Source organism: Nonomuraea sp. B208, from assembly GCF_057536035.1.
The window spans coordinates 673,365-728,371 of sequence record NZ_BAAJOU010000028.1 but is presented as its reverse complement, the minus strand read 5'-3'; the positions used below and the strand labels follow the sequence as shown (position 1 = coordinate 728,371).

Annotated in this window: 56 protein-coding genes and 3 tRNA genes (2 of these 59 cut by a window edge); 24 read left to right on the top strand and 35 right to left on the bottom strand. The window is 73.3% G+C overall.

The window, feature by feature from the left end:
• On the bottom strand, positions 1–710 hold the 5' portion of the coding sequence (locus AC27IY_RS39700; RefSeq protein ID WP_344218123.1) for a chorismate-binding protein. Its footprint begins 301 nt before the window's first position; only the first 710 of its 1,011 coding nucleotides appear in the window; its start codon is at positions 708–710; the stop codon falls past the left edge of the window.
• Positions 680–1,597: a LysR family transcriptional regulator gene (locus AC27IY_RS39695; protein WP_423476426.1), complete on the bottom strand. Its 918-nt coding sequence runs from the start codon at positions 1,595–1,597 to the stop codon at positions 680–682. Before AC27IY_RS39695 ends, AC27IY_RS39700 begins: the two co-directional genes overlap by 31 nt.
• A gap of 58 nt (positions 1,598–1,655) precedes the next feature.
• Between AC27IY_RS39695 and AC27IY_RS39690 the strand changes: the two genes are divergently transcribed.
• A complete protein-coding gene (locus AC27IY_RS39690) occupies positions 1,656–2,846 on the top strand; it encodes an NAD(P)-binding domain-containing protein (RefSeq protein ID WP_487181140.1) in 1,191 nt (396 codons plus the stop codon).
• Here the strand turns inward: AC27IY_RS39690 and hutH are convergent.
• From hutH to AC27IY_RS39675, 3 genes are all read right to left on the bottom strand, one after another.
• Positions 2,827–4,377: a histidine ammonia-lyase gene (gene hutH, locus AC27IY_RS39685; protein WP_487181139.1), complete on the bottom strand. Its 1,551-nt coding sequence runs from the start codon at positions 4,375–4,377 to the stop codon at positions 2,827–2,829. The genes AC27IY_RS39690 and hutH overlap by 20 nt on opposite strands.
• 16 nt (positions 4,378–4,393) lie before the next feature.
• On the bottom strand, positions 4,394–5,101 hold the full coding sequence (locus AC27IY_RS39680) for an ArsR/SmtB family transcription factor (protein ID WP_364445015.1): 708 nt from the start codon (positions 5,099–5,101) through the stop codon (positions 4,394–4,396).
• Positions 5,102–5,212: 111 nt separating this feature from the next.
• Complete coding sequence (locus AC27IY_RS39675) at positions 5,213–5,764, bottom strand: hemerythrin domain-containing protein (RefSeq protein WP_344218133.1); 552 nt, start codon at positions 5,762–5,764, stop codon at positions 5,213–5,215.
• Between the two features lie 112 nt (positions 5,765–5,876).
• Here AC27IY_RS39675 and AC27IY_RS39670 point away from each other — a divergent pair, with 112 nt between their 5' ends.
• From AC27IY_RS39670 to AC27IY_RS39615, 12 genes are all read left to right on the top strand, one after another.
• Positions 5,877–7,058 (top strand): hypothetical protein, encoded by a 1,182-nt coding sequence (locus tag AC27IY_RS39670; RefSeq protein ID WP_423476429.1) that lies wholly within the window; start codon positions 5,877–5,879, stop codon positions 7,056–7,058.
• Between the two features lie 96 nt (positions 7,059–7,154).
• Positions 7,155–7,226, top strand: a tRNA-Gly gene (locus AC27IY_RS39665).
• 15 nt (positions 7,227–7,241) lie between these two features.
• Positions 7,242–7,312, top strand: a tRNA-Cys gene (locus AC27IY_RS39660).
• Between the two features lie 5 nt (positions 7,313–7,317).
• A tRNA-Val gene (locus tag AC27IY_RS39655) sits at positions 7,318–7,392 on the top strand.
• Between the two features lie 257 nt (positions 7,393–7,649).
• On the top strand, positions 7,650–8,084 hold the full coding sequence (locus AC27IY_RS39650; RefSeq protein WP_344218137.1) for a nuclear transport factor 2 family protein: 435 nt from the start codon (positions 7,650–7,652) through the stop codon (positions 8,082–8,084).
• A gap of 115 nt (positions 8,085–8,199) precedes the next feature.
• A complete protein-coding gene (locus AC27IY_RS39645; protein ID WP_423450484.1) occupies positions 8,200–8,946 on the top strand; it encodes an IclR family transcriptional regulator in 747 nt (248 codons plus the stop codon).
• Positions 8,947–9,106: 160 nt separating this feature from the next.
• Positions 9,107–9,757, top strand: coding sequence for an NAD(P)H-binding protein (locus tag AC27IY_RS39640; protein ID WP_364445010.1), 651 nt, complete (start codon positions 9,107–9,109; stop codon positions 9,755–9,757).
• An 80-nt stretch (positions 9,758–9,837) separates the two neighbouring features.
• The gene (locus AC27IY_RS39635; protein WP_344218143.1) at positions 9,838–10,938 is read left to right on the top strand and encodes an LLM class flavin-dependent oxidoreductase; all 1,101 of its coding nucleotides are present in this window, start codon (positions 9,838–9,840) and stop codon (positions 10,936–10,938) included.
• A 22-nt stretch (positions 10,939–10,960) separates the two neighbouring features.
• A complete protein-coding gene (locus AC27IY_RS39630) occupies positions 10,961–11,575 on the top strand; it encodes an FMN reductase (RefSeq protein ID WP_423450488.1) in 615 nt (204 codons plus the stop codon).
• A gap of 62 nt (positions 11,576–11,637) precedes the next feature.
• On the top strand, positions 11,638–12,402 hold the full coding sequence (locus AC27IY_RS39625; RefSeq protein ID WP_487181138.1) for a chitosanase: 765 nt from the start codon (positions 11,638–11,640) through the stop codon (positions 12,400–12,402).
• A 74-nt stretch (positions 12,403–12,476) separates the two neighbouring features.
• A complete protein-coding gene (locus AC27IY_RS39620) occupies positions 12,477–12,977 on the top strand; it encodes a hypothetical protein (RefSeq protein WP_487181137.1) in 501 nt (166 codons plus the stop codon).
• Positions 12,978–13,007: 30 nt separating this feature from the next.
• A complete protein-coding gene (locus AC27IY_RS39615; protein ID WP_487181136.1) occupies positions 13,008–13,760 on the top strand; it encodes a type 1 glutamine amidotransferase in 753 nt (250 codons plus the stop codon).
• On the opposite strand, the gene AC27IY_RS39610 is transcribed toward AC27IY_RS39615, so the two are convergent.
• Complete coding sequence (locus AC27IY_RS39610; RefSeq protein ID WP_487181135.1) at positions 13,729–14,469, bottom strand: sulfite exporter TauE/SafE family protein; 741 nt, start codon at positions 14,467–14,469, stop codon at positions 13,729–13,731. The genes AC27IY_RS39615 and AC27IY_RS39610 overlap by 32 nt on opposite strands.
• A 118-nt stretch (positions 14,470–14,587) precedes the next feature.
• On the opposite strand from AC27IY_RS39610, the gene AC27IY_RS39605 reads away from it, so the two are divergent.
• Positions 14,588–15,244, top strand: coding sequence for an endonuclease V (locus tag AC27IY_RS39605; protein ID WP_487181134.1), 657 nt, complete (start codon positions 14,588–14,590; stop codon positions 15,242–15,244).
• An 8-nt stretch (positions 15,245–15,252) separates the two neighbouring features.
• On the opposite strand, the gene AC27IY_RS39600 is transcribed toward AC27IY_RS39605, so the two are convergent.
• Together AC27IY_RS39600 and AC27IY_RS39595 are read right to left on the bottom strand one after the other, a co-directional pair.
• Positions 15,253–15,627 (bottom strand): hypothetical protein, encoded by a 375-nt coding sequence (locus AC27IY_RS39600; RefSeq protein WP_423450500.1) that lies wholly within the window; start codon positions 15,625–15,627, stop codon positions 15,253–15,255.
• Between the two features lie 90 nt (positions 15,628–15,717).
• Entirely contained in the window at positions 15,718–16,359 is a 642-nt protein-coding gene (locus AC27IY_RS39595; protein WP_487181133.1) for an NADPH-dependent F420 reductase, read from the bottom strand.
• Between the two features lie 95 nt (positions 16,360–16,454).
• Here AC27IY_RS39595 and AC27IY_RS39590 point away from each other — a divergent pair, with 95 nt between their 5' ends.
• On the top strand, positions 16,455–16,802 hold the full coding sequence (locus AC27IY_RS39590) for a winged helix-turn-helix transcriptional regulator (protein ID WP_364444994.1): 348 nt from the start codon (positions 16,455–16,457) through the stop codon (positions 16,800–16,802).
• A gap of 3 nt (positions 16,803–16,805) precedes the next feature.
• Here AC27IY_RS39590 and AC27IY_RS39585 read toward each other — a convergent pair whose 3' ends face one another.
• Both AC27IY_RS39585 and AC27IY_RS39580 read right to left on the bottom strand, forming a co-directional pair.
• On the bottom strand, positions 16,806–17,600 hold the full coding sequence (locus AC27IY_RS39585) for an HAD family hydrolase (protein WP_449945571.1): 795 nt from the start codon (positions 17,598–17,600) through the stop codon (positions 16,806–16,808).
• 34 nt (positions 17,601–17,634) lie between these two features.
• The gene (locus tag AC27IY_RS39580; RefSeq protein ID WP_423450504.1) at positions 17,635–18,111 is read right to left on the bottom strand and encodes a DUF2283 domain-containing protein; all 477 of its coding nucleotides are present in this window, start codon (positions 18,109–18,111) and stop codon (positions 17,635–17,637) included.
• A gap of 121 nt (positions 18,112–18,232) precedes the next feature.
• On the opposite strand from AC27IY_RS39580, the gene pyrF reads away from it, so the two are divergent.
• Both pyrF and AC27IY_RS39570 read left to right on the top strand, forming a co-directional pair.
• Positions 18,233–19,057 carry an orotidine-5'-phosphate decarboxylase gene (pyrF, locus tag AC27IY_RS39575; RefSeq protein WP_344218167.1) on the top strand — a complete coding sequence of 275 codons (825 nt, stop codon included), beginning with the start codon at positions 18,233–18,235 and terminating at the stop codon, positions 19,055–19,057.
• Positions 19,054–19,485: an SRPBCC family protein gene (locus AC27IY_RS39570; protein ID WP_487181132.1), complete on the top strand. Its 432-nt coding sequence runs from the start codon at positions 19,054–19,056 to the stop codon at positions 19,483–19,485. The genes pyrF and AC27IY_RS39570 overlap by 4 nt, the downstream gene beginning before the upstream one ends.
• Here AC27IY_RS39570 and AC27IY_RS39565 read toward each other — a convergent pair.
• The gene (locus AC27IY_RS39565) at positions 19,445–21,196 is read right to left on the bottom strand and encodes a 2-isopropylmalate synthase (RefSeq protein ID WP_487181131.1); all 1,752 of its coding nucleotides are present in this window, start codon (positions 21,194–21,196) and stop codon (positions 19,445–19,447) included. The two genes, AC27IY_RS39570 and AC27IY_RS39565, sit on opposite strands and share 41 nt — an antisense overlap.
• 180 nt (positions 21,197–21,376) lie before the next feature.
• Between AC27IY_RS39565 and AC27IY_RS39560 the strand changes: the two genes are divergently transcribed.
• Positions 21,377–22,069: a FadR/GntR family transcriptional regulator gene (locus AC27IY_RS39560; protein WP_423450508.1), complete on the top strand. Its 693-nt coding sequence runs from the start codon at positions 21,377–21,379 to the stop codon at positions 22,067–22,069.
• Between the two features lie 6 nt (positions 22,070–22,075).
• Here the strand turns inward: AC27IY_RS39560 and AC27IY_RS39555 are convergent, their stop codons facing one another.
• The 14 genes from AC27IY_RS39555 to AC27IY_RS39490 form a co-directional block, all read right to left on the bottom strand.
• Complete coding sequence (locus tag AC27IY_RS39555; protein WP_344218175.1) at positions 22,076–22,288, bottom strand: hypothetical protein; 213 nt, start codon at positions 22,286–22,288, stop codon at positions 22,076–22,078.
• A gap of 52 nt (positions 22,289–22,340) precedes the next feature.
• Positions 22,341–23,225, bottom strand: coding sequence for a ribokinase (gene rbsK / locus AC27IY_RS39550; RefSeq protein WP_487181130.1), 885 nt, complete (start codon positions 23,223–23,225; stop codon positions 22,341–22,343).
• Positions 23,222–24,559, bottom strand: coding sequence for an ADP-ribosylglycohydrolase family protein (locus AC27IY_RS39545; protein WP_487181129.1), 1,338 nt, complete (start codon positions 24,557–24,559; stop codon positions 23,222–23,224). Before AC27IY_RS39545 ends, rbsK begins: the two co-directional genes overlap by 4 nt.
• Positions 24,556–25,695: an ADP-ribosylglycohydrolase family protein gene (locus AC27IY_RS39540; RefSeq protein WP_364444982.1), complete on the bottom strand. Its 1,140-nt coding sequence runs from the start codon at positions 25,693–25,695 to the stop codon at positions 24,556–24,558. Before AC27IY_RS39540 ends, AC27IY_RS39545 begins: the two co-directional genes overlap by 4 nt.
• Positions 25,692–26,657: an ADP-ribosylglycohydrolase family protein gene (locus tag AC27IY_RS39535; RefSeq protein ID WP_449945580.1), complete on the bottom strand. Its 966-nt coding sequence runs from the start codon at positions 26,655–26,657 to the stop codon at positions 25,692–25,694. Before AC27IY_RS39535 ends, AC27IY_RS39540 begins: the two co-directional genes overlap by 4 nt.
• Positions 26,658–26,662: 5 nt before the next feature.
• Positions 26,663–27,661, bottom strand: coding sequence for an ADP-ribosylglycohydrolase family protein (locus AC27IY_RS39530; RefSeq protein ID WP_487181128.1), 999 nt, complete (start codon positions 27,659–27,661; stop codon positions 26,663–26,665).
• Positions 27,658–28,974, bottom strand: a complete 1,317-nt coding sequence (locus AC27IY_RS39525; RefSeq protein ID WP_449945584.1) for an ABC transporter substrate-binding protein — start codon at positions 28,972–28,974, stop codon at positions 27,658–27,660. The genes AC27IY_RS39530 and AC27IY_RS39525 overlap by 4 nt, the downstream gene beginning before the upstream one ends.
• Before the next feature lie 9 nt (positions 28,975–28,983).
• Positions 28,984–29,802 carry a carbohydrate ABC transporter permease gene (locus AC27IY_RS39520; RefSeq protein WP_449945586.1) on the bottom strand — a complete coding sequence of 273 codons (819 nt, stop codon included), beginning with the start codon at positions 29,800–29,802 and terminating at the stop codon, positions 28,984–28,986.
• Positions 29,799–30,713, bottom strand: a complete 915-nt coding sequence (locus tag AC27IY_RS39515) for a carbohydrate ABC transporter permease (RefSeq protein WP_364444975.1) — start codon at positions 30,711–30,713, stop codon at positions 29,799–29,801. The genes AC27IY_RS39520 and AC27IY_RS39515 overlap by 4 nt, the downstream gene beginning before the upstream one ends.
• On the bottom strand, positions 30,710–31,786 hold the full coding sequence (locus tag AC27IY_RS39510; protein ID WP_487181127.1) for a LacI family DNA-binding transcriptional regulator: 1,077 nt from the start codon (positions 31,784–31,786) through the stop codon (positions 30,710–30,712). The genes AC27IY_RS39515 and AC27IY_RS39510 overlap by 4 nt, the downstream gene beginning before the upstream one ends.
• Before the next feature lie 149 nt (positions 31,787–31,935).
• A complete protein-coding gene (locus tag AC27IY_RS39505) occupies positions 31,936–32,157 on the bottom strand; it encodes a hypothetical protein (protein WP_487181126.1) in 222 nt (73 codons plus the stop codon).
• Between the two features lie 6 nt (positions 32,158–32,163).
• Positions 32,164–32,859 (bottom strand): hypothetical protein, encoded by a 696-nt coding sequence (locus AC27IY_RS39500; protein ID WP_487181125.1) that lies wholly within the window; start codon positions 32,857–32,859, stop codon positions 32,164–32,166.
• The gene (locus AC27IY_RS39495) at positions 32,856–33,188 is read right to left on the bottom strand and encodes a PadR family transcriptional regulator (RefSeq protein WP_344218197.1); all 333 of its coding nucleotides are present in this window, start codon (positions 33,186–33,188) and stop codon (positions 32,856–32,858) included. Before AC27IY_RS39495 ends, AC27IY_RS39500 begins: the two co-directional genes overlap by 4 nt.
• Before the next feature lie 38 nt (positions 33,189–33,226).
• On the bottom strand, positions 33,227–34,525 hold the full coding sequence (locus tag AC27IY_RS39490; RefSeq protein WP_487181124.1) for an MFS transporter: 1,299 nt from the start codon (positions 34,523–34,525) through the stop codon (positions 33,227–33,229).
• A gap of 210 nt (positions 34,526–34,735) precedes the next feature.
• Here AC27IY_RS39490 and AC27IY_RS39485 point away from each other — a divergent pair, with 210 nt between their 5' ends.
• Entirely contained in the window at positions 34,736–36,028 is a 1,293-nt protein-coding gene (locus AC27IY_RS39485; RefSeq protein ID WP_487181123.1) for an ROK family protein, read from the top strand.
• Positions 36,029–36,649: 621 nt separating this feature from the next.
• Positions 36,650–36,955 carry an integration host factor, actinobacterial type gene (gene mihF / locus AC27IY_RS39480; protein ID WP_020547234.1) on the top strand — a complete coding sequence of 102 codons (306 nt, stop codon included), beginning with the start codon at positions 36,650–36,652 and terminating at the stop codon, positions 36,953–36,955.
• A gap of 152 nt (positions 36,956–37,107) precedes the next feature.
• On the opposite strand, the gene AC27IY_RS39475 is transcribed toward mihF, so the two are convergent.
• On the bottom strand, positions 37,108–37,755 hold the full coding sequence (locus tag AC27IY_RS39475; RefSeq protein ID WP_091082631.1) for a response regulator transcription factor: 648 nt from the start codon (positions 37,753–37,755) through the stop codon (positions 37,108–37,110).
• The gene (locus AC27IY_RS39470) at positions 37,746–38,981 is read right to left on the bottom strand and encodes a sensor histidine kinase (protein WP_364444965.1); all 1,236 of its coding nucleotides are present in this window, start codon (positions 38,979–38,981) and stop codon (positions 37,746–37,748) included. Before AC27IY_RS39470 ends, AC27IY_RS39475 begins: the two co-directional genes overlap by 10 nt.
• A gap of 198 nt (positions 38,982–39,179) precedes the next feature.
• Between AC27IY_RS39470 and AC27IY_RS39465 the strand changes: the two genes are divergently transcribed.
• The 3 genes from AC27IY_RS39465 (at position 39,180) to AC27IY_RS39455 (ending at position 43,692) form a co-directional block, all read left to right on the top strand.
• A complete protein-coding gene (locus AC27IY_RS39465) occupies positions 39,180–40,463 on the top strand; it encodes an acyltransferase family protein (RefSeq protein WP_364444964.1) in 1,284 nt (427 codons plus the stop codon).
• A 69-nt stretch (positions 40,464–40,532) separates the two neighbouring features.
• Positions 40,533–43,040, top strand: a complete 2,508-nt coding sequence (locus tag AC27IY_RS39460) for a DEAD/DEAH box helicase (protein ID WP_364445163.1) — start codon at positions 40,533–40,535, stop codon at positions 43,038–43,040.
• Positions 43,041–43,197: 157 nt separating this feature from the next.
• Positions 43,198–43,692 carry a DUF2087 domain-containing protein gene (locus tag AC27IY_RS39455; RefSeq protein WP_423450530.1) on the top strand — a complete coding sequence of 165 codons (495 nt, stop codon included), beginning with the start codon at positions 43,198–43,200 and terminating at the stop codon, positions 43,690–43,692.
• Here the strand turns inward: AC27IY_RS39455 and AC27IY_RS39450 are convergent.
• From AC27IY_RS39450 to AC27IY_RS39420, 7 genes are read right to left on the bottom strand one after another with little or no spacing between them, the layout of a single operon-like run.
• Entirely contained in the window at positions 43,677–45,284 is a 1,608-nt protein-coding gene (locus tag AC27IY_RS39450) for a beta-N-acetylhexosaminidase (protein ID WP_487181122.1), read from the bottom strand. The two genes, AC27IY_RS39455 and AC27IY_RS39450, sit on opposite strands and share 16 nt — an antisense overlap.
• 14 nt (positions 45,285–45,298) lie before the next feature.
• On the bottom strand, positions 45,299–47,239 hold the full coding sequence (locus tag AC27IY_RS39445) for an NPCBM/NEW2 domain-containing protein (RefSeq protein WP_487181121.1): 1,941 nt from the start codon (positions 47,237–47,239) through the stop codon (positions 45,299–45,301).
• Between the two features lie 12 nt (positions 47,240–47,251).
• Positions 47,252–48,796 carry an alkaline phosphatase D family protein gene (locus tag AC27IY_RS39440; RefSeq protein WP_487181120.1) on the bottom strand — a complete coding sequence of 515 codons (1,545 nt, stop codon included), beginning with the start codon at positions 48,794–48,796 and terminating at the stop codon, positions 47,252–47,254.
• Positions 48,797–48,805: 9 nt separating this feature from the next.
• Positions 48,806–50,104, bottom strand: coding sequence for an ABC transporter substrate-binding protein (locus AC27IY_RS39435; RefSeq protein ID WP_423450534.1), 1,299 nt, complete (start codon positions 50,102–50,104; stop codon positions 48,806–48,808).
• Positions 50,105–50,130: 26 nt separating this feature from the next.
• Positions 50,131–50,940: a carbohydrate ABC transporter permease gene (locus tag AC27IY_RS39430; protein ID WP_364444954.1), complete on the bottom strand. Its 810-nt coding sequence runs from the start codon at positions 50,938–50,940 to the stop codon at positions 50,131–50,133.
• 6 nt (positions 50,941–50,946) lie between these two features.
• On the bottom strand, positions 50,947–51,828 hold the full coding sequence (locus tag AC27IY_RS39425) for a carbohydrate ABC transporter permease (RefSeq protein WP_487181119.1): 882 nt from the start codon (positions 51,826–51,828) through the stop codon (positions 50,947–50,949).
• A complete protein-coding gene (locus tag AC27IY_RS39420; RefSeq protein WP_487181118.1) occupies positions 51,825–53,138 on the bottom strand; it encodes a glycoside hydrolase family 36 protein in 1,314 nt (437 codons plus the stop codon). Before AC27IY_RS39420 ends, AC27IY_RS39425 begins: the two co-directional genes overlap by 4 nt.
• A 128-nt stretch (positions 53,139–53,266) precedes the next feature.
• Between AC27IY_RS39420 and AC27IY_RS39415 the strand changes: the two genes are divergently transcribed.
• Positions 53,267–54,421 (top strand): ROK family protein, encoded by a 1,155-nt coding sequence (locus AC27IY_RS39415; protein WP_487181117.1) that lies wholly within the window; start codon positions 53,267–53,269, stop codon positions 54,419–54,421.
• Positions 54,422–54,450: 29 nt separating this feature from the next.
• Here AC27IY_RS39415 and dusB read toward each other — a convergent pair whose 3' ends face one another.
• Positions 54,451–55,007, bottom strand: partial view of a tRNA dihydrouridine synthase DusB gene (dusB, locus tag AC27IY_RS39410; RefSeq protein ID WP_423476456.1) — the 3' portion only. Its footprint extends 553 nt past the window's final position; the window shows 557 of its 1,110 coding nt (coding positions 554–1,110); the start codon falls outside the window, past its right edge — the gene reads right to left on this strand; its stop codon occupies positions 54,451–54,453.

Below are 55,007 nucleotides of genomic sequence, written 5' to 3'. Positions count from 1 at the left end.
GCGAACAGCTCCGGCCAGCCCGCTCCGGGCGCGAGCCTGGCGCGTACGGTCGAGACGAGGTGGACCAGCCCGGGGTGCTCCTCGACCACGCACAGCTCCGGCACCTCGACCGAGCCGACGGCCGCCACCTGACCGAGGTCGTTGCGGACCAGGTCGACGATCATCACGTTCTCGGCGTGGTCCTTCGGCAGCAGGTCGGCGGCGGTGACGCCGGTGCCCTTGATCGGCCGGGACTCGACGACGTCGCCGTCGCGCGCGAGGTAGAGCTCGGGCGAGGCGGTCACCACGCTGAGGCCGGGGACGCGGACCACGCCGCCGTACGGGGCGGGGTTGCCCTCGGCGAGCCGTACGGCCAGGGCGAGCGGGTCGGCGGTGGACGGCAGCGGAGCGGTCAGCACGCGGCACAGGTTGGCCTGGTAGACCTCGCCCCGCTCGATGAGGGCGCGGATGGCGCGCACGCCGCTCTCGTAGGCGTCACGGTCGAGCGAACTGCGCCACTCATCCGGCTTTGGACCGTGCCAAGGAACGGCGGGGCGGGGCAGCGGCGCGGGGCGCACCTGGTCGAAGCGGGCGCACGTCACCTTGCCCTCGTAGTCCACGACGACAGCCCACCAGCCCTCGCCGTCGAGCGCGGCGAGGTCGGAGGTCACGTCCCGTAGCCCGGTGGCCAACATATGACCTAAGTGGGCGAATCCGTACACGCTTCCCATTCTTCCAGGAGTTGGACGAATTCCAGTGCGGCGGGGAGGGGGTCTTCCGGCAGGGCCGCGTACACCCTGCGGGCGGGGGCCTGCCCGCGCAGGGGCCGCAGCACCAGCCCGGCCGGTACGGCGCGGGCCGCCAGCTCGGGCACGAGCGTCACGCCGAGCCCGGCGGCGACGAAGCCGAACTTGCCGGTCCACTCGGCCACCCGCAGCCCGCCGCGCGGCGCGAACCCGGCGGCGGCGCACGCGGCGAGCAGCAGCGTCGGCTGGCCGCGCGGGGCGGCCTCGATCCACGTCTCCCCCGCCAGGTCGCGCAGGTCCACCTCGGCCTCGGCGGCCAGCCGGTGCCCGGCGGGCAGGGCGACCAGCAGGCGGTCCTCGCGCAGCGGCACCAAGCGGCCCGCGTCCGCGGCGGGCAGGCCCGCCGGGTAGTCGCTGATGACGGCGGCGTCCAGCGCCCCGGCGCGCAGGCGCTCCAGCAGCTTGGTGGTCAGCCCTTCGACCAGGCGCAGCTCGACGTCGGGGCGGCGGGCGGCGAAGCGCCTGAGCGTGCCGGGCACCAGGTCCACGTTCGCCGTGGCGAACGCGCCGAGCCGCAGCGTGCCGCCCCGGCCCGCGTGCAGGGCGGCCAGCTCCTCCCCGGCCCGCTCCAGCCGGTCGAGGACGGCGACGGCGTGCCGGTGCAGGGCGGCCCCCGCCGGGGTGAGCCGGACGCCGCGGGCCAGCCGTTCGAACAGCGGCCCGCCGGCGGCCCGTTCGAGTGCGGCGACGCGGCGCGAGACCGCGGACTGGGTGTAGCCGAGCAGCTCGGCGGCGGCCGTGAAGGATCCGCTCCGTGCGACCTCGTCGAAGAGGCGGAGCGTGGCGGCGTCGAAGGCATTCGTATCAAGCATGGCTGGCATGCAATCTAGTCGGTGGTGGAATACCGGGCTTACCGCTTCACTGGCCCGCATGATTGCTTTTCTCGGACAGGGACGCATGGGCGTCCCCATGACCCGGCGGCTGGCGGCGGCCGGGCACGACGTGACCACCTGGCGGCGCGGCACGGGCGTCACCGCCGCGGCGGCGGTGGAGGGCGCGGACCTGGTCATCACGATGCTGAGCGATCCGGCGGCGGTCCGCGAGGTGCTGACGGCGGCCCTGCCGGGGCTGCGGGCGGGCACGACGGTGGTCGAGATGTCCACGATCGGCCCGGAGGCGGTGCGTGAGCTGCGCGCACTGCTGCCGGCCGGGGTCGGCCTGGTGGACGCGCCGGTGCTGGGCAGCGTCGGCCCGGCGGCCGAGGGCTCACTGACCGTGCTGGCCGGCGGCGACGGCGCGGACCTGGCGCGCTGCCGCGAGGTGCTGTCGGTGTTCGGCACGGTGCGCGAGCTCGGGCCGCTGGGCGCGGGCGCGGCCATGAAGCTGGCCGTGATGAACGCGCTGGTGCCCGCCCAGGTGCTGCTGGCCGAGACGCTGGCGTACGGGGAGGCGCACGGCGTGGACCGCGAGGAGCTGTTCGGCGTGCTGGCGGCCACCCCGCTGGGCGCGCTGGCCGAGCGGCTGCGCGTGCCCGCCGCCGAGACCCGCTACTCCCTCGCGCACGCCGCCAAGGACCTGGAGCTGGGGGCGTGGGAGGGCGCGAGCGTGGCGGGGGCCGCCCGCGCCCGGCTGCAGGAGGCGCGGGCGGCCGGGCTGGGCGAGCGCGACCTGACCGCCATCGCCGCCCACGTGGGGGGCCACCGGGCCGGTACGCGGGCGGTGCCGCTCAACCTGGCGACGGTCCCGGCCACGAACGGGATGTACTCCCACGCGGTGCGGGCCGGCGACACGCTCTACGTCTCGGGGGTCGCGGCCTTCGACGAGGAGGGCCGGATCGTCGGCGAGGGCTCGATGACGGCCCAGTCCGAGCACGTCTACCAGGTCATCGAGCGCATTCTCGCCGACCAGGGGGCGGGGTTCGGCGACATCGCGTTCATCCGCACGTACCTGACGGACATGGACGCCCGCGCCGAGCACGGCGCGGTGCGCCGCAAGTACATCACCGGCACGCCCCCGGCCAGCACGACCGTGGAGGTGTCGCGGCTGTTCATGCCGGGGCTGCTGCTGGAGGTGGACCTGATCGTGGCGCTGCCCTCGCGGGTCACGCCAGGGGGCCGGTGACCTGCTCCACCGCGGTGACCACGCCGCCGTCGGCGACCAGGCGGACGGCGGCGTCGATCTCCGGCGCCAGGAACCGGTCGGGCCCGGGGGCGGGCACGGTCTCGCGCAGCGCCCGCACCACGGCGGCCGTCGCGGGGGCGGGCCGCAGGGGCGCGCGCAGGTCGAGCGCGCGGGCGGCGGTCAGCACCTCGATCGCCAGCACACGGGTGAGCCCGTCGATCGACCTGCGCAGCTTGCGCGCCGCCGACCAGCCCATGGACACGTGGTCCTCCTGCATGGCCGAGCTGGGGATCGAGTCGACGCTGGCGGGCACGGCCAGGCGCTTCAGCTCGGAGACGATCGCGGCCTGGGTGTACTGGGCGATCATGTGACCGGAGTCCACGCCGGGGTCGTCGGCGAGGAAGGCGGGCAGCCCGTGGTTGCGCGCCACGTCGAGGAACCGGTCGGTACGCCGCTCCGACATCGACGCCAGGTCGGCGGCCACCACGGCGAGGAAGTCCAGCACGTACGCGAGGGGCGCCCCGTGGAAGTTGCCGTTGGACTCCACCCGGCCGTCGGCCAGCACGGCCGGGTTGTCCACGGCGCTGGCCAGCTCCCGCTCGGCGACGGTGGCGGCGTGCGCGAGCGTGTCGCGGACCGCCCCGGCGACCTGCGGGGCGCAGCGCAGCGAGTAGGCGTCCTGGACGCGGGTGCACGCCTCCGGGTCGCGGTGGCTGGCCATGATGTCCGACTCGCGCAGCACCTTCACCATGTTGGCGGCCGAGCTCGCCTGGCCGGGGTGGGGGCGCAGGGCCTGCAGCTCCGGGGCGAAGACGCGGTCGGTGCCGAGCAGCGCCTCCACGCTCATGGCGGCGCTCACGTCGGCGGTGCGGACCAGGCGGGTGAGGTCGTGGACGGCGAGGACGAGCATGCCGAGCATGCCGTCGGTGCCGTTGATGAGCGCCAGGCCCTCCTTGGCGGCCAGCTCGACGGGCTCGATGCGGGCCTGCTTCAGCGCCTCGGCGGCGGGCCGGAGGTCGCCGTCGCGGTCGCGGACCACGCCCTCGCCCATGAGGGTGAGCGCGACGTGCGCGAGCGGGGCGAGGTCGCCGGAGCAGCCGAGGCTGCCGTACTCGTGCACGACCGGGGTGAGGCCGGCGCTGATGAGGGCGGCCAGGGTCTTGGCGGTGACCGGGCGGATGCCGGTGTGGCCGGTGGCGAGGGTGTGCAGGCGCAGCAGCATGAGGGCGCGCACGACCTCGGTCTCGACCTCGGGGCCGTTGCCGGCCGCGTGCGAGCGGACGAGGGAGCGCTGGAGCTGCGCGCGCAGCGCCGGGTCGATGTGCCGGGTGGCGAGGGCGCCGAACCCGGTCGAGACGCCGTACGCGGGGACGGGGCTCTCGGCCAGCTCGTCCACCCGCTGGCGGGCGGCGGCCATGGCGGCCACGGCGTCGTCGGTGAGCCTGACCGCGGCACCGTGGCGGGCCACGTCGATCACGTCCTGGAAGCTCAGCGGCTCCGGGCCTACGGCCACGACTCCGTTGTCGCGCATGGTGGGCACTCCCTCGTCAGGTAACTGGTGTGTGCGATGTTAGCTCCTTACTCGGAAACAACGCGGCCAGCCCTTCCCTGCCCTCGTCCGTCAGGATCACCGCACGTGGGACCGTACCCCGGCGGTACCAGCCGCGCTCGAACAGCGCGTCGGTGACCGCCGCGCCGAGCGCACCGCCGAGGTGCGCGCGGCGCTCGGTCCAGTCCAGGCACTCGGGGGCGAACCTGCGCCGCGAGCCGCGCGCGCCCGCCACGTCCACGCCGAGACCGGTCAGCAACCGCTCGCCCTCGCCGGTGAGGTCGGCGCCGGTGTAGTAGCCGCCGGCGCGCAGGCCGTCGAGCAGCCCGACGCCGGCGCGTCCGGCGAGGTGGTCGTAGCAGGTGCGGGCCTCCTCCAGGAGCCGCGCCTGGCGGGACTGGCGCAGCGAGCGGACCGGCGGCCGGGCGCTGATCCTGGCGAGGACCTCCAGGACCTCGGCGACCTCATGGCCGGAGAGGCGGTAGTAGCGGTGGCGGCCCTGCCGGACGACGTCCACGAGCCGGCCGTCGAGCAGCCTCGCCAGGTGGGCGCTCGCGGTGGCGGCGCTCACTCCGGCGACCCTGGCCAGCTCCCCCGCCGCGAGCGCGCGGCCGTCGAGGAGGGCCGTGAGGATGGCCGCCCGGGTCGGGTCCGCGATGAGCGCGGCTACGGGGGCGATGTCGGCGTCCCGGGCGATGTGTTCCATGCTCACGACGGTAGTACGCGGACATTTCGGTCCGCGTCGAAGGGTGCGCGCGAGGGCTCAGCTCCTGCTGAGGGCTCAGCTCCTGCCGAGGGCTCAGCTTCTCCCGGGGACTCAGCTTCTCCCGAGGGCTCTGCGGATCGCGTCGCGGGCCCGTTCCGCGACCGCCCTCGGGGTGCCCACCAGCAGGTTCCTGGTGGCGGACTCGGCGCCGGCATGCGGGCGGATCGTCGCCAGGCCCTCGGCGGCCCGGAGCGCCGCGCCCATCGCCCGGCGTTCGACGGGCGTCGTACGGGCGCGCAGCCGGGCGAACTCGTAGCGCTCCTCGCCGCGCGCGTGCGCGGTGACGGCGGCCCGCAGCTCGGCCAGGCGGTCCCAGAACCGGGGGTGGTCCACGCCGTCGTGGTGCAGGTCCTGCAGCAGCCGCCTGGTCAGGCTCTCCTCGCGCAGCCGGTCGGCGACGACGCCGGGGCCGTTGTCGAGCTTCCTGCGCGCGTACGGATGGACGATCTCCTCCTCGGCGGTCTCGTGCATGGACAGCATCCGCGTCAGGCGGGCGAAGGCCGCCTCCACCTTGTCCGGCGGCGCCTGCTCGACCTCGTCGAACAGGTCCCTGATCCTCCCGTGCTGGGCCACCAGCAGGTCGATCACATCGTGTTCAGCCACGCCAGGCGGCCTACCCGGCCTCCCCCCTGGCACGCGCCTCCTTACCGAACGCGGGCCGTCCGGGGACCCAACGCGGAGGTTGCCCGCCCGGCCTCCGGGTACGGCCCGCGACATGGCCTTCGATCCGCTGCAGGAGCGGGGCATCCCGCTGGACAGGCAGCTGCGCGACTGGCGCGAGCTGCACCGCACGCCCATCGACCCCGACCGCGCCGACCCGTACACCCGCTGCCGGATCATCACGATGAACGGCATCGAGGTGGAGGCGGTGCTGTTCAGCCACCACCTGGCCCGGCACTGCCCGGACGAGGCGCTCAGACGGCGGCTCGCCCAGGTCCGCGCCGTCGAGGCGCAGCAGCAGAAGGCGGTGAACTGGCTGCTGCCCGGGGTGTCGTCGGTGCTGGAGACGACCATCGCCTACGAGCAGGTCGCCGTGGACCTGACGGCGTGGGTGGCGCGGATGGAGCCGGACCCGTACCTGCGGCAGGCGTACGAGTTCGGGGTGCTGGACGAGGTCGACCACCTCTACCGGTACGCCAACCTGTACGAGCTGCTCGAGCACCGCGAGGCCGAGAAGATCGTCGGCGACGTGACCGAGATCATGCCGGGGCGGCCGACGCACCTGCAGCACCGCGATCCGGTGGACGACGTGCGCGAGGCGTACGACCGCGGCCGCACCGAGCCGCTGTCCCGCCTGCACGCCCTGACGATCGCGGCGACCGAGCAGCAGACCATGAACTACTACCTCAACGCCGGCCCCCAGCAGATGGAGCCGGTCGCGCGCGGGCTCTACCAGGAGATCGGCATGGTGGAGGAGGAGCACGTCACCCTCTACGAGTCCCTGGTGGACCCGGGGCAGAGCTGGTGGGAGCGGCTGCTCAACCATGAGTACAACGAGTGCTACCTCTACTACTCCTTCATGGAGACCGAGTCCGACCCGGAGGTGAAGCGCCTCTGGGAGCTGCACCTGGGGATGGAGCTGGAGCACCTGCGGCTGGCGGCCGAGCTGTTCCGGCGCTTCGACGGGCGCGACCCGGACCAGGTGCTGGCCCCGGCGCTGCCGCCGCCGGTGACGTTCGAGCCGAACAAGGCGTACCTGCGGCAGCTGCTCGCCGCCCAGGCCGGCTGGACCACGCTGGGCACCGGCTACGCGCCCGGCCCCCACGAGCGGTTCGAGCAGCGGCAGGACGCGGTCGTGGACGGGGTGAAGCCCGCGTCCGAGCAGGTGATCGACGACAACCGGCGGGTCTCCGGCCAGGACTACCGCCTGGAGACGGCGGGCCCGCGTCCAGCCTGAGCCCGGCGGGCGAGGGGGCGCGGCTTATCCAGTTTGGGTACTCGGCCGAGATTCGCTACAGTTCTCTCGTCGCCCCGGGTCGCGAGCGGGGCGGATGCGGAAGTGGCTCAGTGGTAGAGCATCACCTTGCCAAGGTGAGGGTCGCGGGTTCGAATCCCGTCTTCCGCTCGGAGCTTCCGGCTCGGTGGCGTGGCCGAGAGGCGAGGCAGCGGCCTGCAAAGCCGTCCACACGGGTTCAAATCCCGTCGCCACCTCACAAGGACGATTAGCTCAGCGGGAGAGCGCTTCCCTGACACGGAAGAGGTCACTGGTTCAATCCCAGTATCGTCCACCAGCACGACGCCACAGCCCCGGTCCCGACAGGCCGGGGCTTCGTGCTTGTCTGGGGCTCCCGGGCCGGGGTAGGCGCGGGCCATGAGGTTCGGGAACTGGGACGTGCGGCCGCTGGGCGGCTGGACGGGCTGCCTGCTGATGATCATCGTGTCGGTCCTGCTGTCGATCGTGCTGACCGTGGTGGTCAACTGGCTGCTCTGAGCGCGCCGGCGTGCACCGGGTCTGGCGGGAACGCCGTCCCGGCGCGACGATCACCGCATGGACGCACGAGAGCTCGCCGACCGCCTGGAGATCGCGGACCTGCTGGCCCGCTACACCCGCGCCGTCGACTCGGGCCGCTGGGAGCGGCTCGACGAGGTGTTCACCGAGGACGCCGTGATCGACTACAGCTCGGCGGGCGGCGTCAGGGGCGGGCGGGAGGAGGTGAAGGCGTGGCTCGCGGAGGTGCTGGCGCACTGGCCGGGCCGGCTGCACCTGATCGGCGCGCCGGTGATCGACTTCAGCGGCGACGGGGAGGCCCGCGTGAGCGCGCCGTTCACCGACACCCTCGCGCCGAGCCGGGAGATGGTCGCGGCCGGGACGGCGGGCTTCCTGCACGGCGGCGGCTGGTACCACCACCGCCTGCGCCGCACCCCGGACGGCTGGCGCAGCGTGGAGCTGGTGGAGGAGCAGAGCTGGCGCACCGCCCGCTGACCTGTCCCGCGCGCCCCACTGGCGCACTGCGATATCACCGGCCTGTCCTCACCGTCAGGCGGGTATGTCCGCCGGGTCAGGCGTGCCGATCCCACCCGGCGAAGATGCTGGAGCGATGACAGGTGACGCACAGCCCAGCGATCTGATCCGCAGTGTCTCGCGTGCCCTGCGCGTGCTGGAGGAGGTGGCGCGGGCCGATCGGCCCCTGCCGGTCAAGGTGATCGCCCGCCGCTGCGGGCTCAACCTGTCGACGTCGTACCACCTGGTCCGCACGCTGTGCTACGAGGGCTACCTGCACCGGCGGCCCGAGGGCGACTACCTGCTGGGCTCGAAGGTGGCCGAGCGCTTCCACGACATGCTGGACGCCTTCGAGCGGCCGCCGCGCGCCCGCTCCGTGCTGCGGCATCTGACGGAGGTCACGGGGCACACCGCGTACCTGGCGCAGCTCGCCGACGGGCGGCTGCTGGTGGTGGACGTCGTCCAGGGGCCGCGCTCGCCGTGGCTGGAGGACCTGCAGTCGGGGCTGGAGACCGCGCCGCACGCGACCGCGCTCGGTAAGGCGCTGCTGCGGGCGCTGCCGGCGCGGGACCGGCGGGAGATCCTGCTCGGGTACGGCCGGCTGCCGCGCTTCACCTCCGCCACCCCGGCCACCTTGGAGGACGTGGAGGAGGAGCTGGCGGGCCTGCCTCCGGGGCAGGTGGTGGTGGAGGAGCACGGGCAGTTCCGCGAGCAGGTGGCGTGCGCGGGGGCCGTGGTCGCCGGCACGGCGTGGGCGATCGGGATCTCGACCCGCGGGCTGGAGCTCCCGGCGCCGGCGGTGGCCCTGCTGGCCGAGGCGGCCCGCGATCTCGCGGGCCCGTAGCCCTCCCCCGCCCGCCCGCGCGCCCACCCTGCCGCCCACCCTGCCGCCCACCCTGCCGCCCACCCCGCCGCCCACCCTGCCGCCCACCCTGCCGCCCACCCCGCCGCCCGGCCCTATCCTTCCCCTGACGACATCGGCGAGACGATCGGGGCGGGCCGCCATGAAAGTGATCATCTTCGGGGCGACCGGCATGGTGGGCCGGGGCGTGCTGCGCGAGTGCCTGCTCGACGCCAGGGTCACGGACGTGCTCACCGTCGGGCGCACGGCGACCGGCGTCGCCCATCCCAAGCTGCGCGAGCTCGTCCACGGCGACCTGACCGACCTGTCGCCGATCGAGGACCGCCTGGCCGGGTACGACGCCTGCTTCTTCTGCCTGGGCGTCTCCTCGGCCGGCATGAACGAGAAGGACTACCGGCACGTCACCTACGATTACACGGTGACGGCCGGCCGCGTCCTGGCCAGGCTCAGCCCCGGCTCGGTCTTCGTCTACGTCTCCGGCGCCGGCACCGACGCCCACGGCCGCGCCATGTGGGCGCGGGTGAAGGGCGAGACGGAGAACGCGCTGCTGGCGATGGACCTGCGGGCCTACATGTTCCGGCCCGGCTACATCCAGCCCATGCACGGCATCACCTCGCGCACCCGGCTCTACCGCCTCGGCTACATCGTCACGCGCCCGGTCTATCCGCTCCTGCGGCGGATGTTCGGCCCAGCGATGACGACGACCGAGCAGATCGGCAAGGCCATGATCGCCGTGGCCGAGCACGGGGCGCCCGAGCGGGTGCTCGGCCCGGCGGGCATCAACGCCCTCTGAACGACGATGATGGAATAACCACGAGGGCCTGAGCGCTACCGTAACCGTTAAAGTTTCAACAGTCATGGATGGTGACTAAAGTGCAGTTCGGGATCTTCACCGTGGGCGACGTGACCATGGACCCCACGACGGGCAGGACGCCGACCGAGCATGAGCGGATCAAGGCCATGGTGACGATCGCGCTCAAGGCCGAGGAGGTCGGCCTGGACGTCTTCGCGACCGGCGAGCACCACAACCCGCCGTTCGTGCCGTCCTCCCCCACCACCATGCTCGGCTACATCGCGGCGCGCACCGAGCGGCTGATCCTGTCGACCTCCACGACCCTCATCACCACGAACGACCCGGTGAAGATCGCCGAGGACTTCGCGATGCTCCAGCACCTGGCGGAGGGCCGCGTGGACGTGATGATGGGCCGGGGCAACACCGGCCCGGTCTACCCGTGGTTCGGCCAGGACATCCGCCAGGGCATCCCCCTCGCGGTGGAGAACTACGCGCTGCTGCACCGGCTCTGGCGCGAGGACGTGGTCGACTGGGAGGGCAAGTTCCGCACGCCGCTCCAGGGCTTCACCTCGACGCCGCGCCCGCTGGACGGGGTGCCGCCGTTCGTGTGGCACGGCTCGATCCGCAGCCCCGAGATCGCCGAGCAGGCCGCCTACTACGGCGACGGCTTCTTCGCCAACAACATCTTCTGGCCGAAGGAGCACTTCCAGCGGCTCATCGCCCTCTACCGGCGGCGCTACGCCCACTACGGCCACGGCACCCCCGAGCAGGCGATCGTCGGGCTCGGCGGGCAGGTGTTCATGCGCAAGAACTCCCAGGACGCGATCAGGGAGTTCCGTCCGTACTTCGACAATGCCCCCGTGTACGGCCACGGCCCCTCGCTGGAGGAGTTCACGGCCGAGACGCCGCTGACCGTCGGCAGCCCGCAGCAGGTCATCGAGCGGACGCTGGAGTTCAGGGACTACTTCGGCGACTACCAGCGCCAGCTGTTCCTCATGGATCACGCCGGCCTGCCGCTGAAGACCGTGCTGGAGCAGCTCGACCTCCTGGGCGAGGAGGTCGTGCCGGTGCTGCGCGCCGAGTTCGCCAAGAACCGGCCGGCCGAGGTGCCGGACGCGCCGACGCACGCCTCCCTGCTCGCCGCCAAGCAGGAGGCGGAGATCGCCCCCGTGGAAGCCTGACCCCCCGTACGAAGGAGACATCATGAAGCTCGCGGTCGTCACGGCCGGACTGACCCAGCCGTCCTCGACCCGGCTGCTCGCCGACCGCCTCGCCGAGGCGGCGGTCCGGCGGCTGGCCGGGCACGAGCCCGACGTGCGGGTGATCGAGCTGCGCGAACTGGCCGTCGACGTGGCCAACGCCTTCGTCACCGGGTTTCCCAACGCGCGGCTGCGCGCGGCGCTGGACGCGGTCACCGAGGCCGACGGGCTCGTCGCGGTCACGCCGATCTTCAGCGGCTCCTACAGCGGGCTGTTCAAGTCGTTCTTCGACGTGCTCGACAACACGGCGCTGACCGGCAAGCCGGTGCTGATCGCGGCGACCGGCGGCACGGCGCGGCACTCGCTGGCGCTGGAGCACGCGCTGCGGCCGCTGTTCGCGTACCTGCGGGCGGTGGTCGTCCCGACCGCCGTGTACGCGGCGGCGGAGGACTGGGGCGGCGGGCAGGACGCGTTCACCGACGGGCTCGGCGAGCGCGTGGAGCGCGCCGCCGGGGAGCTGGCCGGCCTGCTGACGCACCGCGTCCCCGAGGCGGCGGACGCCGGCGAGGAGGTCGTGCCGTTCGAGGAACAGCTCGCCGCACTTCGCCCGAAGCGGTAGTTTCGGGCGCGTCGCCGGAGTAGGGTCCGTTCGGAAACTTTCCTAACGAACCAGGAGCTTTCGTGCTCACAGCCACCCTCCTGACCCTCTCCCTCGCCGTCACCGGCAGCGCCGCGCCCGACCTCAGCGATCCGCACAAGAAGGACATCGCGCTGCGGCTCGTGTCCAGCGCGGAGAACTCCTCACTGGACTGGAAGGCCCAGTACGGCTACATCGAGGACATCAAGGACGAGCGCGGCTACACGGCGGGCATCATCGGCTTCTGCTCCGGCACGGGCGACATGCTGGAGCTGGTCGAGCTCTACACCAAGCGCAAGCCCGGCAACGTCCTGGCGAAGTACCTGCCCGCCCTGCGCAAGGTCAACGGCACCGACTCCCACGCCGGCCTCGACCCTGCCTTCACCAAGGACTGGAAGGCCGCCGCCAAGGACCCCGTCTTCCAGCGGGCCCAGGACGACGAGCGCGACCGCGTCTACTTCGACCCGGCCGTCCGCCGGGCCGAGAAGGACGGGCTGCGGGCGCTCGGCCAGTTCGTCTACTACGACGCGATGGTCATGCACGGCCCCGGCGGCGACAAGCTCAGCTTCGGCGGCATCAGGAAGGCCGCGCTCGCCAAGGCCAAAACCCCGGCGCAGGGCGGGAACGAGGTCACCTACCTCAACGCCTTCCTCGACGCGCGCAAGGCGGCGATGAAGGCCGAGGAGGCGCACGAGGACACCACCCGGGTGGACACCATGCAGCGGGTCTTCCTGAAGAACGGCAACCTCGACCTCAAGCCGCCGCTGAAGTGGAAGGTCTACGGCGACAGCTACACGATCAAGAACTGATCGGTCACGGTACGCCCGCACTCGCGGGACGGGCGGGGTAGGTTGGGCACCAAGCCAACAAACGGGGTTAGATCATGTCAAATGGTGCCCGTCATGCCCTCGGAGTGGTCGCCGGGCTGCTCCTTCCTCCTCTGGCGCTCGCCGGCTTCCTCTACGGCATCGGCGAGATCCTCGTCCAGTCGCGGTCCACGTTCCAGCTGCCGTGGCACGCCGTCGGCGTGCTGGCCGCCGCCGCGATCGTCCTGGCCTTCCTCGCCGGCTCGCGGCTCTCGCCCGTCGCCTCGCTCATCGGCGGGCTCGCCTACACCGGGCTCGGCCTGCTGCCCCTCCTGGAGTACGCGGGCGGGCCGGTGCTCAGGCTGGACGGGCTGCCCGCGCGCGTGAACGACGGTTACCTGGCCCTCGGCCACTCGGGGATGCTGCTGTTCGTCGGGGTGCTGCTGCTGGCCGTCTCGCTGTTCCCCTCGCGGTGGCGGGCCAGCGTCCCTGAGCCCCTTTCCGTCTCCCCCGCGTACGGGCAGGGCAGCTCGCCGTACCTGCCGGAGGACGCCACGAGGCCGATGTTCCGCGAGTAGGCCGCGCGCGGCCTGGCAGAATGCTTGGCCATGCGCGACACGAAGATCCATGACCTCCCGGCCGGCCGGGTGCTGGTGGTACAGAACAGCAGGAGCGGCGGTCCGAGCCGGGTGGGCGGCTGGCTGGAGGACGCCGGCCACGAGCTGGACGTCGTGCTCGCCCACGAGGGCGCCCCGCTCCCCGACCGGCTGGAGCACGACGCCATGATCATGCTCGGCGGCGGCTACCTGCCGGGCGACGACGACCGGGCCCCCTGGCTGGCCGGCGCCCGGCGGCTGGTCGGGCAGGCGCTCGCGGAGAGCGTCCCGCTGCTCGGCATCTGCCTGGGCGGCCAGATGATCGCCGAGGTCGCGGGCGGCGAGGTCACCGGCGACGCGGGAGCCCCCGAGAACGGCAGCCTGCCCGTCACGATCCGGCCGGAGGCGGCGACGGACCCGCTCTTCCACGGGCTGCCCCCGGTGGTGCCCGCCGTCGAGCACCACAAGGACGCGGTCACCAGGCTGCCGCCCGGCGCGGTGTGGCTGGCCGAGACGGCGGCCTGCCCCTACCAGGCGTTCCGGGTGGGCGAGCGGGCCTGGGGGGTGCAGTTCCATCCCGAGGTGCTGCCCGCGCGCATCCGCGAGTGGCAGGCCGACGGCTTCGACCCGGACGAGGTCCACGCGCGGGCGGTGGCCGACGAGCCGGTGTCCACCCCGGTCTGGCATCAGGTGACCCTGCGTTTCGCGGCCCTGGTCGCCGAGCACGCGGCGGCTACCCCGCGTAGGAGTCCCAGCCGAGCTTGACCGCCACGGCGACCCCGCAGGCGGCGGCCAGGTAGCGCAGGCTGTGGCCCGGCAGGCGGCGGGCGATCTTGGGGCCGATCCAGCCGCCGATCAGGAAGCCCGCCGCCAGCGGCGCGGCCGCCGCCCAGTCCACCGGGCCGAACAGCGCGAACCCGAGGGCGGCGACCGCGTTCGCCAGGCCGGACAGCACGTTCTTCATCGCGTTCAGCTTCGCGGCGGGATGGGCGAACATCGCGGAGAGCACGGCGAACAGCAGGATGCCGCCGGCCGCGCCGAAGTAGCCGACGTAGATCGTGACGGCGAACAGCGCGAGCTTCCCGAGCACCCCGTGCTCGCCGCGTGCCTTGCCCGAGGGCGGCCGGACCAGCAGGAGCGAGGCCATCCCGATCAGCCAGGGCGCGATGAGCTCGAACGTCCTCCCCGGCGTCACCAGCAGCAGCAGCGCGCCGGTCGCGCCGCCCAGCGCGGTGACCGGGCCGAGGCGCAGCATCGGCCGGCTCTCCCCCGCGAGCTCCGGGCGGGAGCCCGCGGCGGCGCCGACGGCGGTGAAGACGAGGGCGACGGTGTTGGTGACGTTCGCGGTCAGCGGGGGCAGGCCGAAGGCGAGCAGGGCGGGGTAGGAGACGATCGAGGCGAGGCTGACGACCGTGCTCACCACGCCGGCCGCGACACCGGTGCCGAGCAGGCCCAGCACATCTCCGACGATCACCCGGTCATGCTATGGCTTGTCCGTTTTGTCCGTGCCGTCGGGTCCCGCGGCCCGGCAGGACGCGGGCCGGCCGCCGCGAAGTAGGCCCCGGGCGCGGTCAGGGCGTACCTTGTGCCGGGTGCAGGTACAGCAGCTCCATCCGTGGCCGGACACCGTCGAGGAGGCGGAGGCGGTCCAGGACCGGCTCCGCCCCCACGTCGAACTGACCGGGCCCGACTCCTTCGACCTGGTGGCGGGCCTGGACGTGCACTACCACGGCGACGGCGAGCTGACGGCCGCCGTGGTCGTCATGGACGCCGGCACGCTCGCCGTGGCCGAGCAGGTGGTGGCGCACGGGAAGGCGGCCTTCCCTTACGTGCCGGGGCTGTTCGCCTTCCGCGAGCTGCCCGCGCTCGTCGAGGCACTCGAACGGCTCACCGTCACGCCCGACCTGCTGGTCTGCGACGGGTACGGCCTGGCGCACCCGCGCGGGTTCGGGCTGGCCTGCCATCTCGGCGTGCTGACCGGGCTGCCCGCGCTGGGGGTGGGCAAGACGCCGTTCGTCGGGACGCACGAGCCGCCGGGGCCGGAGCGGGGTGACTGGACGCCGATCACCTACGACGGCGCCGTGGTGGGCCGCGCCCTGCGCACCCGGCCGGGCGTCAAGCCGGTGTACGTCTCCCAGGGCCACCGCGTCTCCCTGGACACCGTCACCGCCCAGGTCCTCCGCCTGGCCCCCCGCTACCGCCTCCCCGAGCCGATCCGCCGCGCCGACCACCTCGCCCGCCACCCCTGAACTCCAGGTCAGCGGCGCCAGGCGGCGACGAGCAGCCACACGCTGAGGCCGAGCAGCGCCATCCCGAGCGGCACGTGCCCGGCCACCGCCCCCGTCCCGCCCAGCATCGACTGCACGAACCCGAGCAGCAGCACCCCCAGCGCCACCAGGGCCGGCCAGCCCGCGCCGCGTCCCGGCCGCCACAGCAGCACGGCGGCGACGAGCTGGGCGAGGCCCAGCACGTGCACGGCCAGCGCCCCCGACGCGTGCAGGCCCGCGCCGCCCCCGCTGAGGAGCTGCCCGGCCGTCACCCCCTGCGCGAGCACGGCCAGCGTGTTCAGCACCGTCACGGCCCGGAACGCGGTCACGTACCCGTTCCTCACGGCCACCTGCGTGGTCACCACGGACACTCTCCTTCGAACTCCCGCCGACACGTGACCACCAGGATCATCCGAGGAGAGCAGCCGGGCATCCGCCGTGGGTGGTGGTCACCGCTACGCCCCGGGGCGTACGCCGTGGGTGCCGGACTGCTCCAGCGGGGGCAGCACGGCCTGGGCGTCCGCGCCGCCGAACCACAGCCCGATCATGAACGCCGCCGTGGCCTCGAGCTGCGTCACCCGGGCGAGGCCGCCGCCGTCCAGCGGGGTGCAGCCGAGGACGGACACCAGCGTGCGGGCCGCCGCCAGCGCCGCCGGGTCGTCCCCGCACAGCGGCACGGCGAGCGGCCGCCCGCCGAACACCGGCGGCGTCATCCGCCACACGTCCACGTGGCACAGGTTGAACGCCTTGACCACGTGGCCGCCGCTGAGCCTGCCGATGAGCAGGGCCGGCGAGCGGGCCGGGTCGTAGGCGGACGGGTCGGCCGCGTTGGTGACGTCGACGAGCGGCTTGCCGCGTAGCGCGCCGCCGCAGGCGCTCAGCACGTCCACGAGCCCCGCCTCCCGCACCGCCACCACCACGACCTCGCCGAACGCGGCCGCCTCGGCCCAGCTCCCCGCCCGGAACCCGCTCCGGGCGGCGCGGGCGGCGGTCGCCGCCGCGTCCCTGCCGCTGATCATGATCTCGTGCCCCGCCCCGGCCCACTGCGTGCCGAGCGCGTCCGCCATCCCACCCGCGCCCAGGATCCCGATGCGCACGTACGTCCTCCTCCTGTGAAAGGGTTTCCTTCGGTGGGAGCACACTAGAAAGCCCGATACACACCGTTCGGTGCCTGACGACGGGAGGGTCCGCGTTGTTCCTCGCCGACTGCCAGGCCCGGCTGGCGTTCGATCTGCTCGGCAACACCTGGAACGCCGTCGTGCTGTGGTCCCTGCGGCACGGCCCGCGCCGCCCGGGACGGCTGCGCGAGGAGATCGGCGGCATCAGCACGAAGGTGCTCACCGAGACGCTGCGCCGCCTGGAGTACAACGGCCTCGTCGTCCGGCACGCCTACGCCGAGGCGCCGCCGCGCGTCGAGTACGAGCTGACCGAGCTCGGCCGCAGCCTGCTCGGCCCGGTGGGGGCGGTCGGCGAGTGGGCCTTCGCGCACGCCGACGAGGTCATGCGGGCCCAGGACCGCTGGAGCGACGCGCCCCCGTGAGCGTCAGCCGTACAGGCGTTCCAGCACCGCCGCGACGCCGTGCTCGTCGTTGGAGAGGGTGCGGCGCGGCACCGACGCGAGCACCGTCCGGTGCGCGTTGGCCATCGCGTACCCCTGGCCCGCGTACGTCAGGACCGCCAGGTCGTTCGGCATGTCGCCGAAGGCCACCACCTCGCCCGCCGGCACGCCGTGCGCCCGGCAGACGCGGTCCAGGGCGGCGGCCTTGGTCACCCCCGGCGCGCTGACCTCGACGAGCCCGCCGTCGCCCGACTGGGTGACCTCGGCCAGGCCCTTCATGGTCGCCAGCACGGCGGCGATCATCTCGTCGGCGGTGTGCGCCGGCGAGTGGGCGAGCAGCTTGACGAAGGGCTCCGCCTCCTCCATGACCGAGACGACCTCGCGGTAGAACGGCATGTCCTCGGGGACGCGCCGGGTGTAGGCGGCCTCGGCCAGCACGCCCCTGCCCGTCTCGACGGCGAGCCCGACGCCCGGCAGCGCCTCGGCCAGGGCGAGCGCGGCGCGCCTCGCGACGGCGGGGTCGAGCGGCAGGCTCTCGGTGATCTCGTCGGTGTCCAGGTCGTAGACGATGGCCCCGTTGCTGCAGATCGCCGTGCCCGTGACCCCCGCCTGCTCGGCGATCTCGCGCACGCCCCGCGGCGGCCTGGCGGTGACGAAGACGATCACGGCCCCGGCCTCGCGGGCCAGCCGGAGCGCGTCCCTGGTGCGGGGCGAGACGGTGCGGTCGGAGGTCAGCAGGGTGCCGTCGAGGTCGGTGGCGACGATACGGGGAGAGTTCACGGCATGTAACCGTAGCCCCCCTGATCAGGACGGCTCACAGGCGCATCTCCGACGGCAGCCGGGCGGCGGCGTTCATCAGCTCCACGCCGATCAGCCGTCCCTTCTCCCCGTAGTCGAGCACGGCGTCCTCCGCCACCACCTGCCGGGTGGCCTCGCCGGGCAGGATCTCGCGTTTCATCGCGATGTAGGCGAGGTCGTGCTCCTTGTCCCAGGTGACCCAGACGGTCTGCGCCCGCGGCCCCGGCGCGACGTCGTCCCAGTTCAGCAGCCCTTCCCTGGCCTCGTGGGAGCCGGTGACCGCGGCCCGCACCATGGCCAGCGCCAGCTCGGCCGCGCCCAGCGAGTCGGGTCCCGTGACCTTCCTCTCGTGCTCCCATCCGTCGAGCCCGTCGATGCGGTAGGGGCACGACCACTCCCCCGTCGGCTCCTCGTACGGCATGCCTACCGTGACGACCACGTCACGGGGCGGATCGCTGCGCAGCGCCAGCACCCGGTGGGCGATCTCGTACATGCTTGCTGCCTTACCCCTGCCGCCGCCGCCGGAAGACTGGTGAACGGGAACGGTCGGTCTCCTGTTCACCCGAGTGGCCCGTCCCGTAGGGTCGCCGCATAACCGTGCGAAGGGGTTCACCATGAACGAGTCGTTCGGGGCACGCCTGCGAGCCAGGCTCGACGCGTGCGGGCCGCTGTGCGTCGGCATCGATCCGAGCCCGGCCCTGCTGGACGCCTGGGGGCTGGACGACTCGCCGTCCGGGCTCGAACGCTTCAGCCGGACGGTCGTCGAGACCGTGGCGGAGGTGGCGGCCGTGGTCAAGCCGCAGTCGGCGTTCTTCGAGCGATGGGGCAGCCGGGGCGTCGCCGTGCTGGAACGCGCCATCGCCGACCTCCGCGAGGCCGGCACGCTCGTGCTGCTGGACGTCAAGCGGGGCGACATCGCGAGCACGATGACCGCCTACGCCGAGGCGTATCTCGACCGGGGCAGCCCGCTGGCCGCCGACGCCGTGACGCTGAGCCCCTACCTCGGGTTCGGCTCGCTGACGGGCGCGATCGCCTCGGCGGTGGCCAACGACGCGGGCGTGTTCGTGCTGGCCCGCACCTCCAACCCGGAGTCGGCGGAGCTGCAGCGGCTGGTGGCCGGGCAGGTCGTCGCGGGCGCGACCGCGGCGAACGCGGGGGCGACGCCGTTCGGGCCGGTGGGGCTGGTCATGGGCGCCACGCTGACCGAGGTGGAGCATCCGCTGACCGACCTCAACGGGCCGATCCTGGTCCCCGGGGTGGGCGCGCAGGGCGCGAGTCCGGCCGACGTGGCGCGGCTGTTCGCGCCGGTGCGGCACGCCGTCCTGCCGTCGGTCTCGCGGGCGGTGCTGGCCGACCCGAAGCGGCTGCGCGGCCGGGTCCTGCACTACCGGGACGAGTGCGCGGCCCACCTGACGCCCGAGGCGGCGGGCAGGAGATGACCTTCCGCACCCGCGTGGCCGTGGACGCCCCCGCCGAGCTGGTGTGGCGGACGATGGCGGACGTGACCCGCTGGCCGGAGTTCACGCCGACGATGACGAGCGTGCGCCTGCTGGACGACGAGCCGTTCGGCGCCGGCAGCCGGGTGCGCATCGAGCAGCCCGGCATGCCGGCCCTCGACTGGATGGTGACGGCGCTCACCCCTGGCCGCTCGTTCGTCTGGGAGACGGTGGCCGCGGGCGTGACGGTCGCGGCCGGGCACGTCGTGGAGGCGGCCGCGCGCGGCGGGGCCGTCGTCGAGCTGTCGATCAGCCGCAGCGGGCTGCTGGCGCCGGTCCTCGCCCTGCTGACCGGCGCCCGCACCCGCCGCTACGTCCGTACGGAGGCGCTCAGCCTGAAGCGCCGCTGCGAGCTGGAGCCTCCGGGCTGACCCCGTCGCCCGCCAGGGCGGCGTTGACCGCGGACAGCACCGCGTGCACCGACGCGGTCAGCACCGAGGTGTCCAGCGCCACGCCCCAGCGCGTCCGGCCCGCGACGCGCGCCTCGACGTAGGCCACGGCCTCGCTGGCCGCGTCCGTCCCGAGCGCGTGCTCGGCGTAGTGGAGGATCTCCACGTCGAGCCCGTCGGCGGCCAGGGCGGCCGTGAGCGCCGACAGCGGGCCGTTGCCGGTCCCGTGCAGGCGGCGGCCGGAGCGCAGCGTGCCGGTGAAGACGTGCTCGCCCGGCCCGGCCGGGGCCGTGGTCCAGTCGGCGAGCGCGCCGGGCTCGCCCGGGGCGACGTAGGCGGCGCGGAAGAGCTCCCACAGCTCCTCGGCGGTGATCTCCTCGCCGCTGCCGTCCGTGGCCCGCTGCACGACGGCCGCGAAGTCGATCTGCAGGCGGCGCGGCAGCTCCAGGCCGTACCTGCTGCGCAGCAGGTAGGCGATGCCGCCCTTGCCCGACTGGCTGTTGACCCGGATGACCGCCTGGTAGCCGCGGCCCACGTCGGCCGGGTCGATCGGCAGGTACGGCACCTCCCACGGCGCCTGCTCCGGCGGCACGCCCAGCTCGGCGGCGCGCTTGGCGTGGTGGGCCAGGCCCTTGCCGATGGCGTCCTGGTGGGTGCCGGAGAAGGCGGTGTGGACGAGGTCGCCCGCGTACGGGTGGCGGTCGGGCACCGGCAGGCGGTTGCAGTGCTCGACCACGCGCCTGATCCCGTCGAGGTCGGAGAAGTCGATCATCGGGTCGACGCCCTGGGTGTGCAGGTTGAGCGCGAGCGTGACCAGGTCGACGTTGCCGGTGCGCTCGCCGTTGCCGAACAGGCAGCCCTCCACCCGCTGCGCCCCCGCCAGCAGGGCCAGCTCGGCACAGGCCACGCCGGTGCCGCGGTCGTTGTGCGGGTGCACGGAGAGGATCACCGCGTCCCTGCGGTCGAGGTGGCGGTGCATGTGCTCGATCTGGTCGGCGTACACGTTCGGGGTGGAGATCTCGACCGTGGCCGGCAGGTTGTGGATCACCGGGCGGTCCGGAGAGGCGTCCCACAGGGCGGTCAGGTCGTTGCACACCTCCAGCGCGTAGTCCGGCTCGGTGAGGTTGAAGACCTCCGGCGAGAACTCGAAGCGCACGCCGGGCAGGCCGTCGGCGAGCCGGGCGATCTGCCCGGCGGCGTCCATGATCAGGGCGCGCAGCTCGCGCCGGTCGTGGCCGAGCACGACCTCGCGCCAGGTGGGCGCGGTGGCGGTGTAGAGGTGCACGACCGCGCGCGGCAGGCCCTCCATGGCGGCGAAGGTGCGCTCGATGAGGTCGGCGCGGGCCGCGGTGAACACCACGGGCGTCACGTCCTCGGGCAGCGCGCCCGGCGCGGCCAGCTCGCGGACGAAGTCGAAGTCGAGCCGGCTGGAGGACGGGTAGCCGACCTCGATCTCCTTGAACCCCATGCGCGTCAGCAGCGCGAACATCGTGCGCTTGCGGGCCGGGTCCATCGGCTCGGCCAGCGCCTGGTTGCCGTCGCGCAGGTCGACGGGCACCCAGAGCGGGGCGTGCGTGAGGCGGCGGGCGGGCCAGGAGCGGTCGGCGGCGAGGGGGACCTCGACGCGCTCGTGGGCGGGGCGGTAGCGGTGGGAGGGCATGCCGCTGGGGCGCTGCCGGTTCCAGGGGTGCATGGCGGTCGGGTTCCTTGTCGTCCGTCTCCGGTGGGGGAAGACCGGCACGATCGGGCCACCGCGACGGGGTGCCGGTCCGGTCAGGCCCCGCCGCGGCGGCCGAGGAGGAGACCGTACGACGTCATAGGCGCTAGACTAACCACACCACAGGTCCTCAGACAACCTGAGAGGTTCTTTTCGATGCCCCTCGGCTCCCTCCGCCCCAGCCCGCTCGTCGAACAGGCCACCGAGCACCTGCGGGAGCAGATCACCCAGGGCGAATGGCCGGTCGGCACCCGCCTGCCCGGCGAGAACGCCCTCGCCAAGGCGCTCGGCGTCGGCCGCTCCACGGTCAGGGAGGCGCTGCGGGCGCTCGCCGGCGCCGGCCTCGTGCAGGCCCGGCAGGGCTCCGGCGTCTACGTCATCGCCACCGAGCCGGCCGAGGACTGGCCGGCCCGGCTGCGCCGCGCCGCCATCACCGACGTGTACGAGGTCCGCGTCATGGTCGAGACCCGCGCGGCGCGCCTGGCCGCCGAGCGGCGCACCGAGGAGGACGTGGCGGCGCTGGAGGCCGCGCTCGCGGCCCGGCACGCCGCCGCCACCGGGAGTGACGCCGGGTTCGTGGACGCCGACATCGCGTTGCACGCGGCGGTCGTGGCCGCGGCCGGAAACCCGGTGCTGACGGACCTGTTCGCGGAGTTCGCCCCGGTGCTGCGGGAGCGGCTGATCGACCTGGTGGAGCTGCTCGGCCTGCGCGAGCACGACCCCGACCCCGGGCACGACTCGCATGCCGCCCTGGTGGACGCCGTCCGGCGCGGCGACGGGCCCGCCGCCGAGGCCGTCCTGCAGGCCGAGCTGGAGCGGACGCTCGCCCACCTGCGCGCCCGCGCCTGAGCCGGGTCAGCCGGTGGGGCCGATGTCGGGGCGGGTGACGTCCTCCTCGTTCTCCTCCGGCTCCTCGTACGGATGCGGCGGATCGAGGTCCTGGGGCATGTCGGCGGAGACCGGACGGCGGTTGTGCCGGGTGACGCAGCCGGAGCGTTCGGCCACCACGTCGCTCTCCCCGTCAACGCCGCCGACGGCTTCCGGCAGCTCATAGGGCATCTCGCTCATGCCCTTCCTCTTCCCCCGTATCGCCGCTCCACCGCTTCGCGGCGGCGCGGCGTCAGGCCAGGAAGTCCTCGATCTCGTGCCGGTGCGGCATCGAGGTGCTGGCGCCCTCGCGCAGCACCGACAGCGCCGCCGCCGCCGTGGCGAAGCGGAGGGCGTCGGCCATGGGCCGGCCTTCGGCGCGGGCCACCGCCAGCGCCCCCACGAACGTGTCACCGGCCGCCGTGGTGTCCACCGCCTTGACCTCGGCGGCCGGCACCCGCAGCCGCTCCCCCGAGCGCGACCCGTAGAGCGCGCCCGCGCCGCCGAGCGTGATGACGGCCTCCTCGACCCGCTCCAGCAGGGCGTCCAGGGCGGCGTCCGGGCCGCTCGCGCCGGTGATGGCGGCGGCCTCGTGCTCGTTCGGGACGATCAGCGTGACCGCGTCGAGCAGCTCGCCGGGCAGCGGCTGCGCGGGCGCGGGCGTGAGCACGACCGGGACGCCGGCGGCCCGCCCGGCCTCGGCGGCGGCCACGACGGCGGGCAGCGGCAGTTCGAGCTGGAGCAGCAGCGCCCGCGACCCGGCGATGGCCGCGAGGTCGGCCTCGGAGGGTCCGGTGACGGTGCCGTTCGCGCCCGGGACCACGATGATGGAGTTGCCGCCGTCGTCGTCCACGACGATGTGCGCGATGCCGCTCGGCCCCGGCACCTGGCGCAGGCCGCGCACGTCCACCCCGGCGGCGGCCAGCGCGGCGCGCATCTCGGCGCCGAACCCGTCGTCGCCGACCGCCCCCAGGAAGGCCACCTCCGCCCCGGCCCGCGCCGCGGCGACGGCCTGGTTGGCGCCCTTGCCGCCGGGCACGGTGCGGAAGCGGTGGCCGGTGACCGTCTCGCCGCGGGCGGGGGCCTGGGCGACGTAGGCGACGAGGTCCATGTTGGCGCTGCCGAAAACCGAGATCATGCCTGCATCATCTCCTGAGTACGCCGGGCCAGCTCGCCGAGGCTCACTCCGTCGAACCCGGTCAGGCTGCTGGCCAGGCTGTCGCGGATGCGCCACCGCTCCGGCACGTCCCCGGCGAGCGCGCCGCAGATCGAGCCGGCGGTGGCGCCCGCCGAGTCGGTGTCCCAGCCGCCGGCGACGGCTCCGGCGATCGTGGCGGTGAAGTCGCCCCGCCCGTGGACGAGGGTCGCGGCGACCAGGGCCGCGTTGTGGATGGTGTGCACCCAGTGGAGCGCGCCGTGCCGCTCGTGCAGCCGGTCCACGACGCGCTCGAAGTCCGGCTCGCGGGCGGCGTCCGCGACGGCCTCGCGCACGGCGCGGTGCAGGCGCGAGCCCGGCGGCACGACGGACAGGCCCGCCTCGACGACCTCCTCCGGCGAACCGGCGGTCAGCGAGGCCGCGCACATCGCGGCGGCGAACATCGCCCCGTAGATCCCGTTCGCGGTGTGGGTGAGCCGGGCGTCGCGCCAGGCGTACTCGGCGGCCGTGGCCGGATCGCCCGGGTTGACCCATCCGTAGACGTCCGTCCTGATGAACGCGCCGATCCACTCGCGGAACGGGTTGCGCCGGGTGGCCGTCGCGGGCGGCTCGACACCGTCCAGCAGGTTGCGGTACGCCACCCGCTCGGCCGTGAACGTGCGCCCGGCCGGCAGCTCGTCCAGCCACAGCCGGGCCACGTCCTCAGTGGTGAAGCCGCGGCCGTGGCGCTCCAGCACGGTCAGCGCGAGCAGCGGGTAGTTGAGGTCGTCGTCCTCGGGGATGCCGTCGATGTTCTCGGCGAGGGAGTTGACGGCGCTGCGGCGGTTCCACGGCCAGCGGCGCGCGACGTCGTCCGGCAGGCCGCGGGCGGTGAACCAGCCGCGGATCGGCCAGTTGCCGGTGGCCTCGGCGATCTCCCTGATGCCCGCGCGCGGGATCTTCTCCACGGGCTTGCCGAGCACGCACCCGGCCGCCCGGCCCTGCCAGGCCGCCAGCACCCGCTCCGGGTCGGCCGTGCCGCCAGGGCGGGCGTCCGGCCAGGCGGGGCAGGCGGCGGCGATGTCGGCCAGCTCCGACGGCTCCTCCAGGGGCGACGGGAGCGCGGCCAGCTCGTCCAGCAGCTCCTCGGCCAGGCCGCGCAGCCGCGCCGCGCCCGCCTCGGACGCGCCGGCGCGCGGCGGGGCGTCGTGACCGCCCGCCGCGTGCCAGCGTTCCGCGACGGCGCGCACCCGGGCGGGGTCGCGGCCGTCCTCGGCGGCCTGGCGCAGCTCGTGCCCGACCAGGTCCTCCGGCTGCACCCAGGTGAGGCGGATCACGGGTGGTCCAGCTCGGCGAAGGCGGCCTCGGCGGCCCGCCGCCGCTCCTGGTCGCCCGCGCGCACCCGGCGCGCGACCGCCGCGATGGCGCGGCCGGGAGCCACCAGGTCCGTACGGCTCGCCGCCCCCACCTGCTCCACCCACTCCGCCGGCACCGCCGCGAGCCCGCCGAGCGCGCCCGCGATGGCGCCGCCCATGGAAGCGATGGAGTCGGCGTCGCGCCCGTAGTTGACGCCGCCCAGCACGGTCTCGCGGTAGTCGCCCTTGGCGATCACCAGCATGCCGAGCGCCAGCGGCAGCTCCTCGATGCTGTGCACGCGGCTCGGCCGCCGCGCGCCGAGGCCCTGGTCGCGGTAGGTGTCGGCGACCGTGTCGTAGGGGCGCACGGCGGCCCGCAGCGTCTCGAACGAGCCCTCCCAGTGCCCTAGCCCGGAGGCGGCCTCGCAGACCGCCTCGATGGCGGCCCTGGTGCCGTCCTTGGCCAGGCGCAGGCAGGCGGACACCACGGAGTCGGCGGTGGCGCCGGGCCGCATGGCCTCGGCCACGGCGGCGGCCATGACGCCCGCGGCCTCGCGGCCGTAGCTGGACTGGTGGGCGCCGGTGAGGTCGATCGCCTCGGCGTAGGCGGCGTCGGGGTCGGCGGCGTTGACGATGCCGACGGGGGCGACGTACATGGCGGCGCCGCAGTTGACGATGTTGCCGACGCCGGCCTCGCGCGGGTCGGCGTGGCCGTAGTGCAGCCGGGCCACGATCCACTTCTCGGCCAGGAAGATCCGCTGCAGCGGCAGCGCCTCGGCCTCCAGCTCGGGGATCCAGCGCCGCTCGCCCATCAGCTCGGGCACCAGGTGCTCGGCCATCGCGTAGGCGTCGAGGTGGCGGCCGGCCTTCTCGTAGACGCGGATCAGCGCGTGCGTCATGAGGGTGTCGTCGGTGATGTGGCCGTCGCCCTTGTGGTACGGCGCGATCGGCCGGGCGTTGCGCCAGTCGTCGTTGTACGGCGGCACGATCCCCTCCACGCGCCCGCCGTAACGCTCGACGATCTGTTCGGGGGTCCAGCCCTCGGTGGCGCCGCCCAGCGCGTCGCCGACCGCCGCCCCCGCCACGCAGCCGGTCGCCCTGTCCTCAAGCGGCGTCATGCGAGTCCTTTCGTCAGTTCCATCAGATCCTGGCCCGCCAGTTCCGGCAGGCAACAGCCTGCCAGCGTACGGGCCGAGGCGGTCCACCCCTCCGGGATCGCCTCGAAGCCGCCGCAGGCCCCCGTGAGCGCGCCGGTCAGCGCCGGCGCCGAGTCGGCCAGCGCGGCCAGGCACGCCGCCGCGGGCACGGCCCTGGTCAGGTCGCCCCCGGAGGCCGCGGCCAGCGCCAGCGCCGCGGGCACCGTCTGCGCGGCGCCCACGCCGTAGCTGTAGACGTGGTCGAGCAGCGCCGCGTCCAGTGCGGGCACGGCGGCGAACGCCTCGCCCGCCCGCTCGGCGGCGCCCAGCGCGAGACGGGCGTTGTGCCCGATCGCGGTGCCCTCGGGCAGCACGTCCAGCGCCGCCCGCACCGCCCGCGCCACGTCACCGGTGGCCACGGCCGCGGTCACGGCGGCGGCCATCGCCCGCGCGCCGAGCACGCCGTCCCCGGCGTTGGTGACCTGCGCGTCGTCGGACGGGTCCCTCCCCAGGACCCCGAACGCGACGGCCCGGACCGCGGCGGCGTCGTCGAAGTGGTGCGGGTTGTCGTGCCCGGACGCGGGCGGCTCGACGCCCCGCTCCAGGTTGTCGAGCGCGGTCCGCACCGAGACACGCGCCCGCAGGTCCTTGCCGATCAGCTCGCGGAAGGCCGCGGCGCGCGGCCGGTCGGCGGTCAGCAACGTCCAGGCGAGCCATTCGGCGTCGTCGGACGGGCCGACGGCGAGCGGCGCGGTCGGCTGGTTCAGCGCGAACGGCACCGGCAGCGTCGTGACCCGGTGCTCCTCGGCGAAGGCGTCGAGCTCCCGGTGGAGCCGCCTGCTCCAGGGCGCGTGCAGGGCCGCGCGGTGCCGGCTCGCGGGCCAGCCCGCGGCGTCACCGACGGCGAGCCCGGCGACGGCTCCTCTGATCCTGTCCCCCGACATGTCGGTCACCGTCCTTCCGCGGGCTCGCCGGTCAGCGGACCGGCGAGTTCGTCGGCGAGTTCGTCAGCAGTGTCCAGCACGTGCCGTCCCGCCACGACGGGCAGGCACTTGCCGGTCACCGGCCCGATCCTGGCCGCCCAGCGGGCGGGCACGCCGCTCTCGCCCTGCCGCGCGCCGCTGACGGCCCCGGCGATGGCCCCGATGGTGTCGGCGTCCCGTCCGAGGCTCACCCCGAACGTCACCGCCGCCTCCACCTCGCCGCCGCCCGCCAGGAAGGCGGCCAGCGCGAGCGCGACGGCCTCCGGGGCGAGGTCGGTCCACGGGTAGTGCCGGACGACGACGGCCTCGTGCAGCGCCGTTTCGAGATCGTCCGGCGCCGCGTCGCGAAGGACCGCGCGGGCGCGGCGGATGTTCCTGGCGGTCCACGAGTCGCCGGGGATCACCGCGAGCGCGGCGTCCACGACGTCCTCGGGCTCGGCGCCGCTCATCGCGGCGGCCACGGCCCCCGCGACCGCGCGGCCGCCGAGAATGCCCTCGCCGGACCCGCTCACCAGCCCGTCCTGCTCCACCAGCCGGGCCGCCTCCGCCGGGTCGCCCGGGCAGAAGATCCCGTACGGGGCGGCGCGCATGGCCAGCCCGTCGGACCAGCCGTGGGAGTGGACCAGCCCGGTGAGCGGTGGCTCCAGCCCGCGTCGAAGCGCTTCGACGGTGCCCAGCTCCGAGAACCCGGCGCCGCGCATCGGCCCGTCCACCCTGGGGATGATCTCTTCCCGGTACGCCCGCGCGACCAGCTCGGGGGTCAGCCCGTGGCCGTGCCGCCTGAGCAGCGAGGCGGCGAAGATGGCGTACTCGGTGTCGTCGGTGCCGCCGCCCTCGATCTCGGTGAGCCGGCCCCACCGCCGCCGGATCTCGGCCGGCGTCAGGTTCTCGGCGGGGGCCCCGAGGGCGTCGCCGGCCGCGAGGCCGAGCAGACACCCCCGGGCCCGTTCCCGGTAGGAGGTCACCGCTGGTACCGCTCCAGGACCTTGTTGCCCTCGTCCACGAGCCGCTTGGCCGCGTCGTCGAGGGTGATCTTGCCGGCGAAGTACTCCTGCAGCACCGGCGTGGCGACCTTGCTCTTCCACTCGTCGAACCCGTTCACCTTGAGGAACGGCGCGACGACGAGGTTCTTGACGGAGGCGGTGGCCACGTCCCAGCCGTTCTCCTCGGTGGTGATCGCCGGGTCGGAGGCGGCCGCCTGGGAGGTCGGCAGCAGCCAGTCCCCCTTGGCGAGCTTGGCCTGGTTGGGGCCGTTGAGGAAGAAGGCCATGAACTTCATCGCCTCCTCGGGGTGCTTGCTGTCCTGGGCGATGGACAGCGTCTGCGAGACCGCGCCCTGCTGGGCGGTGGTGCCCTTCGGGCCGGGCAGGGTGACCCACTCGAAGCCGTCGGGCGCCTGCTCGGCCACCTGCTGGCGCAGGAACACGCCGGCCGGCAGCAGCGCGAACTTGCCCTTGTAGAAGGCGGGCAGCGGGTCGGCGGTGCCCTGGCCGAGCGCGGCGGGGTCGGCGGACTTGTCCTTGTGGAGCTGGTCGTGGATGCGCTGGAGCACCTCGCGCTCCTCAGGGCCGACCTTGACCGTGGTCTTGCCGTCGGCGGTCTGGAAGAACGTGCCGCCGAAGTTCAGCGCCAGGTTGAGCGTCTTGTTGACCGGCGACTTCATGGCCCAGGCGACGCCGAAGGTGCCGTCCTTGGTCATCTTCTTGGCGGCCGCGGAGAACTCGTCCCACGTCCACGGGTTGTCGGCGGTGGGGACGCGCACCTTGGCCGCGTCGAGCAGCTTCTTGTTGGCGATGATGACCTGCGACTCCTGCAGGAACGGCACGCCGTACACGCCCTGGCCGCCCTTGCCGTCGTCGAAGGTGACGGTGTCCCAGGCGGACTGCGGGATGTCGCTCTTCAGCTCGGCGGGCACCTTGTCCTTGAGGTCGAGCAGATAGCCGTCGGCGGCGAACCCGGACAGCGCGGGCGAGTCGTTGTGGATGACGTCGGGCGCGGTGCCGCCGGCGAACTGGGTGACGAGCTGGTCGTTGACGTTGTCCCAGCTGCCCTGGACGTAGGTGACCTGGATGTTCGGGTTGGCCTTGTTCCACTCGTCCACGATCTGCTTGTTCGCGGCGACGGATTCCTTCTGCCAGGCCAGGCTGAGGAAATTGATCTTGACCGGCTCGCCGGAGGAGGACGACGACGAGGAACTGCCGCCGTCGCCGCCTCCGCTGCCGCACGCGCCGGCGAGCGCCACGATGGCGGCCGCCGCCAGAGCGGACCTGATACGCATGTGAGCCTCCTAGCCCTTCACGGCGCCGGCCATCAGGCCGGACTTCAGTCGCCGCTGGATGATTGAGAAGAAGATCAAGCTCGGGATCGTCGCCATGAGCGACGCCGCTGCCAGCGGGCCGAGCCTGGCCACCCCCTCGGGGCCGGTGAAGCGCACCAGCGTGAGGGGAAGCGTCATGACGTCGGGGTTCTGCAGGATGACGAGGGCGAACATGAACTCGTTCCATGACGAGATGAACGCGAACAGCAGCGTGGCCACCACGCCCGGCGCGAGCAGCGGCGCGACGACCGAGGCGATCGAGCGCAGCCGGCTCGCGCCGTCCACGGCCGCGGCCTCCTCCAGCTCACGCGGCACCGCGCGGACGTAGCCCTGCAGCATCCACAACGCGAACGGCAGCGTGAACGTCACGTGCACGACCACCAGGCCGGGCAGCGTGTTCACCAGGTCCAGGTCCCGCAGGATCATGAAGAGCGGGATGATGATCAGGATGAACGGGAACACCTGGCTGACCAGCACCCAGCCGATCGCGATCTTGTTGACCAGGCCGCGGTAACGGGCCATCGCGTAGGCGGCCGGCAGCGAGATCAGCACCGTGATCAGGCTGGCGGCCAGCGCCACGCCGAGGCTGCGCACCGCCGCGCCCACCAGGTCCTGCTCCCCGAAGGCGTCGGTGAAGTTGGACAGCGTCGGCTCGCGCGGGATCCACGTGGGATCGGCCAGCGCCATCTCCTGCGGCGTCTTCAGCGCCGTCGACAGCAGCCAGAGCAGCGGGAAGGCGAGGAAGACGACGTACGCGGCGAGCGCGGCGTACTGCGAGAAGCGTCTCATCGGGTCTCCCTCATCTGGCGCCACAGGTACAGCCCGAGCACCGCGAGCACCACGATCGCCATGGCCAGGCCGAGCATCGAGGCGTAGCCGGCGAAGCGGTAGCGGAACGCCTCCTCGTAGGCGAACAGCATGGGCAGCCGCGTCTGGCCGCCCGGCCCGCCCTGGGTGAGCACGTAGACCAGGCCGAACTGGTTGATGTTCCACACGAAGTCGAGCGAGGTGATCGCCACGATCACCGGGCGGAGCTGCGGCAGCGTGATGTTCCAGAAGCGCCGCCAGCGGCTCGCGCCGTCCACCTCGCCGGCCTCGTACAGCTCGCGCGGGATGCCCTGGAGGCCGGCCAGCAGCACGACCGTGGTCTGCGGCATGCCGGTCCAGACGCCGACCACGATGATCGCCGGCAGCGCGAGCGAGAAGTCGGCCAGCCAGTTGACGTGCGTGCCGAGCAGGGCGTTGAGTATGCCGGCGTCCGGGTGGTAGACGAGCTTCCACATCAGGCCGATGACGACCGGGGGCATCGCCCACGGCACCACGGCCAGCACCCTGGCCACGCCGCGGAAGCGCAGGTTCTCGTTGAGCAGCAGCGCCAGGCCGAGCGCGGCCAGGAACTGCAGCACGGTCACCGAGACGGACCAGATCGCGCCGATCCTGAAGGAGGACCAGAAGTCCTCGGCGGTCAGCAGCTCGAACAGGTTCTCCAGGCCGACGAAGCTCGTCTCGTGGTTACGGGTGTTGCGGGCGTCGGTGAAGGCGAGCGCGATGCCGTACAGCAGCGGGCCGACGCTGAACAGCAGCACCGGCACCAGCGCGGGCAGCATGAGCAGCCACATCTCGCGGGTCTGGCGGGACAGGCCGCGGGGGCGGGCGTGCGGCCGGCGCGGCGGCGCGGGCCTGGTCGCGGTGGCGGTCACGCGCCGCTCCCCTCAGTGCCGTGTCCCTCGGTGCCGTGGCCCTCGGTGCCGTGGCCCTCGCCGCAGTGTCCTTCGCCCGCCGTGGAGGCGCGCACCACGAGCCGGGGCGGGACGGTGACCCGCCGGGGCTCGCGCTCGCCGCCGTTCAGCCGTTCCAGCAGCAGCTCGGCGGCGACCCGGCCGCGTTCGGCCGAGCCGAGCGAGACGCTGGTGAGCGAGGGCCAGGAGGCGGCGGCGAGGTCGGTGTCGTCCATGCCCGCCACGGCCACGTCCTCCGGCACCCGGCGGCCCGCGTCGCGCAGCACGTCGAGCGCGCCGAGCGCGATGAGGTCGTTGGCGCACATGAGCGCGTCCACGTCGGGGCGGCGGGCCAGCAGCTCGGCGACCGCGCGCCGCCCCTCGGGCCGGTAGAAGTCGGCGATCTGCACCAGGTCCTCGTCGTACGGCAGGCCGACCGCCTCCAGCGCCTCCCGGTAGCCGGCCCCGCGGGCGGCGCCGGGCACGGTGTCGAGCGGGCCGTTGACCATGGCGACGCGGCGGCGGCCGAGCGCGTGCAGGTGGTCGATCGCGAGCCGGACGCCGGTGCGGGAGTCGGCCCGTACGTTGTCCACGGGCGTGCCCTCGGGCACCTGGCCGATGATCACGACCGGCGCGCGGGCGGCGGCCAGCGTCTCCAGGTGGGCGTCGGTGACCCGCAGGGGGCTCATGATGAGGCCGTCCACGTACCGCTCGCCGAGGCTGCGCAGCACGTCGATCTCGTCGGCGGCGACGGCGTCGGTGGAGTGCAGCACGAGCCGGTAGCCCGCGGCCTTCAGCACGGGCTGGATCTCGCGCAGCATCGCCAGGTAGGCGGGGTTGCCGACGTCGGCCATGGCGAAGGCGACCTGATGGGTGCGGCGGGACTTGAGCGACCTGGCCACGGCGTTGCGCACGTAGCCCAGCTCGTCGGCGGCCGCCATCACCTTGCGCACCGTCTCCTGCCTGGTCGGCAGGCCGTTCAGCACCCGCGAGACGGAGGCGATCGAGACACCGGCGCGCGCGGCGATCGTGTTGATCGTGGGTCCGTCGGCCAAGGTAGTCCTTCCATCGGTGTAAACGTTTACGATCTTGCTTCTGTAAACGTTTACGGCGTGGGGGACATGAAACCCGTACGTAACTCGCAGGTCAAGTCACGATCGAATAACACCAGGTCAGAGGGGTGAAACGCAAACCGAGCGGCGGCTCAGCGACCGGCCCCTCTCCTCAGGGCCAGGGCGGCCGTGGCGGCGAAGGCCAGGGCCGCGCACCCGATCTGGGCGAGCGCCGTGGCGGCGGGCACCGACGGCAGGTCCCCGAGGTCCCCCAGGGCCGCCGCCGGCAGGAACAGCACCAGCGCCGCCCGCCGCCCCACGGGCGACCCGCACGCCCACCCCGCCGCCAGCCCCACCACGACCAGCCAGGGCACGGGCTTTCAGGTCACCAGGTCGTGATGGGCGATCACGTCCACCCAGCGCACGATCGCCTTGCTCATGGCCAGCCCCGCCACGGCGAGCGGCCCCCACAGCAGGAACGCGCGCCAGGGGACGACCGCGATCGCGCGGTGCGCGGCGGGCACGAACGCGATGGCGACGGCCGCGAGCTGGGCCAGCAGGACCGGGCCGTGGTTCGGGAGCAGCAGCGCGTCCAGATCCAGGAGAGCGGGGCCGCGGGTCTGGGGGAGCACGAACGCGACCACGCCGAGCACCGCGATCCACCGCCGGCCGAGCAGCACGGCCAGCACCGGCAGGGCCGCGGAGATGATCGGCTGAGCCACGAGCAGGATCCGGAACGGCCGCGCCACCGCGGCGACCCCCACGTTGCCCACGCTCACGGCCGTTTGGAGCAGCTCGGTCGCCAGCGCGCCGGCCAGCATCAGGAACGGCCACAGCGCCACAGCGAGCGCCGCCCCGCCACGCCAGGCCGGCGCGGAGACCGGGCCGAAGGCCCGCCGCCCGTGGACGCGCAGCGCACCCCAGAGCAGGTCGGCCACGTCGGCCGGACGGGGACGGGTCTGGCCGGGCCGCGCCCCCGCGAGGAGCACGCCGAGCATCTCCTCCTCGTGCCGCGCCCGGTGGTCGCGGGGGTAGGCGGCGAGGAGGCGGCGGTAGCGGCTTTCGAGGGAGCTCATGCCGTTCCTCCCGCCCCGAGCGCGCGCAGGCGGGCCGTGGCCGCCCTGGCGTGCCTGCGCATCCGCTCGGCCTCGGCCGCCAGCCTCGTGGCGCCGTCGCCGGTCAGCCGGTAGTAGCGGCGCACCCGGCCGTCGACGATCTCCTCCCGGTCCTCGGCGATCAGGCCCTCCTCCTGGAGGCGGTCGAAGGCGGCGTACAGGGTGCCGGCGCGGAGCCGGACCTGGCCTTCGGAGATGCGTTCCACGTCGGTGATGACGCCGTACCCGTGCTGGGGGCCGGCGGCCAACGCGGTGAGGATCAGGAAGGTCGGCTCCTGCATCTGTCGCATGTGATCAATATATACCGATCATCTACATATCCGAGGCGTCAGTCCCGGGCGGGCTCCGGGACGGGGGCGGTGGACGCCGGGGGCGAGACGCGCAGGAGGGAGCGGATGGCAGGGGCGCCGGCGAGGGTGACCACGGCGGCCAGCGCCGCCGGGATGATCAGCGCGACCGGCAGCGACGCCGCGTCCGCCACGTAGCCCAGCACGGCGGGCCCGAGCAGCAGGCCGCTGTAGCCGAAGGCGGTGACCATGGCGAGCGCCCGCCCGACCCGCTCCCCGGCCGCGCCGACGGCGCTGAACAGCACCGGCACCACGGTCGCCAGTCCCACGCCGGCCAGCGCCCAGCCGGTCCACGCGCACGCCACCCGCAGGCCCTCCGGGACGAGCGGGGAGAGCAGGACGAGCGCGTACCCGGCGGTGGCGAGGAGCCCCGCGAGCTGGATCGTACGCACCGAGCCGAGCCTGGCCCGGATCGGGTCGCCCAGCAGCCGCACGGTGGTCATCGCGACGGAGAAGATCGTGTACGCCAGCGGGGCCGCCGCCGGGTCGGTGCCGAGGACCCAGCGGGCGTGCAGCGCGGCCCAGTCGATGGCCGCCCCCTCGCTCAGGTGGCCGGCGAAGGCGGCGAGACCGAGCAGCGCGATGAGCCCCCACGTGAGCGAGCCACCGGTCCCGCCCTTCGCCTCGCCGGGGGCCGCCGGTTCGGGGCTCGCCGGGGCGGACGGCAGCAGCAGCCGCGCCGCCGGAAGGTACAGCAGCGCCACGACCACGGCCGCGACCACCAGCACGAGCTGCGGGTCCACCCCGGCCCGCAGGAACAGCGCGGTCAGCGCGCCCCCCGCGGCCCCGCCGAGGCTCCACGTGCCGTGGAAGGCCGAGATGATCGGCCGCCCGTAGGCGCGCTCGACCTCGACGGAATGGGCGTTCATGGCGACCTCGCAGGCGCCGAGCCCGATCCCGAACACCACGGCGAGCGCGGCCAGCGTCGCGTACGACGGGGCCAGCGCGGGGCCGAGCAGCGCCAGGGCGGACAGGGGTCCGGCGATCCAGCAGACGCGGCGGCTGCCGTACCGGTCGACGAGCGGCCCGGCGGCCAGCATCGACACCAGCGCGCCGCCCGAGATCAGCAGCAGGACAGTGCCGAGCAGGCGCGGGCCGAGATCGAGCCGGTCGTTGAGCGAGGGCAGCCCGGCCGCCCACAGACCCATCACAAATCCGGCGAAGACGAAGAATCCGAAAACTCCGACACGAGCACGCCTGGCATCAATGAGGCTTTTGTTCACGCCTAGAGCATAAACTGTCCCCGTCAACGAAGCCACAGCCGAACGGAGCCACGCCATGAACGCCGCCACAAGACGACCGAGGCCAGGGGCGAACCAAGCCACGGCGCCAACGGGCGACGGCACGAACGGGCGACGGCACGAACGGGGCCTGGGCGTGACGGGCGACGGCATGACGGGAGATGCAGCATGACGGGAGACCGCGTGAACGGAGCCAGGGCGTGACGGGCGACAGCGTGAACGGAGCCAGGGCGTGAGCGGGGCGACGGCATGAACGGGGCGACGACGAGCGGTGAGCTGCGTGCCCACAACCGGGCCCGGCTGCTGCGTGCCGTGCACGAGGGCGGCGCCACCCTGACCCGCTCCCAGCTCACCCGCGACCTGGGCCTGGCCCGTGGAACCGCGTCCGTGCTGGTCGCCGGCCTGCTGGAGGACGAGCTGCTCCACGAGGAGCCCGCCAGGGAACACGCCAGGGGCCGCCCCACCCAGGTGCCGGGCCCCCATCCGCACGGCCCCGTGGCGCTGGCCGCCGACGTGCGCGAGGACGCCTGGGAACTGGCGGCCTGCGAACTGGGCGGCCGGGTCACGGTCCTCGCCGTACGGCCCCACGACGGCACCCCGGAGGGCGCGCTCGGCACCCTCGGCGAGGCCCTGGCCGCAGAACGCCAGCGGCTCGGCCACCGCGTGGTCGGAGTAGGCGTCGCCCTGGCCGGCCCGGTCCGCCACGGCGGCCTCGTCGACATCGCCCACCTGTCCTGGCACGCCGTCGACGTCCCCCACCTCCTCACCGCCGGCCCCGGCCCCGCCGACGCCCTCACCCTCAGCGAGCTAGCGGAGAGCGGGCACGGCTCGGCCGACGCCCCTCGCCCCTCCGGTCCCCCCTCCCTGCGGAGGGCCGCGGCGGTTCTCGGCGGGGGCGGGGGGCGGGGGGTGCCGTTGTTCGTGGGGAATGACACCGCGTTCGCGGCGTTGGCGGAGGCGCGGCGGGGGCGGTTGCGGGGGGTGCGGGTGGGGTTGCACCTGCATGTGGACTTCGACCTGGGCGGCGTGCTGGTCGTGGACGGGCGCCCGCTCGGCGGCGCCGCGGGCTCCGGCGCGGAGTTCGGCCACATGCCGCTCACCGGCGGCGAGCGGCCCTGCCCGTGCGGCGCGCTCGGCTGCTGGAGCACGGAGGTCGGCGCGAACGCGCTCCTGCGCCACGCCGGCCTGGCCCACGGCGGCGGACGGGGCCGCGAGCAGGCCGAGCGGGTGCTGGCGACGAGCAGCAAGGCGGTGGCCGCGAACGCCCGCGCCCTGGGCCGCGGCATCGCCGCCCTGGTGAACGCGCACGACCCCGAGGCCGTCACGCTCTCGGGCCACGGCGTCGAGCTGTACGAGCGGGCGGGCGAGACGCTGCGGGCGGCGGCGGAGCCGTACCTGATGGCGATCCGCCGCGAGGCCCCGCCCCGCATCGAGAGCTCGGCCCTGGGCTGGCGCGGCGCGCTCCTCGGCGCGATGGAGTCGGTCTTCGACGCCTTCCTGACGCCGGAAGGACTCGGCGGGTGGCGCGGGAGCCCACCCTGACCAGGCCCGCGACACGCCCGATCCGCCGAATGTGATGAATTCCACGTCAAAGGCGGAAAAGACACCGTAGGGCCCGTCTTCCAGCCCCCGTCAGGTGATCTTGCGGGAAGCGGGCGCGGCCCGGAGAAGGCCGGGGAGCGGAACAATCATGGTCCGGGCTCCGGCCGTCGCCGATCGCGCCGCCACTCCCCCGTCACCGGACAGGAGGCCGCGCCCGACCCAGCCGCTCGCCGCCGAGCCGGGCCGACCGACCGAGCGGTCACATCGTCGCAGGTCATCGGGGTTCTGCGAGCCCTCGGACAGGTCCCGGGGACGGGCGCAGCTCTCCGCTTCGCCGCCCCGCGCAGCCACTTCACCGCTGCCCCACCGGCGGGCGAGCCCGGCAGCCCCCCGAGAGGTCGCCACCAGCCGGGTACGAGGGGGCGGCGGGCAAGATCGCCTGGCGGGCGGCCGGGCGGCCGGAGCGGACGCCCGCGGCCCCCTCCTGAGTGACGACACAGCCCGAAGATGGCGCTGAGCGGGAGCTTTCCGCAAACAAGAACCCCCGGCATCCGCAATGATTAGCCACTGCACCACGGGTAACAAAGACCCGAACCCAAACTCCCCGAGGAGAGAACAGAGATGGCACTTCCCACTCTCACCCCCGAGCAGCGGCAGGCGGCTCTGGCGAAGGCCGCCGAGGCCCGCGCCGCCCGTACGGCCCTGCTGGCCAAGGTCAAGGCCGGCGAGCTGACCTTCTCCCAGCTCCTGGAGCGTGACGACGACATCGCGAAGAAGATCAAGGTGTCCCAGGCCCTGCGGGCCGTCAAGGGTGTCGGCCCGGCCAAGGCCACCGCGCTCATGGAGGAGGCGGGCGTCGACGAGAAGCGCCGCCTCGGCGGTCTGGGCGCCCAGCAGCGCAAGAAGCTGGTCGAGGCGCTCGGCTAGGTAGGGCGGCCAGGTCCGCGCGGGGCGTCGCGCGGACCGGCCAACGACCCTTCGACCAGGCCGCGGAGGGGCCGGAAGAGCGGCGAGCCGCCCCGCTCTTCACCGGCGGGCCGGCCGAGGGGCAGAGGGGCCGGAGACGGGCGGCACGCCTGTCAGGAGCGCAGGTAAGCCAGGACGGCGAGCACCCGGCGATGCTGGTCGGCGTCCTCCGCGTAGAGGCCGAGCTTGCTGAAGATGCTCCTGATGTGCTTCTCCACCGCCCCGTCGCTGATGACGAGCTGCCGCCCGATGGCCGGATTCGACTTCCCCTCGGCCATCAGCCCGAGCACCTCCCGCTCGCGGGGCGTGAGCTGCGCCAGCGGGTCGTCCTTGCGTCTGCGTACCATCAACTGGGACACCACCTGTGGATCGAACACGGTCCCGCCCGCGGCGACCCGCCGCAGGCCCTCCAGAAACTCGTCCACGTCGACGACCCGGTCCTTCAGCAGATAGCCGACGGCGCCACGGGCATCGGCGAGCAGGTCGTCTGCGTAGGAGACCTCGACGTACTGCGACAGGATGAGCACGGGAGCGCCCGGCACCCTGCGTCGTGCCTCGACCGCCGCGCGCAGCCCCTCGTCGGTGAACGACGGCGGCATCCGCACGTCGACCACCGACACGTCGGGCTTGTGCTCGGCGATCGCCTCGACCAGCGTGTCACCGTCACCGACGGTGGCGACCACCTCGAAGCCGAACTCCTCCAGCAGCCTGACCAGGCCCTCCCTGATCAGAACCGCGTCATCGGCCACGACTACCCGCACGGCACCTCCGCCACGATCAACGTCGGCCCGCCGTCCGGCGACTGTACGGTCAGCTCCCCGTCAACGGCGCGGAGCCGGTCGGCCAGCCCGGCGAGACCGTGTCCCTTGGCGACGTTCGCGCCGCCGACCCCATCATCCCCGATCGTGAGCATGAGGGCGTCGCCGAGGCGCTGGAGCTGGATCGTGCAGACAGTGGCGCGGCTGTGCTTGGCCACGTTGGTGAGGCTCTCCGCGCAGACGAAGTAGAGGGCGTTCTCGATGGCCGCCGGGTAGCGCTCGACCACCTGCACGTCGAGGTCCACGGGCAGGGTGGCGCGCCCGGCGAGGGCGGCGAGCGCGGGCGCGAGGCCCCGGTCGGACAGGATGGGCGGGGCGATGCCGCGCGAGAGCGCGCGCAGCTCGTCCAGCGTCTCGCGGGTGGCGGAGATCGCGGACGTGATGGTGGCCGAGGCCGCCTCCGGGTCCCTGGCGAGCTGGCGCTGGGCCCGCGACAGCTCCATGGCCAGCGAGACCAGCCGCTGCTGCGGCCCGTCGTGGATGTCGCGCTCCAGCTTGCGCAGGGCGTTCGCCTCGGCGGAGACGGCGGCGGCGCGGCCCTCGGTGAGGTCGCTGATGCGCTCCTGCAGCTCGGCCACGCCGGTCAGCAGCGCCCGTCCGAGCGAGGCCCGCAGCAGCGCCGCGCCGCGCACGAGGACCGGCGTGAGCATCGCGAAGGCCAGGCCGAGCACGACGTAGAAGGCCGAGTTGACGAGGTAGCCGTCGCCGAGGCCGAGCAGCTCGGGCAGCTCGACGTTGCCGGGGATGCGCGAGGTGACGATCCCGTAGATCGGGTACGTCAGCGCGGCCAGCGGCACCGCCCAGGCCACCAGGGTCAGCACGAACGACACGATCGCGATCGGAAAGTTGATCACGCCGTGCAGCAGGTCCAGCCAGGACTGCCCGCTGGTGAGCGGGTTGACCAGGCGGCGGAAGCTGCCCGCGCCGGCCGGGGCGGGCTTGTACCGGGGCCGCACCGGCGGGCGGTCGAGCACGTCGGACAGCCAGCCGCGCTCCGCGTCGGCGAAACCACGCGCCATCAGCAGCGTGCCGGCCAGCAGCGGCACGCCGACCCACACGACCGCGGTGCCGACGCCGGCCGAGAAGCCGGCGATCAAGAGGCAGAAGCCGATGACGGCCGTGGGGAAGCCGACGAACGTGTAGCGGGTGTCCAGAAGGACACGCCTCATCAGGGAGCGCATGTCCATCACGCTAGAACCTCGGGCACGGGCGTGACGAGCAGGCGGTCCGGTGTGAGGGGGTAGGGCTGCCCCTACCCCCGGCAGTGGTGTGATCGCGACCCGGGAACGGCGGCTCGCGGCAATGTGCCGGACCGGTCCACGGCGGGAGCCTTGAGCCAACGGCTCCCCCCTGAATCGAGGCTCCCCATGACCGTCCTGCTGGACCGCCCGGCCGCCCCCGCCGCGCCACCGCGCCCGTCCGCGGGCGCTCCCGCGAGCCCTCCGAAGGGGCGGGACCCGTTCGTCGATCTGCTGCGGGTGCTCGGCATGGCGCTGATCGTGTTCCAGCACTGGACGATCCCCGTGCTGTCGTACGACGGCGCGCGGCTGACCACGGGCAACGCGCTGGCCACGCCCGGGGTGTGGGTGGTGACGTGGCTCAGCCAGGTGATGCCGCTGGTGTTCTTCGCGGGCGGCGCGGCGAACGCGATCGGCTTCGCCCGCTCCCGTGAGGGGACGCCGCGCTGGCTGGCGGTGCGGCTGCGGCGGCTGGCCTGGCCGCTGCTGCCGCTGGCGGCGGTGTGGATCCCGCTCCCCCAGGTGCTGCTCACGCTCGGCGTGCCCGAGCAGCCGCTCCGGGTCGGGGCGCAGCTCACCGGACAGCTCCTGTGGTTCCTCGCGGTCTACCTCATCGCGGTGGTGGTCACCCCGTACGCGCTGCGCCTGCACGCCCGCTTCGGCGTGGCGGTGCCGGCGGCGCTGGCGGCCGGGGCGGTGCTCACGGACGTCGTACGCTTCACGACCGGCATCGACGCCCTCGGCTACCTCAACGTGGTGTTCGTCTGGCTGGCGGTGCACCAGCTCGGCTTCTTCTACGCCGAGGGGCGGCTGCGCCGGCCGTGGGCGCTCGCGGCGGGCGGGTTCGGCGCGGCGGCGCTGCTGGTGGGCTTCGGCCCCTACCCGGGCAGCATGATCGGCCTGCCCGGCGCCGAGGTGTCGAACATGGCCCCGCCCACGCTCGCCATGCTGGCCGTGGGCCTCGGGCAGATCGGGCTGGCGGTGCTGCTGCGCCCGGCGCTGGTCCGGCTGCCGCTCGACCGGCTGCTGGCGTGGGCCAGTCCGCGGATCATGACGGTGTACCTGTGGCACATGCCGGCGCTGTTCGCGGTCACCGGCGTGGTCGTGGTGCTGCTGCGGGTGGACACGCCGGCGCCGGGTGGCGCGTTCTGGCTGGCGGGCTGGCCGCTCTGGTTCGGGCTGCTGTGCCTGGTGATGTGGCCGCTGACGCGGATCTTCGCCCGGTTCGAGACGCCGCCCGCGCTGCCGTACGGCACGGCCGGCATGCGCGCGATGACGGCGGCTGCGGCGCTAATCGGGGCCGGGGTTCTCACGCTGACCTGCGTCGGGTTCGCCCCGGGCCCGTGGGCGTTCCTGGCGATGCTGGCGATCCTCGGCGGGCTGCTCGTGACCGTGCCGCGGACCCGCTCGTAGCGGTCCGGAGGCCCCTGGCCGGCCCGAGTCGGCGGGGACCGGTTCGAGCACCGGGCAAACTTCGGCAGGATAGGTGGTGTGAGCCTACTCGTGGACCGCCTGCCAGAAGAGATCGACGCCGAGCCGGACGCCATCTTCGACGCGTTCGCCGCCTGGAACACCGAACGTGGGCTCACCCTCTATCCGGCCCAGGAAGAGGCGCTCATCGAGGTCGTCTCGGGCAGCAACCTCATCCTGGCCACGCCGACGGGCTCGGGCAAGTCGCTCGTGGCCGCCGGAGCCCACTTCACGGCCCTGACCCGCGACCAGCGCACCTTCTACACCGCGCCGATCAAGGCGCTGGTGTCGGAGAAGTTCTTCGACCTGTGCGCCGTCTTCGGCACCGAGAACGTCGGCATGATGACCGGCGACGCCAGCGTCAACCCGGGCGCGCCGATCATCTGCTGCACCGCCGAGATCCTGGCCAACGTGGCGCTGCGCGACGGCGCTCAGGCCGACATCGGCCAGGTCGTCATGGACGAGTTCCACTTCTACGCCGAGCCCGACCGCGGCTGGGCGTGGCAGGTGCCGCTGCTGGAGCTGCCGCACGTGCAGTTCGTGCTGATGTCGGCGACGCTCGGCGACGTCACGATGTTCGAGCGCGACCTCACCCGGCGCACCGGCCGGCCGACGGCCGTGGTCAAGCACGCCGAGCGGCCGGTCCCGCTGATCTACTCCTACCGGATGACGCCGCTGCACGAGACGCTGGAGGAGATGCTCTCCACCGGCCAGGCGCCGGTCTACGTCGTGCACTTCACGCAGGCCGCGGCCATGGAGCGGGCGCAGTCGCTGATGTCGATCAACATGGCGACGAAGGCCGAGAAGGAGGCCATCGCCGCGATGATCGGCGGCTTCCGCTTCACCACCCGCTTCGGCCGGGCGCTGTCGCGGCTGGTGCGCCACGGCATCGGTGTGCACCACGCGGGCATGCTGCCGAAATACCGCCGCCTGGTCGAGCGCCTGGCGCAGGCGGGCCTGCTCAAGGTCATCTGCGGCACCGACACCCTCGGCGTCGGCGTCAACGTCCCGATCCGCACGGTGCTGTTCACCGCGCTGTCGAAGTACGACGGCAACAAGGTCCGCAGGCTGCGCGCCCGCGAGTTCCACCAGATCGCCGGCCGCGCCGGCCGGGCGGGCTTCGACACCATCGGCTACGTCGCCTGCCAGGCCCCCGAGCACGAGATCGACAACGCCCGCGCCCTCGCAAAGATCGGCGACGATCCCAAGCGGCGGCGCGGCTACGCTCGCAAGAAGCCGCCGGAGGGCTTCGTCGGCTGGAGCGAGGAGACCTTCCAGAAGCTGCAGGAGGCCGAGCCCGAGCCGCTCCAGTCGCGTTTCAAGGTCACCAACGCGATGCTGCTGGCCGTCATCAACCGGCCGGGCGACTGCTTCCAGGCGATGAAGCACCTGCTGACCGACAACCACGAGGACCGCAAGTGGCAGCGCCGGCACATCAGCCAGGCCATCGCCATCTACCGGTCGCTGCTCGCGGGCGGCATCGTCGAGCAGTTCGCCGAGCCGGACGAGCAGGGCCGCCGGGCCCGCCTCACCATCGAGCTGCAGGAGGACTTCGCGCTCAACCAGGCGCTGTCGACGTTCGCGCTGGCGGCCTTCGACCTGCTGGACCGCGAGTCGCCGTCGTACGCGCTGGACCTGGTCTCGATCGTCGAGTCGATCCTCGACGACCCGCGCCAGATCCTGTCGGCGCAGCTCAAGAAGGCGAAGGGCGAGGCCGTCGCGCAGATGAAGGCCGACGGCATCGAGTACGAAGAGCGCATGGAGCGCCTCACCGAGGTCATGTACCCGATGCCGCTGGAGGACCTGCTGCTCGGCGCGTACGAGACCTACCGGCGCGGCCATCCGTGGGTCGCCGACCACACGGTGAGCCCGAAGTCGGTGGTGCGCGACATGTTCGAGCGCGCGATGACCTTCGGCGACTACATCCAGTTCTACGAGCTGTCCCGCTCCGAGGGCACGGTGCTGCGTTACCTCGCCGACGCCTACCGCACGCTGTCGCGCACGGTGCCCGAGCACCTCAAGACCGACGACCTGGTCGACCTCATCGAGTGGCTGGGCGAGCTGGTCCGGCAGGTCGACTCCTCGCTCATCGACGAGTGGGAGAAGCTGGCCAACCCGGCCGAGGCGCTGGAGCGGCAGCAGGAGCTGGAGGCGCGGGTGCGGCCGGTCACCGGCAACCCGAGGGCCTTCAGGGTGCTGGTCCGCAACGCCATGTTCCGGCTGGTCGAGCTGTGCGCGCTGGAGAAGGAGGAGGAGCTGGCGGAGCTGGCTCCCGACGTCGACTGGGGCGCGGCGCTGGACGCCTACTACGCCGACCACGAGGAGATCGGCACCGACGCCGACGCGCGCGGGCCCGCGCTGCTGCGCATCGAGGAGGAGCAGGGGCTCTGGAAGGTGCGCCAGACGATCAAGGATCCGGCGGGCGACGGCGACTGGGGCATCGATGCCCAGGTGGACCTCGCCGCCTCCGACGAGGAGGGCCGGGCCGTGCTGCACGTGCAGGGGCTCAACCGGCTGTAGGGAGATGACAAGCCGTGTGCCGGAACGGACTGGCAAGGGCGTCCCGGCACACGCCTGTCGATTCAGTGTCTGACGGAGGACGTAGGGGTCATGTCATGACACTGTCTTAAGATCGTGACATTTCCCAACCGTCCGGGTCGGGGACAAAATAGATCAAATGAGTGACGAAGAGATCAGACGCGTACTCGGGCTGCTCTCCCAGGACGACACCTTGCGCGCCTTCGCCTCCCTGGTGCTCGGCGAGAGCGACGGGCTGCCGCCGAAGACGCTGCACAAGCTGGAGGCGGGCGGGCTGGCCGCGCGCGACGAGAGCGGGAAGTGGCGGGCGGCGCCCGAGCGGTTCAGGGAGCTGCTGCGGGACCGGGCCGAGCCCGCCGAGGCGCTGAGCGACGAGGAGCGGGTGCTGCGCACGTTCCTGGTCGACGGGCGGCTGACGACCCTGGCGATGCGCCGCGACAAGAGGCTGGTCGTGCTGCGGTACATCGCCCTGGTCTTCGAGCCGGGCAGGCGTTACACGGAGAAGGACGTCAACGTCGCGCTGCGGGCCTTCCACGACGACTACGCGGCCCTGCGCCGCTATCTGGTGGACGAGGGGCTGCTGTCACGGGAGGACAACGTCTACTGGCGCAGCGGCGGTCACGTCGAGATCTGAGGCAGGTTCGCGGTCCACGCGGCGAGCTTGGCCCGCCACCGCTCGGCGTCCTCGGGGCGGCCGGGCACGCCGGGCCGCCGCTGCCAGGGCAACGGCCCGTCCGCCCGCCGGTACTCCACGCCGATCGCGTCCAGCCGCGGCAGGTGGGCGGCCAGCCGTTCGCTGAAGTCGGCGAGGTCGCGTCCCTCCGGGCTCCACACGGTCTCGGCGAAGGCCGCGAGCCGCGGGAAGGCCATGTAGTCCACGCGGCGGGCGGAGTCGATCAGCTCGGTCCACACCCCGCACTGCGCGCCGAGCACGCGGTCGGCGGCGGGCCGGCCGCGCAGCGCCTCGGGCACGGGCTCGAAGGCGTAGACGTCCTCCAGCGTCAGCACGGGGCCGAACGGGGCCGGCTCCTCCTCCCCCTCCGCCTGCCGGTAGTCCAGGTAGAGGCTGGTGTTGGCGCAGTTGACGACGTCGTGGCCGCGTTCGGCGGCGATCACCGCGCCGAGGTCGCCCCGCCAGGACGCGACCACCGCGCCGGGGGGCGGCCCGCCCTCCAGGATCTCGTCCCAGCCGACCAGGCGGCGGCCGCGGGCGCTCAGCCACTCGTCGAAGCGGTGGACGATCCAGCTCTGCAGCTCCTCCTCGTCGCGCAGCCCCAGCTCCTCCATGCGGCGGCGGGCCGACGGGCTCTCCCGCCACTGGTCCTTGCGGCACTCGTCGCCGCCGATGGACACGTACGGGCCGGGGAACAGCTCCAGCACCTCCTCCAGCACCTCCTGGAAGAAGGCGATGGTGGACTCCTCGGCGTTGAGCACGTTCACGCCGACGCCCCAGGTGGTGCGCACCTCCAGCGGCGTGCCGAGGTTGCCCAGCTCCGGGTAGGCGGCGATGGCGGCCTGGGTGTGGCCGGGCAGGTCGATCTCGGGGACGACCATGATGTGCCGCCGGGCGGCGTAGGCGACGATCTCCCTGATGTCGTCCTGGGTGTAGTAGCCGCCGTGCGGGCGGCCGTCCATGGCGCCGTTCCAGCCGCTCTGGCTCTCCCTGCGCCAGGAGCCGGTCTCGGTGAGCCGGGGGTGGCGGCGAATCTCGACGCGCCAGCCCTGGTCGTCGGTGAGGTGCAGGTGGAGCACGTTCAGCTTGTGCAGGGCCAGCAGGTCGATGAAGCGCAATACCTCGTGCTTGGTCATGAAGTGCCGGGCGACGTCGAGCAGGCAGCCGCGCCAGGCGAAGCGGGGGGCGTCCTCGACGTACGCGCCGGGCGCCTCGAAGGGCCCGGCGGCGGCCCGGCGGAAGACGGCGGGCGGCAGGAGCTGCCGGAAGGTCTGCGCCCCGTAGAAGGCCCCGGCGGGGCCGCCCGCCACGATCTCGGCCTCCCCCGGGCCGACGGTCAGCCGGTAGCCCTCCGCCGGCAGGTCGCCGAGGCCGAGCCTGATCGTTCCCGAGCCCGGCCCCGGCAGCAGCTCGCCGCCCGTGACGGGGGCGAGCTCGCCGCGCAGCCAGGCGGCCGGCCCGGCCAGCGCCGGATCGGCGGTGAGCGAGGTCCGGCCGTCGAGGATGAACGGGCCCGGCCTGGGCTCGTACGTGACGGGCTTGGGAACGATCATGAACAGCTGACTCCCTACTCGCAGGTGATGACGGCGTCGGCGAAGTCGACGTGGTCGGAGGTGGCGTTGTCGCCGCCGTTGGTCGCGACCAGCCGGACGTGGCGGGCGCCGGTGACGTCCGCGGTGACCGCGCGGGCCGGCATGGCGCCGGTCAGCAGGCCGGAATAGGCGACCCGGCCGCCGTCGGCCCAGACCTCGAACCCGGCGGAGCCGGCCGCGCCCACCTCGTCGTCGATCCCGGCCTGGAACGAGACGGACGTGCAGCGCCCGCCGGTGTAGAACTCGATGTCGGCGGGCGCGTGCGCGCCGAGTCCCTTGGCGAAGCGCACGCCCTCGATGGTGAGCGGGCGGCCGTCGCCCGCGGCGCGCTCGCCGTTGCTCATGTCCTTCTCGACCGGCCCGAAGTGGTTGGTCGCCCTGGTCCAGGTGAGGTCGCTGAGATAGGTGCGGCCCGCGCCGGGGCCGGTGGCGACGGCCACGACGGCGGTGGCGCGCTGCCCGGCCGCCTCGAAGGCCAGCTCGTACGTGCCCGGCGCGGTCCCCTCCGGCGGGGTGACCGCCCAGGTGACGGCGAAGGCGTCGCCGCCGTCGAGCCGGCCGGTCCTGACCGGGGTGCGGGCGGCGACCTTCCATCCCTGCGGCCCGGAGGCGGTCACCTCGACGTCGCGCAGCCGCGCGGTGGCCCCGGTGTTGGTGACGCGGGTGACGATCTCGCCCGTCCTGCCGGGCTCCAGCGTGGTGGGCCGGTCCTCGCCGAGGACCTTCGCCGGGTCCGCCTCGAACGTCACCAGCGGAGGCGCCGGGTCGTTGCGCGCGCTGACCCGATAGAGCAGCGCGGCGTGCGCGGGCACCTGGGCCGACAGCGCGCCCGTCGTGGTCGCGACCGCCCCGGTCCACAGCTCCTCGACGCGGAAGCGGCCGGAGCCGAGCGACCAGGAGATCGTGGCGGCCCGGTCGCTCTCGTTGAACAGCGCCACCGCCCGGTCGCCGCCCGCGAGCGGCTTGGCCAGCACGTGGTACCAGCCGTCGCTCTTGACGAGCCGGCCGTGCGCGCCCAGCTCGTCCTGGTCCACGGCGATCACCTCGGGGTCGGCGACGATCGCGGGCGGCGCGGCGGCCGGGTCGGCCTGCAGGACGAGCGGGGCCGCGCCCATGGCCCAGAGCGTGAACTGGGCGCGGTACTCGGTGTCGGTCATGCCGCCGCGGCCGGCCTGGATGAGGTCGGGGTCGGCGTAGCTGCCGCCGCCCGCGTACTCGGCCCTGAGCTGGTTGGTCTCCCAGATGTCGACCATGTTCGGGTAGGCGTCCGGGATGGGACGGTTGTAGACGTTGGTGCGCCAGGTGGTGGCCTTGGCGTCCTTCCCCCACAGCCACGGGACGGTGCTGCCGTCCTCGTTGTTCATGGCGAACACGACGCCGTCGCCCAGGGCCTCGCGCATGCGCGGGTAGAGGGTCTGCGCGATCTGCTGGACGTTCTGGCCGGGGAAGTCGGCGGTGGGGATGTTGCACCAGGCGTACGTGACGTGGTCCACCCCCCACTCCTTGAGCCGGGCCGCGTCGGCGGCCTCGCTCTTGTACGAGCCGGGGCCCCCGCCGGCGCACGCCTTGGTGCCCGCAGACAGGGAGAGGCCCAGCTTCAGCCCCTTGGCGTGCAGGCCGTCGGCCAGCGCGGCGATGCCGCCGGGGAAGCGGGCCGGGTCGGGGACGAGGGCGCCGCCGGATCGCTGCGGGGCGAGCCAGCAATCGTCGATGATGACGTACCGGTAGCCGAGCGGGGCGAGCGGCGCGAGGGCGTCGGCCGCCTTGAGCACCGCCGCCTCGGTGACCGCGCAGCCGAGCGTCCGGCTGCTCCAGCCCATCGGCGGGCGTACGGCCTCGGCGGACGAGGCGGCCGATAACGGGACGAGAGGCAGGGCGAGGAGGGCCGCCGCGGCGACGGCCGTGAAGGTGCGCATGGGGGGTTCCTGTCAGGCGGGGTTGAGCTGGGGGCGGCCCGGCTCGATGACGAAGGAGCCGGAGGTGTAGGCCGGGGCGTAGGGCTCGGTGACCCGGGACAGGGAGCGGAAGTCGACCTTCATCTCCTGCTGGGTGATCCGAGTGCGGACGTAGCCGCGGCGGCCGTTGAAGAACTTCACGTGCGGGTTCTCCGCCAGCAGGTTCTGCGTGTCGGGGTACTCGTCCAGGCCGTTGCCCGCGCTGGTGACCGAGGTGGTGACCAGCTCGACGGCGACGGACTTCGACTCGGGGTCGGCGTAGTCGCGCTTGACCTCGCCCGCCCAGTGGGAGTGCACGTCGCCGGTGAGGACGACGGCGTTGCGCCGGTAGGCGTCGATGGCGGCGGTCAGCCGGTTGCGGGAGGCGACGTAGCCGTCCCAGCCCTCGTTGGAGTAGCCCTTGCCCGCGCCGTTCGTCCAGTCCATCTCCATGAAGAAGACCTGCTGGCCGAGCAGGTCCCAGGTGGCGCGCGAGCCCTTGAGCCGCGCGTCGAGCCACGCCTCCTGCTCCTGGCCGAGCATGGTCCTGTTGGGCTCGAACCGCTCCAGGCAGTCGGCGCCGACGGTGCCGCTCCTGCCGGTGCAGGCGTACAGGTCGCGGTACTGCCGGGTGTCGAGCAGGTGCAGGTTGGCCACCTCGCCCCAGCGGATGCTGCGGTGCAGCCGAAGCGAGGAGCCGTCAGGCTTCTGGGCGCGGCGCAGCGGCATGTTCTCGTAGTACGCCTGGAAGGCGTCGGCCCGGCGCTTCATGAACGGCGGGTCCGGCTGCTCGGGCACGTCGCCGGCCCAGGCGTTCTCGATGTCGTGGTCGTCCCACACCACGACCCAGGGCGCGATCGCGTGGGCGAGCTGCGACTCCGGGTCGGCCTTGTGCTGGGCGTGGCGCAGCCGGTAGCCGGCCAGGTCGAGGCATTCGCCGCCGGCCTGGTCGCGTACGGGGTACTTGTAGTCGCCGTACTCGTAGATGTAGTCGCCGAGGAAGGCGATGAGGTCGGGCTGGTCCTCGGCCATCCGCCGGTACGGCGTGAACCAGCCGGCCTGGTAGTCGGCGCACGAGGTGAACGACAGGTTGAGCGCGCGGCTCCGGCTGCCGGCCGCGGGGGCGGTCAGCGTGCGGCCGGCCGGGCTGATCTCGCCCTCGGTGCGGAAGCGGTAGAAGTACTCCGCGCCCGGGTCGAGGCCGTCGAGCTCGACGTGCACGCTGTGGGCCGCCTCGGGGCGGGCGACCTCGGTGCCGCGGCGCACGACGCGGCGGAAGCCCTCGTCCTTGGCCAGCTCCCACTGGACGGGCACGGCCCGGTTCGGCATGCCGCCGAGCCCGTCGAGCGCCACCGGGTCCATGGCGAGGCGCGTCCACAGGACCACGCCGTCGGAAGCGGGCTCGCCGGAGGCGATCCCGAGCTGGAAGGGGTCGGAGAGAGGGGCACGGCGGGCCGCCGCGCGCACGGGTTGGACGCCCAGTGCGGCGGTCAGGCCCAGGCTCGCGCCCCCGGCGAACAGAGAACGCCGGGTGATCATGGGGGATCCTTACTTGACGGTGGCGTTGCCTTCTGCGACAGCCTGGTCGGCGGCCTCTTGCGGAGAGAGTTTTCCGAGGTACATCTCGTTGAAGAGCTGGTTAAGCTTCGTCTCGAAGCCGGTGAAGCCGGTCGTGATCGGCAGCGGGAAGGTGGTGCCGGCCGCCTCCTCGACGAACGGCGAGACGTCCACGTTCTTCGACTTCCAGTAGTCCACGTAGCCCTGCGACAGGCCGTCGAGCGCGGGGAAGGCGTAGCCGCCGTCGGCCATGATCTTCTGCGCCTCCGCCGTGCCGAGATACTGCGCCAGCTTCATGGCCTCCTCGGGGTGCTCGCTCTTGGCGTAGACGGCCTCGGCCAGGCCGTTGAGGTTGACCGCGCGCCCCGCCGGGCCCTCGGGCATGAGGGCGACGCCGACCTCGAACGTCGACTCGGGCGCCACGAACGGCAGCAGCGCGTTGTTGGCGGGGAACATCGCGACCTCGCCTGCCTTGAACATGTCGGTGACCTTGCCGGTGGGCGGGTTGGTCCGGGTCGCGGGCGGCGAGACGTGGTGCTTGTTGACCAGGTCCACGCCGAACTGCAGGGCCTGGACGGCGGCCGGCTCGTTGAAGGCGTACTTGCCGAAGGGCTGGTCGACGAGCTTGCCGCCGTTGGAGACGACCCAGTTCATCCACTGGGTCTGGTAGTGGTTCCAGGAGGCGAAGCCGTACGTCTTGACCTTGGCGGGGTCGAAGCCGGACTCGCCGGGGTGCTTGCCGGCCTCGTCCACGGTGAGCTTGCGCGCCGTGTCGAGCAGCGTGCCGCTGCCGTCGGCGGCCCAGGTGAGCTTGTCCGGCATCTCCACGCCCGCCTTGGCGAACAGGTCCTTGTTGTAGAGCAGGCCGACGACGCCCCAGTCCTTCGGGACGCCGTACAGCTTGTCCTTGTAGGTGAAGGAGCCGACGACGGTCTTGTGGTATTTCGCGGCGTCCACCTGCACCGGGGCGAGCACGCCCTTGGTGACGAACTCCGGGAACTGGGTGGGCGTCATCCAGAACACGTCCGGCGCGGTGCCGGCGACCGCGTCGGCGGTGAGCTTGGTCCAGTACTGGTCGTAGGGCAGGAGCTCGACGGTGACGTCGATGCCGGGATTGGCCTTCTCGAAGGCCGCCATGACCTGGTCGTAGCCGGCCTTCTGCTGCTCGTCCCAGAGCCGGTAGGTCAGGGTGACCTTGCCGGAGTCCCCTGAGGAGGAGCAGGCGGGCAGGACGAGCATGGCGGCGCCGAGCAGCGCCCCGGCCCAGCGAATCCGGGGGGTTGGCATCATTCGCTGACCTCTTCTTGTTCGGGTTCTCATTTGAGGCCGGTGAGGACCACCGACCTGACGATGTGTTTCTGGAAGAAGATGAAGACGGCCACCATCGGCACCAGGGCGATCAGGCTGCCGGCCATCATGAGGTGGTAGTCGACGCCGATGCCGGACTTGAGCGTGGCGATGGCGACGGTGATCACGCGGGTGTCGTCGCCGCTGGTGATGATCAGCGGCCACAGGAAGCTGTTCCACGACGAGATGACGGTGATGATGGCGAGCGTGCCGAGCGCGGGCCGGCACAGCGGCAGCAGCACGCGCAGCAGGATCGTCAGCTGCCCGGCCCCGTCGATGCGGGCCGCCTCCTCCAGCCCGGCGGGCAGGCTCTTGAAGAACTGCCGCATCAGGAAGATCCCGTACGGGGTGCCGAGGATGTAGGGGGCGAGCAGGCCGTACCAGGTGTTGACCAGGCCCAGCTCCCGCATGATGAGGAAGAGCGGGATCATGGTGACGGCGCTCGGCACCATCATGGTGGCCACGTACAGCCAGAACAGCACGTCCCTGCCCCGGAAGCGCAGCCGGGCGAAGGCGTAGGCGGCGAACGTGGTGAACACCAGCTGCCCGGCCGTCAGCAGCGCCGTCATCAACGCCGTGTTGAGCACGTAGCGGGGGAAGTCGCCGGCCAGCATCGTGGCGAGGTTGCCCGCCGTGGGCGGCAGCCCCGGCAGCCACGGCTCGGTCGAGCTGAGCTGCGCCTGCGTCTTGAACGCGGTCAGCACCACCAGCAGGTACGGGAACACCGACACGAAAGCGCCGATCGTGAGCACGGCGTACAGGAGGACGCGCTTGGCCATGGCTCCTCAGCTCAGGTCGTAGGTGGTGCGCTTGCCGAAGAACCGGACCTGCGCCAGCGTCACCGCGAAGATGATCGCGAACAGCAGCGTCGACAGCGTGGCCGCGTAGCCGAAGTCGAACTCCTTGAACGCGGTCTGGAAGATGCGGAAGTTCAGCACCTCGGTGCTGTGGCTGGGCCCGCCGTCCGTCATCGCGTACACCGTGTCGAACACCTGGAAGGCGCCGATCAGGTTGGTCACCGTGACGAAGAACATCGTGGGGTTGAGCAGCGGCAGCGTCACCCGCCAGAAGCGTTCGCGCGGCCCCGCGCCGTCCACGGCGGCGGCGTCGTGCAGCTCGCGCGGGATGCCCTGCAGCCCGGCCAGGAAGAACAGCATGTTGTAGCCGGTGTGCTGCCAGACGCTGACCAGCGCGACGGCCGGCAGCGCCCAGGACGGGTCGGACAGCCAGTCGGGGCCGGTCACGCCGACCAGGGCCAGCGCGCTGTTGAGCGCGCCGTCGCGCGGATCGAAGATCCACTGCCAGACGAGGCCGAGGACGATCGGCGTCGCCATCCACGGCACCACGAACAGCGAGCGGTAGAGCCGCAGGCCCTTCACCCGCCGGTCGAGCAGCACCGCCAGCGCGAGGGCGAGGACGGTCTGCAGCGGGATGGACAGCAGGACGTAGCCGACGGTGACGAGGAGCGAGTGCCAGGTGCCGCCGTCGGCGGCCAGGCGGCGGTAGTTGTCCAGGCCGGCGAACTCGGGCGCGGACAGCAGCTCCCAGTCGAACAGGCTCAGCACGAGCACGATGACCATCGGCAGCAGCAGGAACGCCACCACGCCGAAGAGGCTGGGCCCGATGAAGAGGTAGGCGTGCCAGCCGCCCCTGCGGCCTCGGCTCACGACGGTTCCGTGGCGGTGGGGACCAGCAGCCGCCGGGTGGTCTCCATGCCCCAGTCGTCCAGGGCGGCGATCGGGTCGCTGGAGCCGCGCAGCCCGCCGGTCGCGCCGACGTGTGCCGCCCACTCCTCCCGCGCCTCCATCTCGGGGCGGACGACGATGCAGTCCGGGTCGTTGACCCACCACCGGGCGTGCAGGAACTCCCGGGCCGCGCCGGTGAGGCGGGCGCCGAGCTGCGAGGGCTGGCTGATGTCCCCGGACCTCGGCCGCAGGGTGAGCGCGATGTCGGGGCTGACCCGCATGACGTCCACCAGGCCGATGCTGGGCAGCATCGGGGCGCCGCAGCCGTGCAGCGTGGCCTCCTCGCCGGCGCCGCGCCGGACGATCTCCAGGCCGCGCCGGTAGGCGGCGATCGGGTCGAGGTCCTCGTGGCGGCGGCCGGCGAGCGCGCCGGCGTACAGGTAGTCGAGCTTGAAGTGGGTGATCCCCATGCCGGCGAACGTGCGGAAGACGTTCGTCAGGTGCTCGGCGGCGTCCGGGTGGGTGACGTCGAGGACGGCGAGGTCCTGGTCCCACATGTGGCCCGCGTACGCGCCGCCGACCAGCCAGTCGGGATGCTCCCGGTACAGGCGGCTGTCGTGGCCGACCAGGAAGGGCGCGGTCCAGATGCCGGCGCGGCGGCCGGTGCCGGTGACGGCGTCCACGGCGCGGGCGAGCGAGCCGAAGCCGGGACGGGGGTCCAGCCAGTCGCCGATGCCGGCCTCGTAGCCGTCGTCGATGAGGAACATGTCGGCGGGCAGGCCGTGGCGGGTGGCCAGCTCCAGGTTCTCCAGGACGTCGGCCTCGACGACCTTGTCCCAGTAGCCGTACCAGGTGCACCACATGGGCGGGACGGCGGGGAACGTGCGCGGCGCCGACGCGGCGTCGGCCATCGTCTCCGCCCACCGGCGCAGTGCCGTGCCGAGGTCGCCCTCGACGCGGTGGCGGCGGGCCGGGGCGTCGGCCGAGATCACCAGGCGGCCGCCCTCCTCGCGGGCCCGGATCGAGGGCACCTCGTGGGGGCCGGCGGCGGACCACAACTCCACGGAGCCGTCGCCGGTCTCGACCGCGAGCAGGCCCTCCCCCTGGAACGCGCGCTCGGGGACCGGCGTGCCGGGGCGGTAGCAGAGGATCTGTATCGTCCCGTTCGCGGGCCGGGGCGGGGTCTCGTCCAGGCGATAGGCGCCCGTGGGGCTCCACGACTGCCAGCCGTGCTCGAACACCCGGGCCGAGCCGGGGACGTACGCGACCTCGCCGATGTCAACGAACGACATCAGTCCTCTTTCCTGTCTACTTACGAAGGAGCGCTTCATTAGTAGCACGGGTGAGTCGCGCTCGTACACCCCCTCATCCCTGGCATAATGCGAGACATAAACAGGAGACCTACCTAAGGACACGGCGAATGGCGGACCTACGCGGCGGCGACCTGTCCCGGCTGCGCCAGCTCAACTCGCTGACCGCCATCCGCGCGCTGCGCCGGGCGGGCCCGCTCACCCTGTCGGCGCTCGCCGAGCGTACGGGCCTGTCGCGGCCGTCCATGAAGGAGGTCGCCGACGAGCTGATGGGGCTCGGCTGGGTGGAGGAGGTGCCGCCGAGCCCCGGCACGATGGGCCGGCCCGCCCGCCGCTACCGCTTCCGCGCCGACAGCGGCTACCTGGTGGGCGTCGACATAGGGGGTCACAACATCCGCGCCGCCCTGTCCGACCTGGACGGGGAGATCCTGGCCGAGACCCGGCAGCCGGTGCTGCCCGACGCCCCGCTGGAGGAGCGCCTGGCCGCGATCGAGCGGGCCGTCGAGGGGTGCCTGACGCTGAGCCGCACCTCCGTCTCCGACCTCTGGATGGTCGCCGTCGGCACCATCGGCGTCATCGACGTGGAGGGCCGGGTCATCTACTCGGCGGCCGTCCCCGCCTGGCGCGACCTCGACCTCGCGGGACGGCTGCGCGAGATGTTCCCCTGCCCGGTGCTCATCGAGAACGACAGCCGCCTGGCCGCCATGGCCGAGACCAGGCGCGGCGTGGCCCAGGGCGCCAGGGACGTGGTGTTCCTGCACGTCGGGCGGCGCATGGGCGCGGGCCTGGTGATCGACGGCAAGGTGCACCGGGGGTTCGGCGCGGCGGCCGGGGAGGTCGCGATGCTGCCCGAGTCCCGCTGGTTCGACGCGCCCGAGCATCTCAACACCTGCGCGTGCGTGCCCGAGGGCGTCGCGCCGGAGGACGCGGCCGGCCACACCCTCGCCGCCGCCCGCAACGGCGACCCGGTCGCGACGGAGTGCGTCGAGCGCTACGTCGACGACCTCGCCGTGGGCACCGCCGCCATGGTGCTCATCCTGGACCCGCAGATGGTGGTGCTCGGCGGCGGGTTCTCGCGCTCGTCCGACGTGCTCCTGGAGCCGCTGCGGCGGCGGCTGGAGACCCGCTGCATGCGGATGCCGGAGGTGCGGGCCTCGACGCTCGGGGACGAGTGCGTGGTGGTGGGCGCCATCGAGTACGCGGTCGCCCACCTCGACGACCAGCTCTTCCCCCCGGACCGCGGCCCGCTCCCGGTCGCCCGCTGACCGTCGCCCGCTTGCCGCCTTGGGCGGGCTCAGCCGCCGGACACCTCGGACTCGGCGTCCTGCGGCACCGCCACGTCCCACGGGTCGTCCAGCCAGCCGTCCGGCAGGAGCACCTTGTCCCGCTCGCCCGACTTGCCGCGCGGGGTGTCGGTGTGGGGCGGCCACGGCTGGTCGTGCTCCAGCTTGGCGAGGCCGGCCCGCAGCCCGTCGAGCGACTCGGCGGTGGCCAGCTCGCGCCGCAGTTCGGCGCCGACCGTGAAGCCCTTCAGGTACCAGCCGACGTGCTTGCGGAAGTCGGCGACGGCGTAGCGCTCGATGTCGAAGCAGCCGGCCAGCCCCTCGGCGTGCCGCATCATCATCCCGGCCACCTCGCCGAGCGTGGGGCGGACCCGCTCGGGGCTGCCGTTGAAGGCGTTCTCCAGGTCCTTGAACAACCACGGGCGGCCCAGGCAGCCGCGCCCCACCACCACGCCGTCGCAGCCGGTCTCGGCCACCATGCGCAGCGCGTCGTCGGCGCACCAGATGTCGCCGTTGCCCAGCACGGGGATCTCCGGCACGGCCTCCTTCAGCCGGGCGATGGCCGCCC

What these genes read in the sequence shown, in the direction of transcription:
- AC27IY_RS39650 (WP_344218137.1), top strand. Translation starts at nt 7,650, where the DNA reads ATGGACGCACGAGAGCTCGCCGACCGCCTGGAGATCGCGGACCTGCTG.
- rbsK (WP_487181130.1), bottom strand. Translation starts at nt 23,225, where the DNA reads ATGATCTCGGTTTTCGGCAGCGCCAACATGGACCTCGTCGCCTACGTC.
- AC27IY_RS39570 (WP_487181132.1), top strand. Translation starts at nt 19,054, where the DNA reads ATGACCTTCCGCACCCGCGTGGCCGTGGACGCCCCCGCCGAGCTGGTG.
- AC27IY_RS39620 (WP_487181137.1), top strand. Translation starts at nt 12,477, where the DNA reads ATGTCAAATGGTGCCCGTCATGCCCTCGGAGTGGTCGCCGGGCTGCTC.
- AC27IY_RS39440 (WP_487181120.1), bottom strand. Translation starts at nt 48,796, where the DNA reads ATGATCACCCGGCGTTCTCTGTTCGCCGGGGGCGCGAGCCTGGGCCTG.
- AC27IY_RS39615 (WP_487181136.1), top strand. Translation starts at nt 13,008, where the DNA reads ATGCGCGACACGAAGATCCATGACCTCCCGGCCGGCCGGGTGCTGGTG.
- AC27IY_RS39690 (WP_487181140.1), top strand. Translation starts at nt 1,656, where the DNA reads ATGATTGCTTTTCTCGGACAGGGACGCATGGGCGTCCCCATGACCCGG.
- AC27IY_RS39420 (WP_487181118.1), bottom strand. Translation starts at nt 53,138, where the DNA reads ATGTCGTTCGTTGACATCGGCGAGGTCGCGTACGTCCCCGGCTCGGCC.
- mihF (WP_020547234.1), top strand. Translation starts at nt 36,650, where the DNA reads ATGGCACTTCCCACTCTCACCCCCGAGCAGCGGCAGGCGGCTCTGGCG.
- AC27IY_RS39470 (WP_364444965.1), bottom strand. Translation starts at nt 38,981, where the DNA reads ATGAGGCGTGTCCTTCTGGACACCCGCTACACGTTCGTCGGCTTCCCC.
- AC27IY_RS39645 (WP_423450484.1), top strand. Translation starts at nt 8,200, where the DNA reads ATGACAGGTGACGCACAGCCCAGCGATCTGATCCGCAGTGTCTCGCGT.
- AC27IY_RS39670 (WP_423476429.1), top strand. Translation starts at nt 5,877, where the DNA reads ATGGCCTTCGATCCGCTGCAGGAGCGGGGCATCCCGCTGGACAGGCAG.
- AC27IY_RS39500 (WP_487181125.1), bottom strand. Translation starts at nt 32,859, where the DNA reads ATGAGCTCCCTCGAAAGCCGCTACCGCCGCCTCCTCGCCGCCTACCCC.
- AC27IY_RS39430 (WP_364444954.1), bottom strand. Translation starts at nt 50,940, where the DNA reads ATGGCCAAGCGCGTCCTCCTGTACGCCGTGCTCACGATCGGCGCTTTC.
- AC27IY_RS39540 (WP_364444982.1), bottom strand. Translation starts at nt 25,695, where the DNA reads ATGACGCCGCTTGAGGACAGGGCGACCGGCTGCGTGGCGGGGGCGGCG.
- AC27IY_RS39455 (WP_423450530.1), top strand. Translation starts at nt 43,198, where the DNA reads ATGAGTGACGAAGAGATCAGACGCGTACTCGGGCTGCTCTCCCAGGAC.
- AC27IY_RS39565 (WP_487181131.1), bottom strand. Translation starts at nt 21,196, where the DNA reads ATGCACCCCTGGAACCGGCAGCGCCCCAGCGGCATGCCCTCCCACCGC.
- AC27IY_RS39485 (WP_487181123.1), top strand. Translation starts at nt 34,736, where the DNA reads ATGAACGGGGCGACGACGAGCGGTGAGCTGCGTGCCCACAACCGGGCC.
- AC27IY_RS39465 (WP_364444964.1), top strand. Translation starts at nt 39,180, where the DNA reads ATGACCGTCCTGCTGGACCGCCCGGCCGCCCCCGCCGCGCCACCGCGC.
- AC27IY_RS39640 (WP_364445010.1), top strand. Translation starts at nt 9,107, where the DNA reads ATGAAAGTGATCATCTTCGGGGCGACCGGCATGGTGGGCCGGGGCGTG.
- pyrF (WP_344218167.1), top strand. Translation starts at nt 18,233, where the DNA reads ATGAACGAGTCGTTCGGGGCACGCCTGCGAGCCAGGCTCGACGCGTGC.
- AC27IY_RS39415 (WP_487181117.1), top strand. Translation starts at nt 53,267, where the DNA reads ATGGCGGACCTACGCGGCGGCGACCTGTCCCGGCTGCGCCAGCTCAAC.
- hutH (WP_487181139.1), bottom strand. Translation starts at nt 4,377, where the DNA reads ATGCGCGACAACGGAGTCGTGGCCGTAGGCCCGGAGCCGCTGAGCTTC.
- AC27IY_RS39535 (WP_449945580.1), bottom strand. Translation starts at nt 26,657, where the DNA reads ATGTCGGGGGACAGGATCAGAGGAGCCGTCGCCGGGCTCGCCGTCGGT.
- AC27IY_RS39695 (WP_423476426.1), bottom strand. Translation starts at nt 1,597, where the DNA reads ATGCTTGATACGAATGCCTTCGACGCCGCCACGCTCCGCCTCTTCGAC.
- AC27IY_RS39435 (WP_423450534.1), bottom strand. Translation starts at nt 50,104, where the DNA reads ATGATGCCAACCCCCCGGATTCGCTGGGCCGGGGCGCTGCTCGGCGCC.
- AC27IY_RS39555 (WP_344218175.1), bottom strand. Translation starts at nt 22,288, where the DNA reads ATGAGCGAGATGCCCTATGAGCTGCCGGAAGCCGTCGGCGGCGTTGAC.
- AC27IY_RS39490 (WP_487181124.1), bottom strand. Translation starts at nt 34,525, where the DNA reads ATGGCGTGGCTCCGTTCGGCTGTGGCTTCGTTGACGGGGACAGTTTAT.
- AC27IY_RS39560 (WP_423450508.1), top strand. Translation starts at nt 21,377, where the DNA reads ATGCCCCTCGGCTCCCTCCGCCCCAGCCCGCTCGTCGAACAGGCCACC.
- AC27IY_RS39580 (WP_423450504.1), bottom strand. Translation starts at nt 18,111, where the DNA reads ATGTACGAGATCGCCCACCGGGTGCTGGCGCTGCGCAGCGATCCGCCC.
- AC27IY_RS39450 (WP_487181122.1), bottom strand. Translation starts at nt 45,284, where the DNA reads ATGATCGTTCCCAAGCCCGTCACGTACGAGCCCAGGCCGGGCCCGTTC.
- AC27IY_RS39445 (WP_487181121.1), bottom strand. Translation starts at nt 47,239, where the DNA reads ATGCGCACCTTCACGGCCGTCGCCGCGGCGGCCCTCCTCGCCCTGCCT.
- AC27IY_RS39520 (WP_449945586.1), bottom strand. Translation starts at nt 29,802, where the DNA reads ATGAGACGCTTCTCGCAGTACGCCGCGCTCGCCGCGTACGTCGTCTTC.
- AC27IY_RS39680 (WP_364445015.1), bottom strand. Translation starts at nt 5,101, where the DNA reads ATGGAACACATCGCCCGGGACGCCGACATCGCCCCCGTAGCCGCGCTC.
- AC27IY_RS39495 (WP_344218197.1), bottom strand. Translation starts at nt 33,188, where the DNA reads ATGCGACAGATGCAGGAGCCGACCTTCCTGATCCTCACCGCGTTGGCC.
- AC27IY_RS39630 (WP_423450488.1), top strand. Translation starts at nt 10,961, where the DNA reads ATGAAGCTCGCGGTCGTCACGGCCGGACTGACCCAGCCGTCCTCGACC.
- AC27IY_RS39525 (WP_449945584.1), bottom strand. Translation starts at nt 28,974, where the DNA reads ATGCGTATCAGGTCCGCTCTGGCGGCGGCCGCCATCGTGGCGCTCGCC.